At 68.2% G+C, this 55455-nt stretch carries 55 protein-coding genes (2 of these 55 cut by a window edge); 27 read left to right on the top strand and 28 right to left on the bottom strand.

Annotated elements, in window-relative coordinates:
• A protein-coding gene (gene clpX, locus ACTIEF_RS14480) for an ATP-dependent Clp protease ATP-binding subunit ClpX (protein WP_141626406.1) crosses the window boundary here: on the top strand, positions 1-358 show its 3' end. Its footprint begins 920 nt before the window's first position; only the last 358 of its 1278 coding nucleotides appear in the window; its start codon lies off the left edge, out of view; it ends in the stop codon at positions 356-358.
• Between the two features lie 69 nt (positions 359-427).
• On the opposite strand, the gene ACTIEF_RS14485 is transcribed toward clpX, so the two are convergent.
• Positions 428-751, bottom strand: coding sequence for a hypothetical protein (locus ACTIEF_RS14485; protein ID WP_439472845.1), 324 nt, complete (start codon positions 749-751; stop codon positions 428-430).
• 357 nt (positions 752-1108) lie between these two features.
• Between ACTIEF_RS14485 and lon the strand changes: the two genes are divergently transcribed.
• Entirely contained in the window at positions 1109-3505 is a 2397-nt protein-coding gene (gene lon, locus ACTIEF_RS14490; protein WP_439472846.1) for an endopeptidase La, read from the top strand.
• Positions 3506-4037: 532 nt separating this feature from the next.
• Here lon and ACTIEF_RS14495 read toward each other — a convergent pair.
• From ACTIEF_RS14495 to ACTIEF_RS14505, 3 genes are all read right to left on the bottom strand, one after another.
• Positions 4038-4406, bottom strand: coding sequence for a hypothetical protein (locus ACTIEF_RS14495; RefSeq protein ID WP_439472847.1), 369 nt, complete (start codon positions 4404-4406; stop codon positions 4038-4040).
• Positions 4403-5488, bottom strand: a complete 1086-nt coding sequence (aroC, locus tag ACTIEF_RS14500; protein WP_439472848.1) for a chorismate synthase — start codon at positions 5486-5488, stop codon at positions 4403-4405. The genes ACTIEF_RS14495 and aroC overlap by 4 nt, the downstream gene beginning before the upstream one ends.
• Before the next feature lie 122 nt (positions 5489-5610).
• Positions 5611-6336 (bottom strand): DnaJ C-terminal domain-containing protein, encoded by a 726-nt coding sequence (locus tag ACTIEF_RS14505; RefSeq protein ID WP_439472849.1) that lies wholly within the window; start codon positions 6334-6336, stop codon positions 5611-5613.
• An 86-nt stretch (positions 6337-6422) separates the two neighbouring features.
• Here ACTIEF_RS14505 and pdxH point away from each other — a divergent pair, with 86 nt between their 5' ends.
• Positions 6423-7097, top strand: coding sequence for a pyridoxamine 5'-phosphate oxidase (gene pdxH / locus ACTIEF_RS14510; RefSeq protein ID WP_439472850.1), 675 nt, complete (start codon positions 6423-6425; stop codon positions 7095-7097).
• Between the two features lie 6 nt (positions 7098-7103).
• Here pdxH and ACTIEF_RS14515 read toward each other — a convergent pair whose 3' ends face one another.
• On the bottom strand, positions 7104-7727 hold the full coding sequence (locus tag ACTIEF_RS14515; RefSeq protein ID WP_439472851.1) for a TetR/AcrR family transcriptional regulator C-terminal domain-containing protein: 624 nt from the start codon (positions 7725-7727) through the stop codon (positions 7104-7106).
• 72 nt (positions 7728-7799) lie between these two features.
• Complete coding sequence (udk, locus tag ACTIEF_RS14520) at positions 7800-8447, bottom strand: uridine kinase (RefSeq protein WP_439472852.1); 648 nt, start codon at positions 8445-8447, stop codon at positions 7800-7802.
• 183 nt (positions 8448-8630) lie between these two features.
• On the opposite strand from udk, the gene ACTIEF_RS14525 reads away from it, so the two are divergent.
• From ACTIEF_RS14525 to ACTIEF_RS14540, 4 genes are all read left to right on the top strand, one after another.
• Positions 8631-10265, top strand: a complete 1635-nt coding sequence (locus tag ACTIEF_RS14525) for a long-chain-fatty-acid--CoA ligase (protein ID WP_439472853.1) — start codon at positions 8631-8633, stop codon at positions 10263-10265.
• Positions 10266-10269: 4 nt separating this feature from the next.
• Complete coding sequence (locus tag ACTIEF_RS14530; RefSeq protein WP_439472854.1) at positions 10270-10956, top strand: hypothetical protein; 687 nt, start codon at positions 10270-10272, stop codon at positions 10954-10956.
• A gap of 121 nt (positions 10957-11077) precedes the next feature.
• Positions 11078-12196, top strand: a complete 1119-nt coding sequence (locus tag ACTIEF_RS14535) for a YjgN family protein (RefSeq protein WP_439472855.1) — start codon at positions 11078-11080, stop codon at positions 12194-12196.
• 2 nt (positions 12197-12198) lie between these two features.
• Positions 12199-13344, top strand: a complete 1146-nt coding sequence (locus ACTIEF_RS14540; RefSeq protein WP_439472856.1) for a M48 family metallopeptidase — start codon at positions 12199-12201, stop codon at positions 13342-13344.
• Here the strand turns inward: ACTIEF_RS14540 and ACTIEF_RS14545 are convergent.
• Together ACTIEF_RS14545 and ACTIEF_RS14550 are read right to left on the bottom strand one after the other, a co-directional pair.
• Positions 13252-14157, bottom strand: coding sequence for an MBL fold metallo-hydrolase (locus ACTIEF_RS14545; RefSeq protein WP_439472857.1), 906 nt, complete (start codon positions 14155-14157; stop codon positions 13252-13254). The two genes, ACTIEF_RS14540 and ACTIEF_RS14545, sit on opposite strands and share 93 nt — an antisense overlap.
• A 216-nt stretch (positions 14158-14373) precedes the next feature.
• On the bottom strand, positions 14374-14775 hold the full coding sequence (locus ACTIEF_RS14550) for a TIGR01244 family sulfur transferase (RefSeq protein WP_439472858.1): 402 nt from the start codon (positions 14773-14775) through the stop codon (positions 14374-14376).
• Between the two features lie 212 nt (positions 14776-14987).
• Here ACTIEF_RS14550 and ACTIEF_RS14555 point away from each other — a divergent pair, with 212 nt between their 5' ends.
• A complete protein-coding gene (locus ACTIEF_RS14555) occupies positions 14988-18023 on the top strand; it encodes a TonB-dependent receptor (protein ID WP_439472859.1) in 3036 nt (1011 codons plus the stop codon).
• A gap of 195 nt (positions 18024-18218) precedes the next feature.
• Complete coding sequence (locus ACTIEF_RS14560; protein ID WP_439472860.1) at positions 18219-18800, top strand: hypothetical protein; 582 nt, start codon at positions 18219-18221, stop codon at positions 18798-18800.
• A 23-nt stretch (positions 18801-18823) separates the two neighbouring features.
• Here the strand turns inward: ACTIEF_RS14560 and ACTIEF_RS14565 are convergent, their stop codons facing one another.
• The 3 genes from ACTIEF_RS14565 to ACTIEF_RS14575 are packed head-to-tail and all read right to left on the bottom strand — an operon-like array spanning position 18824 to position 21428.
• The gene (locus ACTIEF_RS14565; protein ID WP_439472861.1) at positions 18824-19519 is read right to left on the bottom strand and encodes a class I SAM-dependent methyltransferase; all 696 of its coding nucleotides are present in this window, start codon (positions 19517-19519) and stop codon (positions 18824-18826) included.
• Positions 19516-20469 (bottom strand): methylenetetrahydrofolate reductase [NAD(P)H], encoded by a 954-nt coding sequence (metF, locus tag ACTIEF_RS14570; RefSeq protein WP_439472862.1) that lies wholly within the window; start codon positions 20467-20469, stop codon positions 19516-19518. Before metF ends, ACTIEF_RS14565 begins: the two co-directional genes overlap by 4 nt.
• Positions 20466-21428 carry an ArsR/SmtB family transcription factor gene (locus ACTIEF_RS14575; RefSeq protein WP_439472863.1) on the bottom strand — a complete coding sequence of 321 codons (963 nt, stop codon included), beginning with the start codon at positions 21426-21428 and terminating at the stop codon, positions 20466-20468. Before ACTIEF_RS14575 ends, metF begins: the two co-directional genes overlap by 4 nt.
• 111 nt (positions 21429-21539) lie before the next feature.
• Between ACTIEF_RS14575 and ACTIEF_RS14580 the strand changes: the two genes are divergently transcribed.
• Positions 21540-22091: an EF-hand domain-containing protein gene (locus ACTIEF_RS14580; RefSeq protein ID WP_439472864.1), complete on the top strand. Its 552-nt coding sequence runs from the start codon at positions 21540-21542 to the stop codon at positions 22089-22091.
• Here the strand turns inward: ACTIEF_RS14580 and ACTIEF_RS14585 are convergent.
• On the bottom strand, positions 22088-22897 hold the full coding sequence (locus ACTIEF_RS14585; RefSeq protein WP_439472934.1) for a DUF6065 family protein: 810 nt from the start codon (positions 22895-22897) through the stop codon (positions 22088-22090). The two genes, ACTIEF_RS14580 and ACTIEF_RS14585, sit on opposite strands and share 4 nt — an antisense overlap.
• A gap of 209 nt (positions 22898-23106) precedes the next feature.
• Positions 23107-24774, bottom strand: a complete 1668-nt coding sequence (gene ettA / locus ACTIEF_RS14590) for an energy-dependent translational throttle protein EttA (RefSeq protein ID WP_439472865.1) — start codon at positions 24772-24774, stop codon at positions 23107-23109.
• Positions 24775-24883: 109 nt separating this feature from the next.
• Here ettA and ACTIEF_RS14595 point away from each other — a divergent pair, with 109 nt between their 5' ends.
• Complete coding sequence (locus ACTIEF_RS14595; RefSeq protein ID WP_439472866.1) at positions 24884-25156, top strand: hypothetical protein; 273 nt, start codon at positions 24884-24886, stop codon at positions 25154-25156.
• A gap of 117 nt (positions 25157-25273) precedes the next feature.
• On the opposite strand, the gene ACTIEF_RS14600 is transcribed toward ACTIEF_RS14595, so the two are convergent.
• Both ACTIEF_RS14600 and ACTIEF_RS14605 read right to left on the bottom strand, forming a co-directional pair.
• A complete protein-coding gene (locus ACTIEF_RS14600; protein WP_439472867.1) occupies positions 25274-25399 on the bottom strand; it encodes a hypothetical protein in 126 nt (41 codons plus the stop codon).
• A gap of 88 nt (positions 25400-25487) precedes the next feature.
• A complete protein-coding gene (locus ACTIEF_RS14605; RefSeq protein WP_439472868.1) occupies positions 25488-26240 on the bottom strand; it encodes a 3-oxoacyl-ACP reductase family protein in 753 nt (250 codons plus the stop codon).
• A gap of 122 nt (positions 26241-26362) precedes the next feature.
• Here ACTIEF_RS14605 and ACTIEF_RS14610 point away from each other — a divergent pair, with 122 nt between their 5' ends.
• The 3 genes from ACTIEF_RS14610 to ACTIEF_RS14620 all read left to right on the top strand — a co-directional run bounded on the left by ACTIEF_RS14610 (position 26363) and on the right by ACTIEF_RS14620 (position 28842).
• The gene (locus tag ACTIEF_RS14610; protein ID WP_439472869.1) at positions 26363-26962 is read left to right on the top strand and encodes a TetR/AcrR family transcriptional regulator; all 600 of its coding nucleotides are present in this window, start codon (positions 26363-26365) and stop codon (positions 26960-26962) included.
• Positions 26963-27061: 99 nt separating this feature from the next.
• Positions 27062-28351 (top strand): serine hydrolase domain-containing protein, encoded by a 1290-nt coding sequence (locus ACTIEF_RS14615; protein ID WP_439472870.1) that lies wholly within the window; start codon positions 27062-27064, stop codon positions 28349-28351.
• Positions 28348-28842 (top strand): MarR family winged helix-turn-helix transcriptional regulator, encoded by a 495-nt coding sequence (locus ACTIEF_RS14620; protein ID WP_439472871.1) that lies wholly within the window; start codon positions 28348-28350, stop codon positions 28840-28842. Before ACTIEF_RS14615 ends, ACTIEF_RS14620 begins: the two co-directional genes overlap by 4 nt.
• Here the strand turns inward: ACTIEF_RS14620 and ACTIEF_RS14625 are convergent.
• The gene (locus tag ACTIEF_RS14625) at positions 28833-29444 is read right to left on the bottom strand and encodes a TIGR02466 family protein (protein ID WP_439472872.1); all 612 of its coding nucleotides are present in this window, start codon (positions 29442-29444) and stop codon (positions 28833-28835) included. The two genes, ACTIEF_RS14620 and ACTIEF_RS14625, sit on opposite strands and share 10 nt — an antisense overlap.
• Positions 29445-29593: 149 nt before the next feature.
• On the opposite strand from ACTIEF_RS14625, the gene ACTIEF_RS14630 reads away from it, so the two are divergent.
• On the top strand, positions 29594-30058 hold the full coding sequence (locus ACTIEF_RS14630) for a GFA family protein (protein ID WP_439472873.1): 465 nt from the start codon (positions 29594-29596) through the stop codon (positions 30056-30058).
• Here the strand turns inward: ACTIEF_RS14630 and ACTIEF_RS14635 are convergent.
• Complete coding sequence (locus ACTIEF_RS14635) at positions 30048-30410, bottom strand: hypothetical protein (RefSeq protein ID WP_439472874.1); 363 nt, start codon at positions 30408-30410, stop codon at positions 30048-30050. The genes ACTIEF_RS14630 and ACTIEF_RS14635 overlap by 11 nt on opposite strands.
• Positions 30411-30439: 29 nt before the next feature.
• Entirely contained in the window at positions 30440-31093 is a 654-nt protein-coding gene (locus ACTIEF_RS14640) for a tRNA1(Val) (adenine(37)-N6)-methyltransferase (protein ID WP_439472875.1), read from the bottom strand.
• Positions 31094-31314: 221 nt separating this feature from the next.
• Here ACTIEF_RS14640 and ACTIEF_RS14645 point away from each other — a divergent pair, with 221 nt between their 5' ends.
• From ACTIEF_RS14645 to ACTIEF_RS14655, 3 genes are all read left to right on the top strand, one after another.
• Positions 31315-32331, top strand: a complete 1017-nt coding sequence (locus tag ACTIEF_RS14645) for a polyprenyl synthetase family protein (RefSeq protein ID WP_439472876.1) — start codon at positions 31315-31317, stop codon at positions 32329-32331.
• Positions 32332-32498: 167 nt separating this feature from the next.
• Positions 32499-32738, top strand: a complete 240-nt coding sequence (locus tag ACTIEF_RS14650; RefSeq protein ID WP_092312098.1) for an acyl carrier protein — start codon at positions 32499-32501, stop codon at positions 32736-32738.
• 226 nt (positions 32739-32964) lie between these two features.
• On the top strand, positions 32965-33228 hold the full coding sequence (locus ACTIEF_RS14655; protein ID WP_439472877.1) for a hypothetical protein: 264 nt from the start codon (positions 32965-32967) through the stop codon (positions 33226-33228).
• A 60-nt stretch (positions 33229-33288) separates the two neighbouring features.
• Here ACTIEF_RS14655 and ACTIEF_RS14660 read toward each other — a convergent pair whose 3' ends face one another.
• Positions 33289-33636 (bottom strand): hypothetical protein, encoded by a 348-nt coding sequence (locus ACTIEF_RS14660; protein ID WP_439472878.1) that lies wholly within the window; start codon positions 33634-33636, stop codon positions 33289-33291.
• 252 nt (positions 33637-33888) lie between these two features.
• On the opposite strand from ACTIEF_RS14660, the gene ACTIEF_RS14665 reads away from it, so the two are divergent.
• Positions 33889-35034, top strand: a complete 1146-nt coding sequence (locus tag ACTIEF_RS14665; protein WP_439472879.1) for an MFS transporter — start codon at positions 33889-33891, stop codon at positions 35032-35034.
• 9 nt (positions 35035-35043) lie between these two features.
• Positions 35044-36069 carry a LacI family DNA-binding transcriptional regulator gene (locus tag ACTIEF_RS14670; protein ID WP_439472880.1) on the top strand — a complete coding sequence of 342 codons (1026 nt, stop codon included), beginning with the start codon at positions 35044-35046 and terminating at the stop codon, positions 36067-36069.
• Between the two features lie 6 nt (positions 36070-36075).
• Here ACTIEF_RS14670 and ACTIEF_RS14675 read toward each other — a convergent pair whose 3' ends face one another.
• Positions 36076-36423, bottom strand: a complete 348-nt coding sequence (locus ACTIEF_RS14675; protein WP_439472935.1) for a TonB-dependent receptor — start codon at positions 36421-36423, stop codon at positions 36076-36078.
• 141 nt (positions 36424-36564) lie between these two features.
• Here ACTIEF_RS14675 and fabF point away from each other — a divergent pair, with 141 nt between their 5' ends.
• The 5 genes from fabF (at position 36565) to ACTIEF_RS14700 (ending at position 42257) form a co-directional block, all read left to right on the top strand.
• Positions 36565-37845, top strand: coding sequence for a beta-ketoacyl-ACP synthase II (fabF, locus tag ACTIEF_RS14680; protein ID WP_439472881.1), 1281 nt, complete (start codon positions 36565-36567; stop codon positions 37843-37845).
• Complete coding sequence (gene mltG / locus ACTIEF_RS14685; RefSeq protein WP_439472882.1) at positions 37846-38973, top strand: endolytic transglycosylase MltG; 1128 nt, start codon at positions 37846-37848, stop codon at positions 38971-38973.
• Complete coding sequence (locus ACTIEF_RS14690) at positions 38970-39854, top strand: YicC/YloC family endoribonuclease (protein WP_439472883.1); 885 nt, start codon at positions 38970-38972, stop codon at positions 39852-39854. Before mltG ends, ACTIEF_RS14690 begins: the two co-directional genes overlap by 4 nt.
• A complete protein-coding gene (gmk, locus tag ACTIEF_RS14695; RefSeq protein ID WP_439472884.1) occupies positions 39844-40485 on the top strand; it encodes a guanylate kinase in 642 nt (213 codons plus the stop codon). The genes ACTIEF_RS14690 and gmk overlap by 11 nt, the downstream gene beginning before the upstream one ends.
• A 182-nt stretch (positions 40486-40667) precedes the next feature.
• Entirely contained in the window at positions 40668-42257 is a 1590-nt protein-coding gene (locus ACTIEF_RS14700) for a hypothetical protein (protein WP_439472885.1), read from the top strand.
• Between the two features lie 3 nt (positions 42258-42260).
• On the opposite strand, the gene ACTIEF_RS14705 is transcribed toward ACTIEF_RS14700, so the two are convergent.
• Entirely contained in the window at positions 42261-43691 is a 1431-nt protein-coding gene (locus tag ACTIEF_RS14705) for a LytTR family DNA-binding domain-containing protein (protein ID WP_439472886.1), read from the bottom strand.
• Between the two features lie 130 nt (positions 43692-43821).
• On the opposite strand from ACTIEF_RS14705, the gene ACTIEF_RS14710 reads away from it, so the two are divergent.
• Complete coding sequence (locus ACTIEF_RS14710) at positions 43822-44910, top strand: serine hydrolase domain-containing protein (protein ID WP_439472887.1); 1089 nt, start codon at positions 43822-43824, stop codon at positions 44908-44910.
• Between the two features lie 199 nt (positions 44911-45109).
• Here the strand turns inward: ACTIEF_RS14710 and ACTIEF_RS14715 are convergent, their stop codons facing one another.
• Positions 45110-45907, bottom strand: coding sequence for a crotonase/enoyl-CoA hydratase family protein (locus ACTIEF_RS14715; protein WP_439472888.1), 798 nt, complete (start codon positions 45905-45907; stop codon positions 45110-45112).
• 589 nt (positions 45908-46496) lie between these two features.
• Between ACTIEF_RS14715 and ACTIEF_RS14720 the strand changes: the two genes are divergently transcribed.
• Positions 46497-47477 carry a TraB/GumN family protein gene (locus ACTIEF_RS14720; protein WP_439472889.1) on the top strand — a complete coding sequence of 327 codons (981 nt, stop codon included), beginning with the start codon at positions 46497-46499 and terminating at the stop codon, positions 47475-47477.
• A 66-nt stretch (positions 47478-47543) separates the two neighbouring features.
• Here ACTIEF_RS14720 and ACTIEF_RS14725 read toward each other — a convergent pair whose 3' ends face one another.
• The 6 genes from ACTIEF_RS14725 to ACTIEF_RS14750 all read right to left on the bottom strand — a co-directional run.
• Complete coding sequence (locus ACTIEF_RS14725; protein WP_439472890.1) at positions 47544-48449, bottom strand: hypothetical protein; 906 nt, start codon at positions 48447-48449, stop codon at positions 47544-47546.
• 138 nt (positions 48450-48587) lie between these two features.
• Positions 48588-49727: a pyridoxal phosphate-dependent aminotransferase gene (locus ACTIEF_RS14730; protein ID WP_439472891.1), complete on the bottom strand. Its 1140-nt coding sequence runs from the start codon at positions 49725-49727 to the stop codon at positions 48588-48590.
• Position 49728: 1 nt separating this feature from the next.
• The gene (gene rsmA, locus ACTIEF_RS14735) at positions 49729-50601 is read right to left on the bottom strand and encodes a 16S rRNA (adenine(1518)-N(6)/adenine(1519)-N(6))-dimethyltransferase RsmA (protein WP_439472892.1); all 873 of its coding nucleotides are present in this window, start codon (positions 50599-50601) and stop codon (positions 49729-49731) included.
• Positions 50602-50610: 9 nt separating this feature from the next.
• Entirely contained in the window at positions 50611-51615 is a 1005-nt protein-coding gene (pdxA, locus tag ACTIEF_RS14740) for a 4-hydroxythreonine-4-phosphate dehydrogenase PdxA (RefSeq protein WP_439472893.1), read from the bottom strand.
• A complete protein-coding gene (locus ACTIEF_RS14745; RefSeq protein WP_439472894.1) occupies positions 51615-52958 on the bottom strand; it encodes a peptidylprolyl isomerase in 1344 nt (447 codons plus the stop codon). Before ACTIEF_RS14745 ends, pdxA begins: the two co-directional genes overlap by 1 nt.
• 81 nt (positions 52959-53039) lie before the next feature.
• On the bottom strand, positions 53040-55455 hold the 3' portion of the coding sequence (locus ACTIEF_RS14750) for an LPS-assembly protein LptD (protein ID WP_439472895.1). It continues 35 nt past the right edge of the window; only the last 2416 of its 2451 coding nucleotides appear in the window; its start codon lies beyond the right edge, outside the window; it ends in the stop codon at positions 53040-53042.

Below are 55455 nucleotides of genomic sequence, written 5' to 3' on the forward strand. Positions count from 1 at the left end.
CCTGGCGACGCTGGAAGATCTGGACGAACCGGCGCTGGTCACCATCCTGACCGAGCCGAAGAACGCCCTGGTCAAGCAGTACAAGCGCCTGTTCGAGATGGAGAACGTCGACCTGACGTTCACCGACGACGCCCTGATGGCCGTCGCCAAGAAGGCCATTACCCGCAAGACCGGCGCGCGCGGCCTGCGCTCGATCCTGGAAGGCATCCTGCTCGAAACCATGTTCGAGCTGCCGACCTTCGAGGGCGTCGAGGAAGTCGTCGTCAACGCCGAGGTCATCGAGGGCAAGGCTCAGCCGCTGCTGATCTACGCCGAGACCAAGGGCAAGAAGAGCGCCCAGCCCGACAGCGCCGCCTGATCGGACTGCTCTGACGAAATGAAAAGGCCGCCCGCGAGGGCGGCCTTTTTTGCTGTCCGGCGTCCGGCCTCAGGGCGTGCGCGGATGCAGGTTGGTCTCTTCGGCCCTCTCCTTGGCCGTGTCGCGGGCGGTCTGGCTGGTCGGGCCGCCGATGCCGTCGTTGGCCGGGGCGGCGCCCGCGGTGTCGGCGGAGGCGTCTCCGGCGGCCATCGCCCCGCCCCTGGAGCCGCTGGCGCTCGAGACCGGAGCCGCGCCAGATCCGCCGCCGGAGGTGGCCGAGGCGTCCATCGCGGCGTCGGCGGCTTCGGGCGAGGCGGTGTCAGCGGGCGCGGCGGGTTGCTGGCAGGCGGCCAAGGTCAGGGCGCCGGCGGCGCAAAGCAGGATTGATCTCATGGACAGGTTTCCTCCCTTTGGTCCGCCCCCAGAACGGCCCCGCTCCGCAAAACGTTGCGATCCGGCGGCAAGGGTGGCGGACGGGCAACAGGCCGCTCCGGTGGATTTTGGCGCGTCGGCGGGGCAGGGACGCGTGGGCTGACGCCGGTCAGGCGATAGACGCATGATCCGTGCAGCTTCGCCGTGAACGAACGGTCCCCAGCCGCCTGCAGTGGTGACGCTTGAATGGCGCGACCGCAAAACCACATACTCGTATGAAGGCCGCTCAAATGGCGGGCCGAGTCGATACGGTCGAACATCGCGTTCGAACGCCGGCGCGGCGGGTCCGAGATCAACAAGGGCCCCGGAGTAGCATCGATGACCGAGACCAAGACACTTCCCGTCCTGCCGCTGCGAGACATCGTGGTGTTCCCGCACATGGTCGTGCCCCTGTTCGTGGGCCGCGAGAAATCCGTGCGGGCGCTGGACGAGATCATGAAGGGCGAGAAGCAGATCCTGCTCGCCACCCAGAAGAACAGCGTGGATGACGATCCCTCGGCGGACGCCATCTACCCCATCGGCGTGCTGGCCAATGTCCTGCAGCTTCTGAAGCTGCCCGACGGCACCGTGAAGGTGCTGGTCGAGGGCAAGGGCCGCGCCCGCCTGCTGAAATTCACCGACCGCGCCGAGTATTTCGAGGCCGAGGCCGAGGAGATCGCTGACGAAGAGGGCGAGCCCTCGCAGTCGGAGGCCCTGCTGCGCGCGGTGATCGAGCAGTTCGAAAACTATGTGAAGCTGAACAAGAAGGTGCCGCCCGAGGCCCTCAGCTCCATCCCCCAGATCACCGACCCGTCCAAGCTGGCGGACTCGGTGGCCGCGCACCTGTCGGTCAAGATCGGCGACAAGCAGGCCCTGCTTGAGACCGTGGCCGTGCCGTCGCGCCTGGAAAAGGTCTACGGCCTGATGGAGGGCGAAATCTCCGTCCTGCAGGTCGAGAAGAAGATCCGCTCGCGCGTGAAGCGCCAGATGGAGAAGACCCAGCGCGAATATTATCTGAACGAGCAGATGAAGGCGATCCAGCGCGAGCTGGGCGAGACCGACGACCAGCGCGACGAAATCCTCGAGCTGGAGAAGCGGATCCGCAAGACCCGTCTTTCCAAGGAAGCGCGGACCAAGGCCGAGGCTGAGGTCAAGAAGCTGCGCAACATGAGTCCGATGTCGGCCGAGTCCACGGTGGTGCGGAACTACCTCGACTGGCTGCTGTCGATCCCGTGGGGCAAGGCCAAGCAGAAGCCGATCGACCTGCAGAAGGCCGAGGACATCCTCGAGGAGGATCACTACGGCCTGGAGAAGGTCAAGGAACGGATCATCGAGTATCTGGCCGTCCAGGCGCGCACCGGCTCGCTGAAGGGCCCGATCCTGTGCCTCGTCGGCCCTCCCGGCGTCGGCAAGACGTCGCTGGCCAAGTCCATCGCCAAGGCGACCGGACGTGAATACGTCCGCATGTCGCTGGGCGGCGTGCGCGACGAGGCCGAGATCCGCGGTCACCGCCGGACCTACATCGGCTCCATGCCGGGCAAGATCATCCAGTCGATGAAGAAGGCGAAGACGACCAACGCCTTCATCCTGCTGGACGAGATTGACAAGCTGGGCGCCGACTGGCGCGGGGATCCCTCGTCGGCGCTGCTGGAGGTGCTGGACCCGGCCCAGAACTCGACCTTTGGGGACCACTACCTCGAGGTCGACTATGACCTGTCCAACATCATGTTCGTCACCACGGCCAACAGCCTGAACATGCCTCAGCCCCTGATGGACCGGATGGAGATCATCCGGGTCAGCGGCTACACCGAGGACGAGAAGGTCGAGATCGCCAAGCGCCACGTCCTGCCCAAGGTCACGACCGAGAATGGCCTCAAGCCGGCTGAATTCGTCGTGCCGGACGAGACCATCCGCGACCTGATCCGCTACTACACCCGCGAAGCCGGGGTCCGCTCGCTCGAGCGCGCCTTCGGCGGCCTGGCCCGCAAGGCCGTGCGCGAAATGGCCAAGACCAAGGCGCTGTCGATCACCGTCGACGCCGCCAAGCTGGCCGAATACGCCGGGGTGAAGAAGTTCCGCTACGGCGAGACGGACGAGGAGGATCAGGTCGGCATCGTCACCGGTCTGGCCTGGACCGAGTTCGGCGGCGACATCCTGACCATCGAGGCGATCAAGATGCCGGGGCGCGGGCGCATGACCGTGACCGGCAATCTGAAGGACGTGATGAAGGAGTCGATCTCGGCCGCCGCATCCTACGTCCGCTCGCGGGCGCTCAGCTTCGGCGTCAAGCCGCCGGTGTTCGAGAAGACCGACATCCACGTGCACGTGCCGGACGGCGCCACACCCAAGGACGGTCCCTCGGCCGGTGTGGCCATGACCGTGGCCATGGTCTCGGTCCTGACCGGCATCCCGATCCGCAAGGACATCGCCATGACCGGCGAGATCACCCTGCGCGGCCGGGTCACCGCCATCGGCGGCCTGAAGGAGAAGCTGCTGGCGGCCCTCCGCTCGGGCATCAAGACGGTGCTGATCCCGGAAGAGAACGAGAAGGACCTCGCCGACGTGCCTGACAATGTGAAGGGCGCGCTGGAGATCGTCCCGATCAAGACCGCCGACGAAGCCCTGAAATGGGCCCTGACCGGCGCGCTGACGCCGGTGGAGTGGGACGAGGAAGCCGAACCGCTTCCCGCCGCCGCTCCGCCGGCCGACGGCGCCTCGGTGAGCGCGGCCCACTAAGGGCGGCGACAGGCTGAAACCAAGACCTCGCCCGGAGCGATCCGGGCGGGGTTTTTGCTGGGCAGGAAGATGGAGTGACCGCTAGGCTCGCGGCATGCGCGCTGTCCCGCCTTGCTCATGGTCTGTGCTCTTCTCGCCGGATGCAACGACAGCCAGGCGGCCGTGCCCTCGCCCGGGGACAGGGACCTGCTGGTCTATCTGTCGCGAACCGAAGAAGGTCTGGATGGGCAAGCCTTCGTCCCTCGGGAGGCGGTGGGCTTTGCTCGCTTCTGTGATTTCGTCCCGGAACGCCGTAGGTTCTTCGAAGGCTTGGCCCAGGTTCGCGTGACGCAGGAAACCTATGCGCGCCTGGTGGAACAGTTTCAGCGTGAGTGCGGGGTTAGGCTCCGCCGTGAAGGGGAGGGGGCGTGGACGGTGATCCGCCGGCCCCGAGCCGGCGAGCGGCTGCCCCGACCCTTTGCAGGTGAGGGCGTGCGGGTGACTGTGACGGCCTCGGAGGCCCCCCGGGACTGATGTGATTGCCTGGGCGGGCTTATCGTTGGCAGGGCCAACGGGTGTTCTTGACCCGATACATGTAGCCCCAACGGACGCCGAGTTGCCGCAACTCAATGCTGTCGCCGATGCGGGTGGGCAGTTCCACGCGGGTAAAGCCGCCGGCGACCCTGATACTGGCCGTGCTGACCGAGCCCTGACCTTCCAGTTCGGCGAACCCGAGACCGGTGATCCGGCCCGTGACGTCACGGGCGGGGTAGCGGGGCGCGAGAATGAGCCACATGAGGGCCAGAAGGGTCGCCAAGGCCAGGATGGTCAAGGGGATGCCCAAGGCGCCGCCATGCTCGCTCAGCCAGAAGCGGGAGTTCTCTCTCCAGCCCACTTTGCGGCGAGCGGGGGCGGCCATCATCCCACCTGCGCCCGGTGCCGCAGCATCGCGTCGGCCAGCACGCAGGCGGCCATGGCCTCGACCACCGGCACGCCGCGCAGGGCGACGCAGGGGTCGTGCCGGCCCTTGGTGCGCAGGTCGGTTTCGGCGCCGTCGCGGGTGACGGTCTGGCGCAGGGTCAGGATGGAGGAGGTGGGCTTGAAGGCGATGCGGGCGGTCAGCGGCTGGCCGGTCGAGATGCCGCCCAGGACGCCGCCCGCGTGGTTGGACAGGAAGACCGGCTGGCCGTCCTCGCCCAGACGCATCTGGTCGGCGTTGTCCTCGCCCGACAGTTCGGCGGCGCCAAAGCCCGCGCCGATCTCGACGCCCTTCACGGCGTTGATCGACATCATGGCGGCGGCCAGTTCGGCGTCCAGCTTGCCGTAGAGGGGGGCGCCCCAGCCCGCCGGAACGCCCGTGACCTCCAGCGCCACCACGGCGCCGATGGACGAGCCCGCCTTGCGCACGGTGTCGAGGTAGGCCTCCCACTCGGGGACGACGGCGGCGGAGGCGGCGAACAGGGCGTTGTCATAGACGGCGTCGAAATCGACGGCATCGGGCGCGATGCGGTGAGGGCCCAACTGGACCACGCCCGCGCGGATGCGGATGCCGTCTCCCAGCACCTTGCGGGCCACGGCCCCGGCGGCGACCCGCATGGCGGTCTCGCGGGCCGACGAGCGACCGCCGCCGCGGTGGTCGCGAACGCCGTACTTGGCTCGATAGGTGTAGTCGGCGTGGCCGGGGCGATAGGCGCGGGCGATCTCGCCATAGTCCTTGGACCGCTGGTCCTCGTTCTCGATCAGGATTGAGATGGGCGTGCCGGTGGTCACGGGGCCTTCACCGTCATCGAAGACGCCGGACAGGATGCGGGCGGTGTCGCTCTCCTGCCGCTGGGTGACGAAGCGGCTGCCGCCGGGTTTGCGTCGGTCCAGCCAGGGCTGGAGGTCCGCCTCGGTCAGGGGGATGTTGGGCGGGCAGCCGTCCACGACACAGCCGATCGCCGGCCCATGGCTCTCGCCCCAGGTGGTCACGCGAAACAGATGGCCGAAGGTGTTGTGCGACATACCGTAGGGCTTAGACCATTTTTGCTTCAGGTCGATCCGACCTGAATCCAAAAAATGGTCCAACATAACCTGGCGCGAAACCTGAGCCGAGTTGGACGCAGTCCAACTCGACCGATTTCGCGTTAGGCCGCCAGACGGTCCGGTGTCCAGACGCGGGTGAACCGAACCAGCAGGTCCTCCGCCGCCGAGGGGGCGTCTTCGGACGGGATCAGGGTGACGAACAGATGGCCCTGCGGCCGCAGCCCGCGCGCAGGCAGGCCCAAGTCGCGCAGGCGCAGGCGCAGCGGCTCCTGGCCCGCGACGATCCAGGCGGAGCGGGGACCGGCGTGGGTGTCGATCTCGATCCGCCCGCCGTCCTCGACCAGCCGACGCGCGACGGGCCAGTTCATGTAGAGGTCGTCGCCGATGACGTTCAGTCCATCCGCCGCGCGGATCAGGACCGGCAGATGCAGGTCCGCCCCGTCCGCCGCCCCGTCCTTGAGGCGCAGATGCTCGCCTGAGCGCAGTCCGGCGGGCGCCTGAACCTTCAGCGTCCGACCCTCCACGGTCACGGACACGGCGCCGCCCTCCAGCGCCTCGCGCGGGGTGATGGCGATGACGGTCTGCGGGGCGGGCGAGGCCGCCGGGGCGTCCAGCGCGGGCTGTCCGGCCCGCGCCTGCACCAGCCGCCACGCCGCGATGACTTTTCGGAAGCGCGCCTCATCGCCGCCGTCCTGATCCGGGCGGGCCGATTTCACGGCGGCGCGGAAGGCCGCGGTCAGGGCGGCGCCCTCCGCCGGGCCGCTCAGGCCGAGCAGGGTCCAGGCTTCGCTGAGCGAGGTAACCTCGGAGGAGGGGCGTGCGCGCATTCCGGCACTGAGCACCCGACGTGGTGAAGACCGGCTTAACCGTGATGCCTCTCCCGTTCCGAACCGCGAAGGTCTATCTGAGGGGCATGACCGCGCCCGTGATCCCGCCCAGCCCGACCCGAGAAGAATATGCGGAACAGTACGCCGCCGCCCTGGCCGCCAACGGGGATGAGACCATCTTCGACCGGATCGAACCGTACGGCCTCTTTGTCGAATGGCTCGAGGACGCCAAGCGGTACGAGCCGAATGACGCCAACGCCATGTCTCTGGCGACCGTGACGGGGCAGGGGGTTCCGGACTGCCGCATCGTCCTGCTGAAGGACGTCGATGGGCGGGGTTTCACCTTCTATTCCAATCGCGAGAGCGCCAAAGGTGAGGAACTGGGCGAGGCCCCGGTGGCCGCCTTGGCCTTCCACTGGAAGTCGCTGCGTCGTCAGGTGCGGGTGCGGGGGCGGGTCGAACCGGTCAGCGCGGCGGAGGCCGACGCCTATTTCGCCAGCCGGGCGCGCGAGAGCCAGATCGGCGCGTGGGCCTCGAACCAGTCGCGACCGATGGCGGCCCGCTCGGTGCTGGAAGACGCCATCGTGCGGGAGACGGAGCGCTTCGAAGGGCAGGACGTGCCCCGGCCCGAGCGCTGGAGCGGCTGGCGCGTGATCCCGGATCAGGTGGAGTTCTGGCGCGACCGACCGTTCCGCCTGCATGACCGCCTGCTGTTCACGCGCGACGGTGACGGCTGGACCACGAGCCGCCTGCAGCCCTGAGGCGGATCAGGCCCCGTAGCGGGCCATGAAGGTGTCGATGACGTGGGCGACCACCTCGGCATGGGTGCGGCCCGCCCGCACCTCGTCGCCGGTGACCAGCGGCACGAAGAAGACCGGGTGCTCGATCATCCCCATCAGCTCGCCCGCCGCCCAAGAGGGCTTCTGGATATTGGTCAGGCCGCCGCGCGCCTGATGATCCTTCAGGATGCCGATCAGGGTGGCGCCGAACTCGGTGCGGCCCTTTTCGAAGAAGCGGATCGCCGTGGCCTGAAAGCGCGGGCGCTCGGCCATGACCAGCCGGAAGATGGAGCGCACGAAGCCGTCGCCCATGAAACCCGCATAGGCCTCGGCGAAGCTGGTCAGCTGGGTGCGGGCGTCGCCCTCGTTGGCGCGGACCCCGGCCATCTGGCGCGAGAACTGGGAGGCGGCGTCATCGATGACGGCCGAGAACAGCTCCGACTTGCCGGCGAACAGGGCGTAGAGGGTGGCGGTGGAAACCCCGGCCTCGCGGGCGATGGGCTCGATACGGGCCCCGGCGTACCCCTCGGATACAAAGGCGATCCGGGCATACCTGAGAATGGCCTGCCGTTTGGGATCGTGGAGGGAGGGCTCGCCGCTGAGGCCTGGCATGGGAATTCATCGCTCGTAGAAGCGGAAAGGTGACGCAGCTTCGCGCGAACGGCAAGCGGGAGTCAGTGATCGTCAGGCGCGGATCAGTTGCGCGAGCAGCGGATGGGCCAGGACGGGCGCCGCCAGACGCACCACGGCCTGAGGATCCTCCAGCCGCACCGCCGCGGTGGCGTCGGCCACCACGAAGTCGGCGTTGACCCGCGATGGCTCGGTCCAGCGCTCATGTCCCGGACGGACTGTGCCCAGATACTGGCCGATCACCGACTCCGCCGTGCGGCCCCGCTCGGCCTGGTCGCGCAGCAGGCGGCGGATGAAGCGGATGTCGGCCGGGGTGTCGACGAAGACCCGGATGTCGAACAGGTCGACCAGGGCGGGAGTGCAGAGAACATGAGTGCCCTCCACGATCACCACCTGAGCGGCAGGCACGGCCTCACCGCCCGGCTCGCGCCCGTGGTGGATGAAGGAATAGATCGGGGCTGTGATCGCCTGCCCGGCCTTCAGCGCGGACAGGTCGCGGATCATCAGCTCATGGTCGCGGGCGGCCACATCGTCGAAGTCGAAGGTGTTCGGATCAAAGTCCGGCAGGCTGGCGGCGTCTCGGTAGTAGGAGTCCTCGCGCAGCAGCACCGCCGCACCTTCGGGCAGGGCGGTGACCAGCGCCTCCGCGAGCGTGCTCTTGCCCGAGCCCGAGCCGCCAGTGATCGCGATGAGGATGGTCATGGGCTTCGTCGGCGGATTCGAGGGGCTAAGGTCGAGGGAATAGGAAATCCGCGCTCCCACGTCCACGCCACGGCCCTGCGGTCCCTCGAACGTGACCCTGCGTCACGTTTGCTTATCGCTGTTCACGTGGATAGCGTGACGGCAAGCGTCCCGTTCAGCGGATGCAAATGCAAGGGATCGCAAATGCTTGGGTTGATGCAGGACTGGCCGCTGACGGTCGACAAGATCATCACGCACGCCAACAACTGGCATGGTCACCGCGAGGTCGTGACCCGGTCGGTCGAGGGACCGATCGTCCGCACCACCTATACCGAAATCCATTCGCGCGCCCGCCGGGTCAGCGATGTGTTGAAGGGCTGGGGCATCCAGACCGGCGACCGCGTCGCGACGCTGGCGTGGAATACGGGCCGCCACATGGAGGTCTGGTACGGCATCATGGGCATGGGGGCGGTCTGCCACACCCTGAACCCGCGCCTGTTCCCGGAACAGCTCGCCTACATCATCAATCACGCCGAAGATAAGATCATCTTCGTCGACCTGACCTTCATTCCGCTGCTGGAAGCCATCCTGCCGCACTGCCCCAGCGTCGAGCGGGTGGTGGTGCTGACCGACGAGATGACCATGCCGGCGACCAAGCTGCCGGGCGCGGAATGCTATGAGGCTCTGCTGGCCGGGGCGTCCGAGAATGTCGTATGGGGCGACTTCGAGGAAAACACCGCCTGCGGCCTCTGCTACACCTCGGGCACGACCGGGAACCCCAAGGGCGTCCTGTATTCGCACCGCTCGAACTTCATCCATACGCTGCTGGGCATGCAATCGACCGTGCTGGGCGCGTCGCCCAGTGAGGTGATCCTGCCGGTGGTGCCGATGTTCCACGCCAACGCCTGGGGCATCGCCTTCGCCGGTCCGGCCGGCGGCACCAAGCTGGTCATGCCGGGCGCGCGCATGGACGGCGCGGCCATCTATGAGCTGATCGAGAGCGAGGGCGTGACCTTCTCGGCCGCCGTGCCGACGGTCTGGCAGGGCCTGCTGACCCACCTGCGCGAGAACAATCTGAAGATCCCGACGGTCAAGAAGGTGCTGATCGGCGGCTCGGCCGTGCCGGAAAGCCTGATCCGCGCCTTCCACGACGAGTTCAACATCGAGGTCCTGCAGGGCTGGGGCATGACCGAGACCTCGCCCATCGGCACCCTGTCCAACATGACGCCCGAACTGGCCGCCCTGCCGTACGACGAGCAGATGAGGTGGCGCGTGAAGCAGGGCCAGCCGCCGCTGGGCGTCGAACTCAAGCTCAAGAACTACGCCGGTCAGGAAATGCCCCACGACGGGCACACCTACGGTCGCCTGATGATCAAGGGGCCGACCATCGCGGGCGGCTACTTCAAGGGCGAGGGCGGCGAGATCCTCGACAACGAGGGCTATTTCGACACCGGCGACGTCTCGACCATCGACGAGCAGGGCTTCATGCAGATCACCGACCGCGCCAAGGACGTGATCAAGTCCGGCGGCGAGTGGATCAGCTCCATCGAGATCGAGAACATCGCCGTCGGCCACCCGAAGGTCGAACTGGCCGCCGTCATCGGCGCGGCCCATCCGAAGTGGGACGAGCGCCCCGTGCTGGTCATCAAGCTCAAACCCGGCGAGGCCGAGGACAAGCAGGAGCACCTCGATTTCCTGCAGGGCAAGATCGCCAAATGGTGGATGCCGGACGACGTCGTCTTCGTCAGCGACATCCCGCTGGGCGCGACCGGAAAGATCGACAAGAAGGTCGTGCGCGAGCAACTGAAGGACTATCGTCTCCCGACTGCAGGAGGCTGAGTCCATGGCGAAGACCGCGATCAAGGGTAGGGGCGCGGTGCAGGCGTTGACGGGGCTGGCGGCGGCGACGCCGCTGCTGGTGATGGTCGCCATCATGGGCGTGCGCGGCGGTCTGCTGTCAATTGAGACCGGCTATGACTTCATGACCCTGACCGTGGCGTGGGGATTGTCGTTCGTCAGCGCCGCCGCCGGCGTGCTGGCGGTGATCCTGTCGCTGCGGAGTTTCAAGGCGCTGGGCCTCATCGCCCTGATCGGTCTGGTGCTCGGCGTCGGCTCCCTGGGCCTGTTTGTTTGGCAGAAGGGGCGGCTGGCGGCCGGTCCGGTCGAGAACGTCAGCACCGATCTGGCCGAGGTCCCGGGCTTCGGCAATGTGCGCCCCGACGACATGGGGCAGGGCGCCGTCGTCGGCGTCGAGGCTTGTCCGGGCGCCCTGCCCATCATGAGCCAGATCGCGCCCGAGAGCGCGGCCTGGGCGATCCAGGAGGCGGGCTTCACCCTGCGCCGCACCGGCGTGGCGCGGGCCGACGGCTCGCGCACCAGCACCTGGTACGGCTTCGGCTATGACGTGGTCATGCGCATCCGTCCGGGGCGCACCGATATCCGCGTCGCCGCCCGCGATGCGCGTCCGCACGGGGGCGAGGCCTGCCGTCTGGTGACGGTCATCAGCGAGAAGCTGCGCTCCAGCCTCTGACCGGTTCCGCCGCGGCGCCGTGGCGGGGGCGCCACGATCTGGCCGCAGTTGATCGCGCCCCCGTTGCTTCAGGGCCTTCCGCTCGTTAGGCGGGATGGTACGCGAGTTTGGGGGATACGACTTGAGTGACATCATCGCCGGCGAAGCGACCGAAGAGATCGCGCCCGAGGCCCTGACGTTTTCGACGACTCTGCGTCCGAGCGGCTTCCTGGGGCTCAGCCTCAAGAACGGCCTGCTGAACCTGATCACCCTGACCCTCTACCGCTTCTGGGGGAAGACCGAGGTCCGCCAGCGGATATGGAAGGGCGTACGCCTGAACGGCGATGCCTTCGAATACACCGGTCGCGGGATCGAGCTTTTCATCGGCTTCCTGCTGGCGCTGGTGGTGCTGGGCGCGCCCTTCCTGATCATCGTCTTCGCCGTTCAGTTCATCGGCGAGTGGGTGTTCCTGATCGCCTACTTCCCGATGTATCTTTTCTTCGGCTGGCTCTGGGGTTTCGGCACCTTTACGGCCTTCCGCTACATGGCGAGCCGGACGACCTGGCGGGGGATCCGCTTCCAGTTGAAGGGCTCCGCCGTCAACTATGGATGGCAGTTCCTGTTCGCCATGTTCCTGAGCGGCCTGACCCTGGGCTGGTACTGGCCCACGGCGGAAAGAACCCTGGCGGAAAAGATCTGGGATGAAGTCCGCTTCGGCGACCGTCGCCTGCGCTTCCGGATGGGCCGCGCCCAGCAGGAAGGCGTCTACGGCGCCTATGCTCTCGGCTGGGTCGGGACCGGGGTTGGATACGTCTTCTTCATGCTGCTGCTTGTCGCGGTCTCCATGTCGGTTGGGGGCTTCCAGGACCCGGGCGCACAGCCGTCCATGACAGACGCGCTGATGATGAACTTCGTCATCTACGCCGCTTTCCTGCTGATCTCGCCGCTGTTCCTGCTGCTCTGGTCGCCCTACCACGCCGCGATGATGCGATCGGTGGCCAAGGGGGTGTCGGTCGACGGCGCGACCTTCACCCTGCACGTGAAGGCCTTCCCGCTTTGGTGGCTGATGGTGACGAACCTGTTCTTCCTGCTCATCACCTTCGGCTTCCTGATGCCCTGGGTTCAGGCGCGGACGGCGCGGTTCCTGATCGATAGGCTCAGTTCCGAGGGGATGGCGCGCCTGTCGCTGGCCCATCAGGCCGGTCGTGGGCCGGGCAGCGGCGAAGGTCTGGCTGACGCCTTCGGCTTCTCGGCGATCTGACCTTGTTCGCGCGCTTCTACGACGGTCATTCGGCGCGGGCGCTTGACGCCGAGGCCGCGCTGGACGGCGACGTCCTGCGCATCCTCGTCGGGCGCGAGGAGCGGGTCTGGCGTGTCCGGGACCTGACGGTGGAGGTGGAGGCCGATCAGGCGCGCGTCTCAAGCCGCAAGGAGCGCGATGCCCGCTTGGTGCTGCCCGTCGGTGACTGGAGCCCGATGATCGGCGACCGGTTGGTGGAGGCGGCGAAGACCCGTCGCCAGCGCGAATGGTGGCTGATCGGCGGCCTGACGGCCGCCGCCGCCGGCGTCGTCCTGTTTGTGACGGTCGGCGTTCCGGCCCTCTCTGGCCCGGTGGCCCGCGCTACGCCGGTGTCCATGGAACAGCAGATGGGCGACAACTTTAACGCCCAGATCTCCACCCTTTTCCGAACCTGCCAGGGGGCGGCCGGACAGCGCGCTCTGGCCGGACTGGGCGACCGGATCGGGGCGAGGGCGGATACGCCTTTCGACATCCGCGTCCGGGCCGTGAACGCGCCGATGGTCAACGCCTTCGCCCTGCCGGGCGGCTATATCCTGATCACCGACGACCTGATCCGCGAGGCGAAATCGCCGGAGGAACTGTCCGCGGTCATCGCCCACGAGGTCGCCCACGTCGAGAAGCGCCACGTCATGCAGGCGGTCTGGCGCAATTTTGGAATCGGCATGCTGCTGGACCTGATCGTGGGCGGCGGCACCGGGGCGGGGCAACAGGCTGTCATCCTGGCGGGGCAGGCGTCAGAATTGAGCTACAGCCGCGCGGCCGAGCTGGAGGCTGACGGTCGCGGGCAGGCCCTGCTGCACGCTGACGGCCTGTCCTCGATGGGGATGGCTCCCTTCTTCGAACGGATGGCCGCGGGCGAAAGTCACGACGGCGTCAGCGACGCCGCCGAGTTTCTGGCCACCCACCCGGATTCCCGTCGCCGCGCCGAGGCGGCTCGCTCGGCCCAGCGCGCTGGGCGTAGCGCCCTGACGGCTGAGGAGTGGCGGTCTGTTCGCGATGTGTGCGGCGTCGAGGGGTCAGACAATCCGGTAGATCGCCTGAAGCGTCGGTTCGGGCTCGGCGATGACGCGTCCACTGCGGACAAGGGCGATCAGGTGAGCCCAGACTGACAGGGAAGCCGCCGGCCACAGGCGGCCGTCCACGGCGGCGTAAAGAGTGGGGACCATCTCGGCGATGGTCCCGTCTCCGGCCTGCAGACGCGCAAGCACCTGCGCCTCCCGTCCCAGGCGGTGGGCGCGATAGGCGGCCAGGAAGGGGGCGGGCTGGGTGACGGGCGCGCCGTGTGTCGGCCACAGGGTGGCGAAGTCGCGCGCGATCACCGCATCCAGACTGGCCATATAGTCGGTCATGTCCCCGTCCGGCGGGGCCACGACGGTGGTGGACCAGCCCATGACGTGGTCGCCGCAGAACAGGGCGTTCTCATCCAGCAGGGCGAAGGCCATGTGATTGGAGGCGTGACCAGGGGTGGCGAGGGCTTCGATGGTCCAGCCGTCGCCGTTGATCCGCTCGCCGCCCTTCAGGATCACGTCCGGAACGAAGCTGTCATCGTCATCCTCGTCCAGCGAACCTGAGGCGTGGACGGTGTGCAGGGGCGGGCGGGCGGCCAGCACAGGCGCGCCGCCGACCGCCTCGGCGAACGGGCGGGCGAGGGGAGCGTGGTCGCGGTGAGTGTGGGTGACCAGCACGTGACTGACGGTCTGGCCCTCGACCGCCGCCAGCACAGCCCGCAGATGGGCGTCATCCAGTGGACCCGGATCGATCACGGCGACGCCCGCGCCCCGCGCATACCGCCCGACGATGTAGGTCCCCGTGCCGGTAAAGGTGAAGGGGCCGGGGTTGTTCGCGACCACCCGCCGGATCAGGGGTGAGGCCCGATCCACGCGTCCGTACTCAAACGCGAACTCTCGAACGAAAGGGATCAATTGGGTCTCCCGGCGCGGCCCAGGGCTTGCGTTAGGATTGTGTAAACCTTCCGCGGAGTGCCTGATATGGCCGTTTCCATCGCCCTGGCTGTTTCAAATCGGCTCCTGCCTGTCGCGGGAGCCCTGCTGTGTCTCATGGCGGCGCAGTTGGCGGTCGCCTCGTGCACACCCGAGCCCGCGCCCTACGCCACCCGCGTCGCCGTCGTTCGCTGATTTCTAGAGCGGAAGCCGGCTCAGATCATAGCCGGCCGCCGCCGCCGCGGCTCTCAATTCATCCGCATCGACGCCCCGAGCGCGCTCGGCCATGGCCCAGGCGGCCGTCGAGCGCATGCCTGAACGGCAGAACATGAACACAGGCGCCGACTCACTGGCGCCCTCAAGCGCCGCGGCGGTCGCCTCGACCGCCGCGCGATCCGGCATGCCGCTGACCGGGATCCAGACATAGGTCAGTCCTGAAACAAGGGCGGCCTCGGACAGTTCCTGCGAGGTCGGCTGTCCGGGCTCTTCGTGATCCGGCCTGTGGTTCACAACCGCGGCATAGCCAAGCTGCTTCAGGTGGGAGAACTCGGTCGGAGACAGCTGTCCCGCTATGGTTACGCTTGCACTCAGCTTTTTCACGATGCGGCCTCGATAAACTCTTTTAAAAACAGATGCATACACAAACTGTGTCTATAACGCGACACATTCCCGCTTGAACGGTTACAGTCGTGTAATTCTGATGCGGAACGCCAATCCCGAGCATAAGGTCGAGGAATCCCGCATGCAAAGGGGCGTGGGGGCCATTGGTTGTCGCATGGCTTTAACAGCCACGACCTCAGGAGGACCAAGATTTGAAGACCCAAACCATCCGTCAGCGCTTGCTGCAATCTACGATGATCGGCGGCACAGCTCTCATGGCGCTGGTCGCGGTTCCCGCCGTCACGCTCGTGACCGCGACGCCCGCCCACGCCCAGAGCCAGACCGGCGGTCTGCGCATCGCCGTCACCGGCTCCGACGGCCAGCCGCTGTCGGGCGCGAGCGTCACCGTCCGTTCGCCGAGCAGCCTGGTGTCGCGCACCGGCGTCACCGATGCGGCGGGCTTCGTCCGTCTGTCGGGCCTTGACCCGGCGACCAACTACTCGGTCGAAATTTCGGCCCCGAACTACAGCGCCTTCACCGCCAGCAACGTCGCCGTCGTCAGCGGCCGTGACCTGTCGGTCGGTTACGCCCTGTCGGGCGGCGCCGGCGAAGCCGCGACCCTGGACGACATCATCGTCACCGGCGCCTCGCTGGCCGCGGTGGACGTCACCTCGGCGACGGTCGGCACCACGCTGACCCTGCAAACCGTGGAAGCGCTGCCGACCGGTCGTAACTATCAGAGCTATCTGCAGCTGGTTCCGGGCGTGAAGCCCTCCAGCGGCGGCAACCCCTCGTCGCGCTCGGGCGTGAACTATTCGGACGTCAACGGCGCCATCGGCACCTCGACCGACAACCTGTTCTACCTCGACGGCGTGGACGTGACCGACCCGGTCACCGGCACCTTCGGCGCCAACTTCAACTCGGAAATCATCCAGGAACAACAGGTCATCGTCGGCGGCGTGCCGGCGGAATACGCCGGTGGTTCGGGGCTGATCTCGCGCGTGGTCACCAAGTCGGGCTCGAACGAGTGGCATGGCTCGATCAACTACTACCTCCAGAACGATGATCTGGTGGCCGAGGACGAGCACAGCACCTCGGGTGGCTTCTCGACCTACGACACCGCCGTCACCCTGGGCGGCCCGATCATCCAGGATCGCCTGTGGTTCTTCGGTTCGTACCAGAAGAAGAACCGCGAAGACGAAGTTCTGGACGTCGGCACCGGCACCGTTCTGCGGACCGTGGAAAGCGATCAGGACTACGCCTTCGGCAAGGTGACCTGGCAGGCTACGGACAACGACCGTCTGACCCTGACCTACTTCAGCGATCCGACCGAAATCAGCGGCCAGAACTCGTCGAGCATCATCAATCGTCGCGACTACACTCGCGAACAGGGCGGTGACAACTTCAAGATCGACTACTCGCGCACCTGGGGCGACCTGCTGGTCAACCTCTACTACTTCAAGCACGAGTCCGAGCTGACCGACACGGCCGTCGACAACACCATCCGTGACAACGTCACCTATCGCACCGCCGCCGGCGCTTCGCTCGACCAGCGTCAGCTGGGCGGTCGCGGCATCAACTTCGAGGAGCACCGCGATCGCGAGGAGTACGGCATGAGCGCTGAATACTTCCTCGACACCAGCTTCGGCAGCCACACCATCAAGGCTGGCATCCTGCGGACCGAGAACACCTACTTCCAGACGGACTCGGTTCCGGGCGGCGTGACCTACACCTCGCTGGATGACCAGTACTCGGGCACCACCCTGGGCACCTACCGCAGCGCCGCTGCGGGCTGGACGGCGCGTTCGATCACCTCGACCGATTACGCCAACTTCCTGCTGCCGGCCCTGAGCGCCAACGCCGCCGCCCTGGCGGCCTACGACACCAACGCTGACGGCCAGATCTCGACCGGTGAAGCCGACGCCATCGTCTTCAACAGCACCGCCGGCAACCCGTACGGCAACGTCAACGTCTACCGGACCGTCCGCGCCGCTGACGCCCCGTACACGGTGTCGAGCGAAGGGGTCAGCCTGTACCTGCAGGACACCTGGACCCTGAACCAACTGACGGTGAACGCCGGTGTTCGCGCCGAGAAGTGGGAACACTTCGCTTCGGACGGCAGCCAGATCGCCGACTTCGACTGGACCTTCGCCCCGCGCCTGAGCGTCGTCTATGACGTCTTCGGCGACGGTCGCAGCAAGGTCTTCGGCTTCGTCGGTCGCTACTATGACCCGATCCGCAACGACATGACCGACTTCGCCGGCGCCAAGACCGGCCCGGTCAACAACGAGCAGATCTACGCCGCCGGTCAGTGGATCACCTTCCGGACCCGCGGTCCGGGCGACGCCGCCATCGCGCCGAGCATCAAGACGCCGTACACCGACGAGTTCATGATCGGTGGTTCGACGACCTTCGGTTCGGACATCGGCCTGTCGGCCACGCTGACGCACCGCGTGTCCAAGGACATCATGGAGGACTACGATCTCAGCCTCTATGCCGATCCGACCTGCACCCAAGCGACCTGCGGCGTCGCCGGCGCTGCCTATCCGGGCTCGCCCTTCTACCTGGGCCTGGAATACTTCGGCTACACCACCAACCCGGGCACCAACTACGTCCTCGCCACCCTGGCGGGCGGCAAGCGTGAGTACACCGGCTTCGAACTGGTCCTGACCAAGTTCAAGACGGACAACTGGTTCGGTCAGCTGTCGTACACCTACAACCGGGCGTACGGTAACTCGAACTCGGACGGCAACGCCGACTTCCAGGGTGACTGGGTTGCGCTGGATCCCCGCGCTCCGAACATCTGGGGTCGTCAGGCCGGCAACATCCCGCACCAGTTCAAGGCCTATGGTGCGTATGAGTTCGACTTCGGTCTGGAAGTCTCGGGCGTGTTCAACTGGAACAGCGGCTCGTACTACACCCCGGCCGACGTGGTTCAGAGCCGCTACCTGCCGCCGATGTCGGGTGGCTATGAAGTCGGCGGCGTGACCGATACGTGGGTCCTGCCGGGCTTCGTCGGCGCCGAGCAGAACCCGGCCTATTACACGTTCGACATGCGTCTGAAGTACGTGCTCGATCTGCCGATCGGCGAGACCGAGTTCTTCCTCGACGCGTTCAACGTGCTGAACGAGCAATCGGCGACCAGCGAAGTCGCCAACCGCGCGGGCAGCGGCCAGTACGCCTATCAGGAAGCGAACAACTGGGTGGCGCCGCGGCGCTTCTACCTGGGCGTCCGCTACTCCTTCTAAGCCGAGTACTGAGCGACCAAGAGAATGCCGGCGCGAAAGCGCCGGCATTTTTCTTTGCCTGCCGCCTACGGCGAGCGGAGCGGGTGCGCTTTCGCGGCCACGCTCTTCCGTTTCGTGTCGCCATGGAAAAACCATTGGCCGACTTCAAGCGTTGCTGCGTCCAGTCGGGCCACGCGCCCCCGTTCCGGAGCCTTCATGTTCGCCAGCCTCGCCGCCGCCCTCCTGCTGTCCACCGCCGCTGTTCCGCAGGACGGCCCCATCGTCACCGCGCCCCGCACCCAGGACGCCCGCGCCCAGGATGAGGGTCCGATCGCCACGGCCGCCCCGGCCGCCGAGACGGTCGAGACCCTGCGTTTCCGCGAAGCTGTCGCCTACGCCAACCCCCTGCCGCGCGGCGCCCCTGAGGCCGACTATCCGCTGGTGGCCTGGTGCGAAGCCCTGGTGAACGGCCACATCGCCCTGGGCGAGACGCTGGAAGGCCGCGACGATCTCGACAACGACATCATCCGTCTGGGCCGTCTGGAGGCCACGGACTTCCGCGCCGCCCTGCAGGCTGCGGCCCCGCGCCAGAACGCGGCCAGCCGCGCCGCCGCGTCTGCCGCCGCCGCCGAGGCCACGGCCAAGTGGACGCCGCTGATGGGGCAGGATCAGGCCACCCGCAGCCAGGCCTTCGGCCTGTTCTTCGGCCTGCCGGGTCGCTGCGAGCATGCCGCCCGCCGCATTCGTGAGAACATCACCACCCCGCCGGCCACTCCGGCGGACGTCGGTCTAGAGTAAGAGAGCATCCCACGCGGGTCGCCTCAGGCGTAGGCGACCCAGCCGTGCCAGTTCATGGCGAAATAGAAGGCTTCGATGCCGTTGAACCCGGCTTCGGCCAGCAGGGCCTCGTCCCGGGCGGCGGTCGCCAGTCCGGGGTTGCCGCGATGGCTGGCCCGGGCGTTCTTCAGCGTGTCCGGATCGATCCCGCTGGCCGCCGCATAGGCGACGTAGCGGTCCATGTTGCGGTCGAACAGCGGGTTGTCGGGGCTGTCGCAGCGATCCACCAGGATGAAGGGCGCGCCCGGCTTCAGCCGACGGCGGATCTCGCTGAGGGTCGTCAGCTTGGAGCCGTTGTCCGGGATCAGACCCAGCACCAGAATCAGGGTGGCGCCGTCGAACGGGCCGGCCGGCGCCGCCTCGACCCCGCCCTCGATCAGCTCGACGCGCCGCATCGTCTCTTCGCCCAGGATGCGCCGGGCCAGCTCCAGCATCTGCCCCGCCGGATCGACCCCGGTGAAGCGCCAGCCCGGGCCGGCCTTGGCGAGGGCCTGTGTATCCAGCCCGCCGCCGGCGCCGACCACCAGCACATGGCCGTCCTCCGGCACGCGCTCGGCCAGAAGCACGCCCGCCATCTGCAACACGCCGGGCTGGCCGGGCATGAAGGCCTTCGGTCCTTTCTCGACATAGCGCGAGACGAAGTCCGGATCGGCGAAGTTGAAGGCTGGCGGGCGGCTCACGCCTCGACCGCCCGCGTCTCGCGCACGCCCAGCACGCGGCAGATGGCGTAGACCAGATCAGCCCGGTTCAGGGTGTAGAAGTGGAAGTCCAGGAAGCCTTCCTCCTGCAGCCGGGCGCAGGTCTCGGCGGCGACCGAGGCGGCGATCAGCCTGCGGGTCTCCGGATCGCCGTCCAGCCCGTCGAAATGGGCCGCCAGCCAGTCGGGGATCGAGGCCCCGCAGGCCCCGCACATCCGCTTCAGTCCGGCGAAATTGGACACCGGCATGATGCCGGGGATCAGGGGGATGGTGACGCCCGCCGCGCGCACCCGGTCGCGGAAACGCAGGAAGGCGTCCATATCGAAGAAGAACTGACTGATCGCCCGGGTCGCCCCGGCGTCCAGCTTGGCCTTCAGCACGCCGATGTCATGCTCGATCGAGGGGCTTTCGGGGTGCCGCTCCGGATAGGCGCCGACGGTGATGTCGAAGCCGCCGACCCGGCTGATGGCGGCGGTCAGTTCGGTGGCGTTGGCGTAGCCGTCGGGGCGGGGCTGATAGGCGCCGCCGATGCCGTTGCCGCCGGGCGGATCGCCGCGCAGGGCCACGATGTGCTTCACGCCCGAGGCCTTGTAGGTCTGGATCACCGCATCGACCTCGTCCCGGCTGGCGTCGACGCAGGTCAGATGGGCGGCGGGCTGCAGGTCGGTTTCGGTCAGGATGCGCTCGACCGTGCGGTGGGTCCGCTCGCGGGTCGAGCCCCCGGCGCCGTAGGTCACCGAGACAAAGGCCGGGTTCAGCGGGGCCAGCCGCTGGATCGCCTTCCACAGATTGGTCTCGGCCTCGTCGCTCTTGGGCGGGAAGAACTCGAACGAAACCCGTGGGCGTGAGGCGTCCTGACCCGCGCGGGCCACGGGGCCCAGCGGAGACAGCAACAGGGCGCGGGCCTCGGCCAGGCTGATGGGCGTGCTCATGCGGCCTTCGCCTTCGCCTCGGCCGGACGGTCCGCCGTCCAGATCGAGACCGTCAGGCCGTCGGTGTCCGGGGGCAGGGTGGTCGCGGCGTCGGCGCGCAGCCCCGCCTCACCCAGCCAGCGGCGGATCTCCTCATCCGAGAAGCCCAGCCGGCGATGCTGATGCTCGTCGCGCAGATGCTCCAGCTGGTGCGGGGCGAAGTCGACGATGATCAGCCGCCCGCCCGGCGCCGTCAGCCGCGCGGCCTCGGCCACGGCGGCGGCCGGATCGGCGAGGTAGTGCAGGACCTGATGCACCAGCACCAGATCGGCGCTGTGCTCCGGCAGGCGGGTGGCGAAGATGTCGCCGTGGCGCAGCTCGACCTTGTCCAGCCCGGCCTTGGCGACGTTGGCCCGGGCGATGTTGAGCATGTTGTGGCTGAGGTCCAGGCCGACCGACATCTTGGCCTTGCGGCCCAGCAGGGTCAGCATGCGGCCCGAGCCGGTGCCCAGATCGACCACGCGCTCGAACGGGCCGTCGCCTGCCGCCTGCAGAATGGCCTCCTCGACGTCGCTCTCGCAGACATAGAGCGAGCGGATGCGGTCCCATTGCGGCGCCACGCGCTCGAAATAGGCGCTGGCGGCGGCCTCGCGGTCGCGGCGCACGTCCTCCAGGCGCCGGTCGTCCGCCGCCCCGGCGCTTTCGTCCAGCAGGTCCAGCACCGTGTCGATCAGCCGACGCGCCAGCGGATCGGACGACAGGCGATAGAAGACCCGCGCTCCGTCCGGGAAGCGTTCGATCAGGCCCGCATCGGCCATCAGCTTCAGGTGGCGGGAGACGCGCGGCTGGCTCTGTTCCAGAATGCGCGATAGCTCCATCACCGACAGCTCTTCACCCGCCAGCAGGGACAGGACCCGCAACCGGGTCGGCTCGCCCGCGGCGCGCAAGGCTTCGACAGTCTGATCAGCGCTTAGTGACATGGGTTTATATAAGGATATCCTTATATGATTTGGCAAGCAAAAAGACGCTGGTCAGACGGGCGGTACAGGCACACTCTGGCGCGGTCGATCCCCGATCCCGGAAGTCTTTCGATGCGTCTTCGTTCGATCCTGCTGGCGGCCCCCGCCATCCTCGCCCTGTCGGCCTCCGCGGCCTTCGCCCAGACTACGGGGCAGACCCCGCCGCCCGGCCCCGCGCCGCAGGGACCGCCGCAGGGCGCGCCGCCCGGAGCGCCCCAGGTCGTCCGTCAGGGCGGGATGATGATGGGCATGATGCCGCGCACAACCGCCGAAGTCCCAGCCTGGGCTGATCGACTGTTCGACCGTCTGGACGCCAATGCCGACGGCGCCATCACCGGCGATGAACTGACTGTCCTGACCCGGGAGCCGGTGGCCTCCATGGGCGGCGGTCGCTTGCGCGCCATGATCTCCCAGTCCGACGCCAATCGCGACGCCCGCGTCAGCCGCGAGGAGTTGCAGGCCGGAGCCCTGCGCGCCTTCCAGCGGATGGACGTCAACGGCGACGGTCAGTTGTCCGACGACGAACTGCCTCGTCCGCCCGCTGCGGCGCGCCCGACGCCGATCCCGATGCCGTCGCAGCCGGACCCGATGCCCATGCCGATGCCGGACGGCTCGGGCGGCTAACTGATCCCCGGCCAGTTGCGATAGTCGATGGACGGGGTCTGCGCCGCCTCGGGCTCCGGCGCGGCTTCCGCCTCGGGCAGGGCGCCCAGGCGGCGCTTGTTGACGTGCCCCTCGGGTCGGCTCTCGGCGGCGTCAGGGAACTCGCCGCGGAAATAGTAGCGCTGCCATGCCTGCTTCATCGCCGCCGGGTCGCCGTCGGCCATGCGGGCGTTGAAGTCGGCGCGGACCTCCTTCCACATCTCGTACTGGCGCGACAGTTCGCCGTCGCTCGACAGGGGCGCGCCCACGGGCTCGAACGCCTCGACCTTATGATGCTGGATCGGCTGGATGAAGCAGAAGGGCTCATCCTTCTCGAACCGCACGCGGCCCGGCGCGGTGAAACGCCAGTTCATGGTGAAGGGGTAGGGCAGCCAGTCGGTCTCGACCAGGCCCTCCAGCGGGGACAGGCCGTGCTTGAACCGATTCGGACTGCCCGAGGCGCGCAGGGCCCAGCCGGGCGGGGTGCGGAACAGCCAACCCACGTGGAAGGTCATCACGCCGTGGGTGAAGTGGGACACCACCAGATGGTCCAGCGACTCTCCGGCGACCAGAGGTCGGAAGCGGATCGACTCCGCGTCCAGCCCGCCGTTCCACTCGGCCTCGAACCCGACCGGGCACAGCAGCTCCCAGCCCGTCGTATTGGCCATAGTCAGGGGCAGGCAGCGATAGGGATGGCGCGCCGCGAAGGCGTCCATCCAGTCGCGCTCAGGCCGTCCCGGAACCAGCTGTGGCGGGTTCGGCCGGGTGGGGAAACACTCCAGACGCAGGGGCGCGGCTTCGGCGTCCGGCATGGCATCCGTCGGGGCGGTCTCGATCAGGGTCTGGCTCAAGCGGGGTCTCGTTCAGGCGTGAGATCGCCCCATCTGACCGCAGAACCCGTCCGCCCGCCAGCCCTTCGAAGCTGACGGGCGAGACGAAAGAGGCGCCGACTGCCTTCGCAATCGGCGCCTCCTGAAATCCTGCGGAACAGGTAGCCTTACCGCCCGAACTTCTGGAACTTGATCCGGTGCGGGATCAGGGCGTCGGTGCCGAGGCGACGCTTCTTGTCTTCCTCATAGGCTTCGAAATTGCCCTCGAACCATTCGACGTGGCTGTCGCCTTCGAAGGCCAGGATGTGGGTGGCCAGACGGTCCAGGAACCAGCGGTCGTGGGAGATGACCACGGCGCAGCCGGCGAACTCTTCCAGAGCCTCCTCGAGGTTCTGCAGGGTCTCGATGTCCAGGTCGTTGGTCGGTTCGTCGAGCAGGATCAGGTTGCCGCCGGCGGCCAGGGTCTTGGCCAGGTGGACGCGGTTGCGCTCACCGCCCGACAGCTGGCCGACCTTCTTCTGCTGGTCTCCGCCCTTGAAGTTGAACGAGCCGACGTAGGCGCGGCTGTTAATCTCGCGCTTGCCGACCATCATGATGTCGGTGCCGCCCGAGATTTCTTCCCAGATGGTCTTGTTCGGATCCAGCGCGTCGCGCGACTGGTCGACATAGGCCAGCTTGACGGTCTCGCCGACCTTGATCGAACCGGCTTCGGGTTCTTCCTGGCCGGTGATCAGCTTGAACATGGTCGACTTGCCGGCGCCGTTCGGGCCGATGACGCCGACGATGCCGTTGGGCGGCAGCTTGAAGGTCAGGTTGTCGAACAGCAGCTTGTCGCCGTACGACTTCTTCAGGCCCTCGACCTCCAGCACGACGTTGCCGAGGCGCGGTCCGGGCGGGATCTGGATGACGGCGAAGGACTGGGCCTGACGGCTGTTTTCCTGCTCGGCGACCATCTTCTCATAGGCGGCCAGACGAGCCTTGGACTTGGCCTGACGGGCCTTCGCGCCCGAGCGGACCCATTCCAGTTCGCGGGTGAGGGCGCGCTGGCGGGCTTCCGATTCCGACTGCTCCTGAACGACGCGCTTCTGTTTGGCTTCCAGCCATGAGGAGTAGTTGCCCTCGTGCGGGTGGCCGCGACCGCGGTCCAACTCCAGCGTCCACTTGGTGACCTGATCCAGGAAGTAGCGATCGTGGGTGACCAGGATCACGCAGCCCGGGAAGTTCTCCAGGTGGTGCTGCAGCCAGGCGACCGATTCGGCGTCCAGGTGGTTGGTCGGTTCGTCCATCAGCAGCATGTCGGGCTTGCTGAGCAGCAGGCGGGCCAGGGCCACGCGGCGCTTTTCACCGCCCGACAGGTTCTCGACCGACCAGTCGTCCGGCGGGCAGCGCAGGGCGTCCATGGCCATTTCGATGCGGCTGTCGATGTCCCAGACGTCGCCGGCGTCGATCTTCTCCTGGAGGGTGGTCATCTCCTCCATCAGCTCGTCGGTGTAGTTCTCGCCCAGTTCGGCGGCGACGGCGTTGAAGCGGTTGACCCACTGCTTCTCCTCGCACCAGGCCTCGACGTTCTCGCGAACGTTCAGGGCCGGATCGAGCTGGGGCTCCTGCTCCAGATAGCCGCGCTTGATGCCGTCGGCGGCCTTGGCCTCGCCGGAGAATTCCTTGTCCAGCCCGGCCATGATCTTCAGCAGGGTGGACTTACCCGAGCCGTTGACCCCGACCACGCCGATCTTGGCGTCGTTGTAGAAGCTCAGCCAGATGTTCTCGAAGATCTTCTTGCCGCCGGGAAAGGCCTTGGTGAGGCCCTGCATCTGGAAAATGTATTGCTGCGCCATGAGGTGCGTCGCGCCCTGTCGTTCGATCGAATGGGGAGGTTGGCGCGGGATGTAGCCGCCGCCGTCGATTTGGGCAAACTTACAGGCGGAAAGCGGCGAGAGGACGACGATGGGGCCGGAATTCTGGGCGCGATGGGATCGGTGGGTCGACGCGCACCGTCGCCGGGGTTTCCTGTTCTATCTGCAGGTCTTCCCGCCGGCTTGCGCCGCGGTGGGGGCCTGTCTCGCTGTCTCCGTGATGATGAACCCTTTTACCCCGGATCGCGCCAACATGATCGCGATCGGCGTTCTGGCGTTCGTGGCCGGTGGGCTTGGGACCGCGCTTGTTCTTTATGTGCGGATGCTGGTCCGGCGCCTGCGCGCGCGTAATCGGCGTCGGTGACATACAACACCGGATGGCGCCGCTGCGGGCTGGTCTCGTAGCTGGCCGGCAGGCTGACGAAAACCTCATGGTCCCGGCCCGACACCGGGTCCGGCACGGTCCAGACCTGTGTGCTCTTCAGCACATAGGGCGCGCCTCGGCAGCGGGATCGCTGTTTGCTGGAGGCTGGGCGTCGGCCTGTTCGGTGCACGCGCCGATGGTCGTCGCCGCCAGCAGCATCATCGCCAGACCCAAAGCCTTCACGCTCGACTCCCCCACAGCTTCACCGTGGGAGCTTTGGGAACGATGTGGCGACGAGGGGGCGTTTCACCGCCCCCTCGCACACCCGTGATCAGGCCCCGATGCCGCCGTCGACCAGGATGCTGGTGCCGGTGATGTAGCTCGCGCCCGGTCCGGCCAGGAAGGCGACCGCCGAGGCGATGTCCTGCGGCTGACCGAAGCGGCCCAGGGCCGTGCCCGCCAGCAGGCCGGCGGCGTTCGGGCCGTCCGCCGGGTTCATGTCGGTGTCGGTGGCGCCCGGCTTGACCAGATTGACGGTGATCCCCTTCGGACCCAGTTCACGCGACAGGCCCAGGGTGAAGGCTTCCAGCGCCGACTTGGTGGCCGAATAGACGGTCACGCCAGCGAACGGCACGCGATGGGCCAGGACGCTGCTGATCGAGATCACGCGACCGCCTTCGCCCAGATGGGGCAGGGCGGTCTGGGTCGTCAGCAGGACGCCGCGGATGTTGACGTTCAGCAGGGCATCGATCTCTTCCACGGTCTGGTCGGCGAACAGGGTCCCGCCGGCGATCCCGGCGTTGTTCACGACGATGTCCAGCCCGCCCAGACCGGCGACGGCGCCTTCGACGGCCCGCTTCGGACCTTCGACCGAGCCCGAGTCGGCTTGCACGGCCACGGCCTTGCGGCCCAGGGCGCGGATTTCGGCGGCGACCGCCTCGGCCTTCTCGGCGGATTTCTCATAGCTGATGGCGACGTCGGCGCCGTCGGCGGCCAGCTGTTTCGCGATGGCGGCGCCGATGCCGCGGCTGCCGCCGGTGACGAGGGCGCGCTTGCCGGAAAGGGGGAGTGAGGAGGCGGTCATGTCGATGATCCTTGAAGCGTTCATCCAATCTGTATCGATTGGTACAGAATAGCTGGGTCGCTTGCCTGATCCGCGCAAGGGATTATGTAGCGATTGTTCTAAAATAAGGTCCGGAAGCCGCTATGGCGGGACGTCCCCGCAGTTTTGATCGCGATGAAGCCCTGTCCAGCGCCCTCGATGTGTTCTGGGCGAAGGGCTATGCCGACGCGTCCCTGAGCGACCTGACCTCGGCCATGGGGATCAATGCGCCCAGCCTCTACGCCGCCTTCGGCAGCAAGGAGGACCTCTTCCGTGAGGCGGTGCATCTGTACAGCGAGCGGGAAGGCGCGGTCCTCTGGCGGTCGATGCGCGAGGCGCCGACGGCGCGCGAAGCCATCGAGGGGCTGCTGACGGCCACGGCGAACGCCAGCGGTCAGTGCGGGCGTCCGCAAGGCTGTCTGATCGCCCTGTCCGGGGTGAACCCCGACGCCCTGCCGGACAAGGCGTGCAGCGAGGTGAAACAGGTCCGCGTCGATTCCCTCGCCTCGATGCGCGAGCGGCTGGAGACGGCCCGGGCGGCGGGCGAACTGGCCCCGACCGCCGATCCGGCGGCCATCGCGGCCTTCTATCTGACGGTCCAGCAGGGGATGACCTTCCGCGCCCGAGACGGCGCGGGACCGGAGGAACTGGCCGCCACCGCCCGCGCCGCCATGCTGGCCTGGGAGGGGCTGACCGGCCGCTAGGTTTTCGTGCTGGTCATTCTTCGAATATCGATATATGTAGGTACCTACATAAATGGCGGGATGGCTTCAGTGCGCATTCGAATGACACGGCGAAGGATGATGGGCGCCACCGCGGGGCTGGGGGCCTTGAGTCTGGGCGGCCTCGGTAGGGCAGGGGACAGCGGAGGCTCCATCGCGGCCCGTCTCGACGCCGCCGTCGAGCAATTGATCATCGATGCGGACTTCTCGGGCGCCTTGATGCTGAAGCGCGGCGACCAGATTCTCTATCAGCGCGCGGTGGGCCAGGCGGACCGGGTGTTCGGCGTGGCGAACCGTATCGACACCCGCTTCAACGTCGCCTCTCTCGGCAAGATGTTCACCGCCACGGCGATACTGCGTCTGGTGGAGCAGGGGCGGATCGACTTGGACGCCCCGATCCTGCGCTACCTGCCGGACTATCCCGTCCGCCCCATCGCCGAGCGGGTCACCGCCCGCCAACTGCTGTCCCATAGCTCCGGCGTCGGCAACTACTGGGAGGCGATCGCGGAGAAGCCCTCCCAGGCCTTCGTCGAGGCGCGCGACTTTCTGCCCCTGTTCGCCCATCAGCCGCTGGAGTTCACGCCCGGCGAGCGGTTTGGCTATTCCAACGGCGGCTATGTGATCCTGGGCCTGATCGTCGAGGCCCTGACCGGCGATGCCTACGCCGACCACATCAGGCGAACCCTCTTCGAGCCCTTGGGCATGAGCGGCAGCGGCGACTGGCCGCTCGATCTGGTCGTCCCGAACCGTGCTGACGGCTACACCCGCGACGAGGCTGTCCCGGGCGCCTGGCGCAACAACCTCTTCGTCAACCAGTTCCGGGGCAATCCGAGCGGCGGCGGCTATTCGACCGTCGAGGACCTGTCGACCTTCATCTCCGCCCTGGGGGATGGCCGGCTCATGTCTCCCCAGATGCGCGCCATGGCCACCACGGGTCTGTTTGATCGGGGGCGCGGGCGTTATGGCCTGGGGTTCGTGGAAGAGACCATCAACGGCCATCGGATGGTGGGGAACACCGGCGGCCATTTCGGCATCGCCGGCGAGGTCTGGCGCTATGAGGATCTGGACGTCACCTTCGCCATGCTGACCAATGGCGAGGTCGATGGGTATTGGGGCATGAATGTCGCGGTGAAGGACATCCTATGCGGACCGGGCCCGGCGACCGCCGGTTATCATCTGGGCATGGCGATGACAGCGGCGGCTCGCGACGACACCGTCGCCGCCGCCCGCGCCCTGTTCGACGCAAGGCCGCATGGCCTGCAGCCGCGCTTGGTCTTCGAGGTCGAGGGGGCCAAGGCGCGCCATCGCGGCAACCCTGAGCGCGCTGACCGGATCATGGCGATCGCCGCCATCGTGGAGCCGCCGGAATGACGGATCTGAAAGGCGGCCACGGCGCGGCCATCGGCGCCCAGTTGCGCCGCCTGTCGGAGCGGATCGACCGCGACGTCGGCCGCGTCTACGCCCGGCTGGGCATCCGGTTCGAACAGCGATGGTTCGGCGTCCTGAACCAGATCGTCCAGAACGGGCCGATGACGGTCGGCGATCTCGCCGCCGCGCTGCGCATCACCCACGTCTCGGTCAGCCAGTCGCTGCGCTCGCTGGAGGCGGCGGGCTATGTGCGGGCGCTGCCCGATCCCAAGGATGCGCGTCGGCGCAGGCAATCCCTGACCACCGAAGGCGAGGCGCTGGTCGCCCGCCTGACCCCTCTGTGGCTCGCCATGAACCGTGAGGCCGAGGTCATCAATCGCGAGGCGGATGACGTCGCCGCCCGCCTGGACCGGCTGGATCAGGCTCTGGACCGCAGCTCTCTCTACGACCGGCTGATCGCTGTGGCCGAGGTGACGGACGAGCCTCAGGCGTAGTTGAAGCTGATCGAGATACGCTCGGTCTTGGCTGCGTTGACCGGCACCTCATGGCGCAGCCAGCTTTCCCACATCAGGATCGTGCCCGGCTTCGGGGCCAGATAGACGAAGGGCTGTTCGGCCTCCGGCGCGTCCGGGCTGACGCCGGGGCGGGCCATCATCATCGCCAGCCGGGGATCCTCCAGCTTCAGCGCCGAGGCGCCGTCCGGCACCTCCACATAGATCGTCCCCGACAGGAAGGCGTGGGGGTGGATATGGCTGGTGTGGCCGCCGCCGGGCTTCAGGATGTTGACCCAGATATTGTCCAGCCGCGGCTTGCGCGCCAGATCGAAATTCAGAGCCTTGGCATAGGCTTGCGCGTGCTTGTCGAGATGACGCTTCAGCTCGGCGAACTCCGGCAGCCGCACCGGCAGATCGGTCAGGGAGCCGTAGGAGGTATAGCCGCGATAGCCGTGTTCCTTGCACCACTGACGCCCGGCCGTGTCCTCGGCCGCCAGCATCCGGCAGGCGTCGACCAACTCCGCATTGAACGCCTCGAACCCCGCCGAACCGGCGAGCGACGCTTCATAGACGTGGGTGACGAAGAGCGGGCGCAGGGACATGGGGGGTGGCATAGCTTGTCGGCGGGCGCGGGAGAAGTCGGAGCGTGGCGTTAGCACAGTCGCGCCAGCACCTGATCGGCCCGGCCGTTCCGATATCTGGCGGAAACCGGGAAGGGCACAGGCGTTTTAAGCCCTGAAAGGAGCCGCGCATGGATCGGTTCAAGGGCGGATGCCTGTGTGGCGCGGTCAGGTTCGAGGCGACCGGGCGGCCGTTTCGCGCGGGCCTGTGCCATTGCTTCGACTGCCGCAAGCACTCCGGCTCGCTGTTTCAGCCGACGGCCATCTTCCCGGAGGCGGCGGTGGTCGTTCGCGGCGAGACCCGTGACTGGGCCGGACGGCATTTCTGCCCGCGCTGCGGCTCGTCCGTCTTCGCGTGCACGGGCGACGAGATCGAGATCAGCCTCGGCGCCCTCGACGCGCCCGACCAACTGACGCCGACCTATGAGAACTGGATGGTGCGCCGCGAGGCGTGGCTGCCAGCTTTTCCGCTGGCCCATCACTACGCCCGCGACCGCGAAGGTGATGGGCGATCCGAGGACCAGGCGGCTGCCACTCCAGCCAGCTTCCCACCACAGGGCGCAGGGGAGGAGGCTACTGGTCCCTTTAGGCCGTAAGCGCGGCGGGGCGAGGACCGCGGGTGAACCAGCCAAGGGCGACCGGGATCAGGGCAATGAGGTCGGTGAGGTAGAATTCGGATTCCCACGGACCCTCCCAGTAGGGGCCGATATGGATCACCACGAGCATCAACACGATCCAGCCCTGGCTCAGCCTCACCGCCCGGAGACGCCGCCATGTGGTGACGATCAATGTGACGTAGACGGGCAGGCCGAAGATCAGGACCGCAGCCCAACGCGGTGCATCCATGGCCAGTGCGACCATCGGCGCCAGAACCAGGGCCGCGACCAGGATCGAACTGCGCCAGCGGTAGGAGACAGTCTCTTTGGATGAAGCGTCGGACGTTTCCATCCGATCAGAATAGCGTTGTTCCGCCGGGCTCACCACTCCAGCCCCGCTTCCCCGCGCAGGATCGCCTCGGCCTCCGCCGTGTGCTTGGCGCCGCTCCGATCATGCAGCACCAGCGGCGGCAGCAGCCTCAGCGGGGCCTTGCCGGTCTTGATCGCCTGCACCAGCACCCGCTTGGCCGGCTCGTCGGCGAAGGCGTGCACCGGGCGGATCGAGAAGGAGCCCGCCGTCTCGCCCAGCCCCGTCAGCAGATCGGCCAGCCGGTCGGCGCGGTGGATGACGACGATCCTGCCGCCCTCGCGCACCGACTTCAGCAGGAACCGCGTCCAGGCCTCCAGACCGTCATCGGCCATCCAGGCTCCGGTCTTGCCGGGGGCGGGCGCGCGCAGGGCGCCCGGGTCGTCGAAGAAGGGAGGATTCGACACCGCCCGGTCGAATACGGGCACGTCCAGCGCGCGGAATCCCTTGGCCACATCGCCTTCAACAATGGTGACAGCCGCTGCGTTCAGTTCGGCGTTGCGGCGGGCCAGCGCCGCCATGGCCGGATCGCGTTCCAGTCCTGTCAGGCTCAGCCCCGGCCGTCGCGCGGCGATCTGCATCAGCACCGCGCCGGCGCCACAGCCCGCCTCGATCACCCGCTCGCCGGGGGCGGCGTCGCAGGCGGCGGCCAGCAGGGCGGCGTCCATTCCGGCGCGGTAACCCCGGGCCGGTTGCAGCAGGCGGACACGTCCCCCGAGAAGCGCGTTCTCGACGATTTCTGATGCAGATTCAGTTGCGGATGCGACGGTCACGCGGCTTGACCCCTGTTGGCGCGATCACCATTGTGCGCCGCATCGTCGCCGGGCAAGGCGGCGGCTGGATTTTCAGGCGCGATCCTCCTCCCGCGCCGTGCCGAATGAGTATTCCGTTGGACGCTGTCACCGTCGCCGAAACCCGTCGCAAGGGAGACGTGGAGCCGTTGATCCGGCTGTCGCGCGACGACATGGCGGTGGTCGACGCCCTGATCGTCGAGCGCATGCAGTCCGACGTGCCGGTGATTCCGCTGCTGGCTGATCACATCGTGGCGGCGGGCGGCAAACGCCTGCGTCCGCTGCTGACCGTCGCCGCCGCGCGCGCTGTGGGCGCCCCGAACGGCATGGAGGCGCCGGTCCGTCTGGCCGCCTCGGTCGAGTTCATTCACACCGCCACCCTGCTGCACGACGACATCGTCGACGCCTCGGACCTGCGCCGGGGCAAGGTGGCGGCCCACCTGATCTGGGGCGCCCCGTCCAGCGTGCTGGTCGGCGACTTCCTGTTCGCCCGCGCCTTCGAACTGATGGTCGAGACCGGCCAGATGCGCGCTCTGGGCATCCTGGCCAAGGCCTCGGCGGTGATCTCCGAGGGTGAGGTGCTGCAACTGACCCGCGCCCACGATCTGGGGCTGGATCAGACGACCTATCTGCAGATCATCTCGGCCAAAACCGCCGAACTGTTCGCCGCCGCCGCCGAATCCGGCGCGGTCGGGGCAGGGGCTGACGAGACCGCAGTTCAGGCCGTCCGCGCCTATGGCCTGAACCTGGGCCTGGCCTTCCAACTCGCCGACGACGCCCTGGACTACGGTGGTCAGGCCGCCGATCTGGGCAAGAACACCGGCGACGACTTCCGCGAAGGCAAGGTCACGCTGCCGCTGCTGCTGGCCGCCGCCCGCACCCAGGGCCACGACGACGGCTTCTGGGAGCGCACCATCAACAAGGGCGACCGCCGCGAGGACGACTTCAAGCGGGCCCGCGAACTGGTTCTGGGCGCCGGCGCGGTCGGCGCGACCATCGACCTCGCCTGGGACTATGCCGATCTGGCCATCGCGGCCCTGTCGCCGCTGCCCGACGGCGAGTGGAAGACGGCGCTCGAACGGCTGGCCGATTTCGCCGTCAGCCGGGTCGCCTGACCCCATTCACAGACAGCAACGGGCTATTTTACCCCCGTATGGCTGTGCTAGAGCGCTGCAACCGGTCGGCGTGAGTCTTCGTTACAGACTTGCGCAGCCGCCGCCGTCGCCGTACGGCAAGGATTGAGACAACAGCCGCCATGGCGGCATCAGAAGGCAGAGACACCATGTCTGACACCCTGGAACGCGTCCGCAAGATCGTTATCGACCACCTGGACGCCGATCCGGACAAGGTCACCGAAAAGGCCAGCTTCATCGACGACCTGGGCGCTGACTCGCTCGACAACGTCGAACTGGTCATGGCCTTCGAAGAAGAGTTCGACATCGAGATCCCGGATGACGCCGCCGAGCACATCCAGACCGTTGGCGACGCCGTGAAGTTCATCGACGAGAAGCTGGCGGGCTAAGCCCCACCGGTTCTTTCGAACGGTTCAGAAGCCGCCGCGCGCCGAAAGGTCCGCGGCGGCTTCTTCGTTTCGGTCTCTTGCCTGCCTCAACTTGAGGTAACTTTTGCGAGATTAATTATATTCAGAGTTGTTTGAAAGCGAGGCGGGCGCTCCACTGACAGACGGGGTGTGCGCGATCCTGTGTGTCGCCCCGGTCCGGGAGGTTGGCTCCCGATTGGAGGAACTGATGAACGCTCTTCGCGATATGCGCCTGCGACTGTCGTCCGCCCTGCTGCTGGCCGCCGCGACGGTGGTTCTGCCGACCGCCGCCGCCGCCGATCCGTCCGATCCGGTCTGCATCATGCCGCCCGAAGACTACTGCAGCTTCATCGAGGGACATGTCGTCAACTCGCCCGGATACCGGGAGTGTTTCCGTCGAGCCACGGCGCTGCAGAACAGCGAGTACTGCAATCCGATCGACTGGAGCCTCAGCGCCGTCAAGGCGGACTGAGGTCGACAAAAGGCCCGCCGGTCCGGAGATCGGCGGGCCTCGCATTTTCGGTTCGCGGCCTTACGCCGGGCCGTCGTCGGGGATCATGTAAGGACCGCCCGGCGCGCAGAGGTACAGCGGCGTCTTCACGTCATAGCCGGCGGGCAGCCACGGCTCGTTGCGGAACACCATGCTTCCGGACTGGACGCAGGTGTCGGTTCCGCCACCGATCCAGGTGGTCATGCTCTCGTCCGAATAGACGTCGTGCGAATAGATGATCGGCCAGCACGGCCCGTTGTTCGGGTAACAGTACACGCCCGGATAGTAGGGATGGTACTGCTGCGCCGCCGTAGGCGCGGGCGCGGCCCCGCCCAGCGACCCCATCATCACGAGCCCCGCGAACGCGGCCCCCATCAGCTTGATCGACATGAATCCCTCCTGATTGCCGGAATGGCGAAGCCAGTAGAGGATAGTGTGCGCCGCAACCGCAAGGGGAAATCTTGATTTCTATCTAATCAGGGGTAGCGTGTAGAAAGCGGCAGGCACGGTGATTTCCTCTCTTGTGGTTTATCGATAAACCAAAAACAAGGAACGCAAGGCGTCGGTCTCCCCTGACGCCGACCTGAGGTCGGTCGCGCGTCCCTTCACGGCGGCCGACCTCTTCTCTTCCGGCGACTGATGATGGCGACCGATCCTGCACGCGCGCGGCTGGCGACCCGACTGGCTTTCCTGGCGGGAGGCTATGGTTTGGCCGGCTGGGCGCCTCTGGTGCCCTTCGCCAAGGCCCGCCTTGGGATTGACGAGGGTGTCCTCGGTCTTCTGTTGCTCTGCCTGGGCGTCGGCTCGGTTCTGGCCATGGGGCTGACCGGGGTGCTGAGCGCCAGGCACGGGCCCCGACCCATCATCGTGCTCAGCGGCCTGCTGATGGCCGCCGCCACGCCCTTCCTCGCCGTCGCCGCCACGCCGCTGACGCTGGCCCTCGCCCTGTTCGCCTTCGGGGCGGGGTTGGGGTCGCTGGACGTGGCCATGAACATCCACGCCGTCGAGGTGGAGAAGGGCGACGACAAGCCCCTGATGTCCGGTTTCCACGCCCTGTTCAGCATCGGTGGGTTCGCGGGCGCGGGCATGGTGACGCTCCTGCTGTCGCTCGGCCTGTCGCCCCTGATCTGCGCCCTGACCAGCGCGGCGGTCGTCGCGGGAGCCGTCTTCCTCGCCTGGCCGCGTCTGATGGTCTCCGCGCCTGCGGAGGAGGGGACGCCCCTGTTCGCCGTCCCGCGCGGGATCGTGCTGCTGCTGGCCCTGCTGGCGGCTGTCACCTTCCTGACCGAGGGGGCGATCCTCGACTGGAGCGCCCTGTTGCTGACCGGCGCGGGGCTGGTCCCGCTGTCGCAGGGCGGCGTCGGCTATATCGTCTTCGCCCTGGCCATGACGACCGGACGGCTCGTCGGCGACGCGGTGACGGCGCGGATCGGCGACTTCCGGACCCTGTTCTGGGGCGGGATCGTGGCCCTTGCCGGGTTCGGGGTCCTGCTGCTGGTCCCGGTTCCGGTTCTGGCCATCAGCGGCTTTGTCCTGATCGGGCTGGGCGCGTCGAACATTGTGCCGGTGCTATTCCGTCTGGCGGGCTCGCAGACCGCCATGCCATCGGCTCTGGCCGTCGCGGCCATCACCACCACGGGCTATGCGGGCATTCTGGTCGGCCCGGCGGGCGTCGGCGCCGTGGCCCATGTGGTCGGTCTTCCGGCGGCCTTCTGGGGGCTTGCCGCCCTGCTGGCCCTGGTCCCACTGTTCGCCCGCGTCGTGACCGCCTCCGGATGCGAGGGATAGGCCACAGGCATGAGCAGGGTGCAGCGTGATCGGGTCAGGCTGGAGGACGTGGCGCGCGCCGCCCGCGTCTCGTCCATGACCGTCTCCAACGTCCTGAACGACCGGGGCCGGGTCAGCGAGGACACCCGCGCGCGGGTGCGCGAGGCCGTCGCCGCCCTCGGCTATGCGCCCAATCTGTCGGCCAGCCGTCTGGTCGGGGCCAGCCTGTCCCGGGTCGGGGGCATCTATCCGGCCAGCGACTCCATCTTCCTGACCGGCCTGGTCGCCGCCATCGCCGCCGAGGCCGCGGGCCGGGGGCTGCAGCTCATCCTGCGGCCCGCCCCGCCGGAGGAGGCGGATCTGGCGTCTCTGGCGCAGGAAGTGGTCGGCGCGGGCGCCGAGGCCCTGATCCTGATACCGCCGTTCGCGGAGCGGCTGGACGCCGAGGCGTCCGTGGCCCTGGCGGTCCCGGTCGCGGGGCTGGTCACCGCCGCGCCCATGGCGGGCATGGCGACCGCCCGCATCGACAATGAAGCCGCCTCATCCGCCCTGACCGCCCTGCTGATCCGGGCCGGACACCGCCGCATCGGGGTGATCACCGGTCCGATGGATCACTCCGACAGCCTGGCCCGGCTGAACGGCTACCGGCAGGCCCTGCGCGATCATGACCTGCCGGTCGAGCCTCAGTTGGAGGCCCCCGGCGACTTCGGCTTCACCTCGGGCATCGCGGGCGCCGAGCGGTTGCTGGCCCTGACGGAGCCGCCCACCGCCCTCGTCGCCGCCAATGACGAGATGGCGGCGGGCGCCCTGTGGGTGCTGAACAGCCGGGGTCTCCGCGTGCCCGACGACCTGGCCGTCTGCGGCTTCGACGACACCCTGCTGGCGACCCGCGTCTGGCCGACCCTGACCACGGTGCGCCAGCCGCTGGCCGCGTTGGCCGGTCAGGCGCTGGAGGACCTGATGAAGGCATTCCGCAACCGGGGACGGCCATTCACCGGCGCCGATACGGTCCTGCCGTTTGAACTGATCGAGCGGGGGTCGACGCGGGGCGCCTGACCCGCCTCAGAAGGCCAGCCGCACCCCCGCCGTCACCGCGCGACCGCCCAGCGGGGCGCGATAGCGGAGGAAGGAAGTGTGTGGGCGGGCGTCCTCGTCGAGCAGATTGCTCGCCTCGACGAAGGCTTCCCATTGCCCGCCGGGCGCCGTGAAGGGGTAGGCCAGATGGGCGTCGACCAGGGTGTAGGCCTTCGATCGCGCCTCGTTCTTGGCGGTCTTGTCCTGCGCCTCGTGATGCACGGCGCCCAGGGCGGCGTTCCACGGTCCCAGCGCCCAGACGACTTCCGCGCCGTAGCGCGACACCGGCGTCCGGGGCAGGAAGGCGCCAGCGCCGCCCGCCTGTGTGTATGTTATAGCATAACGATTCTCAAGTAAGCTCTACCGTTGGGTGCGGACATCGCTCAGCGCAGGAGAACGCCGTTGTCACGCCCGCCTAGCGGTTACGCCCCCGGCTCTCTATTCTCTGCATCGAGATTCACTGTGAAGGATGCAGGAATGCGTCGCGTCGTCGTTACCGGCCTTGGACTTCTGACCCCGCTCGGCTGGGGTGTTGAGCATACCTGGAAGGGTATTGTGGAAGGCCGGTCCGGCATCGGGCCCATCACCGCCTTTGACACCGAGGGCTACGGCTGCACCATCGCGGGCGAGATCCCGTCGGTGGACGGGCGTGGCGGCGGCGTGGCGGGCGAGCCCGGCGTCTTCGACCACGAGAAGGTCATGTCGGCCAAGGACCGCAAGCGCGTCGACGATTTCATCGTCTACGCCATCGCCGCCGCCGATGAAGCGCTGGCCGACGCCGACTGGAAGCCCGAGACGGACGAGCAGAAAGAGCGGACCGGCGTCATGGTCGGCTCCGGCATCGGCGGCCTCGGCCCTATCGCCGATACGGCCATCATCCTCAAGGAGCAGGGCCCGCGCCGGGTCAGCCCCTTCTTCATCCCCATGTCGCTGATCAACCTGACCTCGGGTCAAATCTCGATCCGCCACGGGCTCAAGGGGCCGAACCACTCGGTCGTTACCGCCTGCGCCACCGGCGCCCACGCCATCGGCGACGCGGCCCGCATGATCGCGCTGGACGACGCCGACGTCATGGTCGCGGGCGGGGCCGAAAGCTCCATCGTCCCCATCGGCATCGCCGGCTTCCTGGCCTGCAAGGCCCTGTGCACCGCCTTCAACGACACTCCCGAGAAGGCCAGCCGTCCCTACGACAAGGACCACGCCGGCTTCATCATGGGCGAGGGCGCCGGGATCATGGTGCTGGAGGAGTATGAGCACGCCAAGGCGCGCGGCGCGAAGATCTACGCCGAGGTCGTCGGCTACGGCATGTCGGGCGACGCCTATCACATCACCGCGCCGTCCGAGGACGGCGAAGGCGGTCTGCGGGCGATGAAGGCGGCTCTGAAGCGCGCCGGGATGCAGCCGTCGGACCTCGACTACGTCAACGCCCACGGCACCTCGACCATGGCTGACTGGATCGAGCTGAAGGCCATCGAGGGTCTGGTCGGCGACCACGCCAAGGATCTGGCCGTCTCCTCGACCAAGTCGATGACCGGGCACCTGCTCGGCGCCGCGGGCGCCATCGAGAGCATCTTCTCGGTGCTGGCCATTCGCGACCAGATCGCCCCGCCGACCATCAATCTGGACAATCCGGAGATGGAGACCCCCATCGACCTGGTCCCGCACAAGGGCAAGCCGATGAAGATCGACGTCGCCATGTCCAACAGCTTCGGCTTCGGCGGCACCAACGCCTCGGTCATCTTCAAGAAGGTGGACTGAGTGTTCCGTCGGTCGGTGGAGAAGGGTTCGCCCGGGCGCAAGACGGCGTTTCTGGCCGCCTCGGCGACCTTCAGCCTGTTCCTGATCGCGGCCCTGGTGGCGGCGTGGAGCGTCTTCTACGCGCCCGGCCCGGCGGCGAGGCAGGGCGAGGCGACCATCGTCTCCCTGCCCAGCGGGGCCGGGGTCAGCGCCATCGCGGCCCAGCTGAAGGCCGCGGGCGTGATCCGCTCGACCGACATGTTCAAGGCCGCGGCGACCCTCACCGGGGCCGACCGCAAGCTGCGCGCGGGCGAGTATGAGGTGCCGTCCGGCGCCTCACTGCGCTCGGTCCTGACGCTGCTGGTCTCGGGCAAGGTGGTGCGCCACTACGTGACCCTGCCTGAGGGCTGGAGCTCGGCCCAGGCGGTCGACATCCTGATGCGCCAGTCGATCCTCACCGGCGCGGTCGAGACCGTGCCCGAGGAGGGCAGCCTGTGGCCCGACACCTATGAGATCTCGCGTGGCGACACCCGCGCTTCGGTCATCGCCCGCATGCAGCGCGCGCGCGACGACAACCTGACCCGCCTGTGGGCCACGCGTGGCCCCAACAGCGTGGTCCGCACCATGGACGAAGCCATGATCCTGGCCTCCATCGTCGAGAAGGAGACCGGCGTGCCCGCCGAGCGTCCGCGCGTCGCGGCGGTGTTCTCGAACCGCCTGCGCGCCGGGATGCGGCTGGAGAGCGATCCGACCATCGTCTACGGCATCACCAAGGGCCGTCCGCTGGGCCGGGGCCTGCGCCGCTCCGAGATCGACCAGCACACCGACTGGAACACCTACCAGATCGACGGCCTGCCTCCGACGCCCATCGCCAACCCGGGCCGGGACGCGGTCGCCGCCGTGCTGAACCCGCCGGTCACGGACGACATCTTCTTCGTCGCGGACGGTACCGGCGGTCACGCCTTCGCCCGGACCTATGACGAGCATCTGGCCAACGTCACCCGCTGGCGCGCCATCGAGCGTCGTCGCGCGGGGCTGCCCGCCGAACCGCCCGCGCCGGTCCTGCCCGAGGCCGTTCCCCCCGGCGTCGAGGTCCCGCCCGGCGCCCAGGTCATTCGCGTTCCCCAGCAACCGGCCGCCGCCCAATGACCCGCATCTCCGGCATGACAGGCTTTGGCCGCGCCGACGGGGCGGACGGCGACTGGAGCTGGTCCATCGAGGCCCGCTCGGTCAACGGTCGCAATCTGGAGGTCCGCTTCCGTGGTCCGCCCGGATTCGATAACCTCGAACGTCTCGCCAAGGCCTCCGGCCAGGCCAAGCTGAACCGGGGACAGGTCACGCTCGGTGTTCAGGCCAAGCGCGCCGACGCGGGCGTCGTGGCCCTCAAGGTCAATGAGGACATCCTCGCCCGCTATCTCCAGCTGGCCAACCAGCTGGCGGAGGAGGGGGCGGTGCCGCCGTCCGCCGACGGCCTGCTGGCCCTGCGCGGCGTGCTGGAGGCCCCCGAAGAGGTCGATGACGCCGAGGCCCGCGCCCTGATCGAGACGAAGATCGCCGCCTCCATCGACGCCGCACTGGACGCTCTCAAGGCGTCGCGTGGGCGGGAAGGGGAGCAACTCCTGCCCGTCATCACCGGCTTCATCGACCGGATCGAGACTCTGGTCGCGGACGCGGAGCGGGAAGCCGCCGCCCAGGTCGAGGCCATCCGCGAACGCTTCACCCGTCGCATCACCGAACTGGCCCCCGATGCGCCGGGGCTCGAGGATCGCATCTTCCTCGAGGCCGCCGCTCTGGCCACCAAGGCGGACGTCCGCGAGGAGTTGGATCGCCTGACCGCCCACATCGCCTCGGCCCGCACTTTGTTGCAGCAACCCCCCGCCGGGCGGAAACTCGACTTTCTGATGCAGGAATTTATGCGGGAGGCGAACACCCTCTGCTCGAAATCGGCTACGACCGCGCTCACCGGAATCGGTCTTGAGCTCAAGGCCGTCATCGAACAGCTCCGCGAACAGGTCCAGAATGTCGAATGAACGCACGCCCCGCCGGGGCGTCCTCCTGATCGTCGCCAGCCCCTCGGGCGCCGGCAAGACGTCGCTCTGCCGCCGCCTGATGGCGGACCACGGCGGTCTGGAGCTGTCGGTGTCGATGACCACCCGCGACATCCGTCCGGGCGAGGTCGCGGGCCGCGACTACAATTTCGTCACCCACCAGGAATTCCAGCGACTGATCGACGAGGACGCCTTCCTCGAATGGGCTGATGTGCACGGCAACCGCTACGGCAGCCCGCGCGCCCCGATCGACCGCGCCCTGGCCGAGGGCCGCGATGTCCTGTTCGACATCGATTGGCAGGGCGCCCGCGACATCGCCCACAAATGCCCGGAGGACGCGGTCCGCGTCTTCATCCTGCCGCCCAGCCTCGAAGAGCTGCGCCGCCGTCTGGTGACCCGCTCCCAGGACGCCGACGAAGTCATCGAGCGCCGGATCCAGAACGCCAAGGGCGAGATCGAGCACTGCGACATGTTCGACTACGTCTTCGTCAACGACGACTTCGACCGCAGCTACGCCGAACTGGCCCACATCTACCACGCCGAACGCAGCCGCCGCCGCCGGAACCTCTGGGTCGAGGGCTACCGCAACGCCCTGCTCAACGAGGCGGTCTGACCGCACCACTATCGCTCAAACGACGCCTCCACGGACGGCGCCGGCCTGTGTGGCTATCCACAACCAGAAAGAGTTTTGAGTTGACCGATCTCCCTTAGCGGGATCATCCATAACGAAGTTATCGCGCTGTCCGGGTTTGGAGGCCCGGCGGCTGCGAGGGGCGCTTCGTTCGGAGATCGATCATGTTCACCCGCTCACGTCTCGCGCGCGTCAGCGCGGCGGTGCTTGCTGCAACGGCGGTTCTGATGCCGACGGCCGCGGCGGCTTGGAAGCCGACATCCCACGTCTATTTCGCAGAGATCGCCGCGCGGGACGCCCTGGACGACGGCTACGTCGACATCCCCATTCTCGCGACCGGGGAGGTCCGGCGCTATCGGGTCGACCAGCGGACGATGAACGCGCTGCAGTATGGCCGGGCGCAGTACCGCGCCGGGGTTCTGGGGCCGGACGCCTATCCGGACATCCTGACCGGCCAGCAGGTCATCCACCCCGATCCCCACGACAGCGGCATCCCCCAAGGCTCGGACGCCTGGCTGGAGCATGTGTGGCGCAGCTTCGAGGAAAACAACTGGCGTCATGCCTTCCGGCTGGGCTTCCTCACCCATGCCGCCGGCGACATGTACGGCCATACCTTCATCAACCACTTCTCCGGCGCGCCCTTCACCCTGACGCCGCCTGACAACGCGGTCCGGCACATTGTGCTGGAAGGCTATATCGACAAGCGGCTTCCCGCCGGGGAGCTGACGGGGGACTTCTTCAGCGCGAACATCATTCCCATCCACGACCAGATCTACGCGACCATGGTCGATGCCCGTCCGGGGACGCCGCTGAATGACCTGCTGCCCCGCGCCAGCTCGAGCACCAATATGTCGGTGCCCCGGCTGTTCTCGACCCTGAGAGCCAACCTCGACGCGGATATCAACGCCTACTACGCCCACAAGGCGGACCTGCAGCGGCGGATCGCCAACTGCGGCTGGACGGACTGGAGCTGTTCCAACGTCGCCCTCGGCGCCGAGCTGGCGGCCTATGTGACCGCGAACGGCCTGCAGATCACCTACAAGGAGCGCTGGCGCGACGACATCGACGAGGGCCTGCGTCTGTGGCCGCAGGTCAGTCACGAGGTGGCTCTGGCCCTGTTCTTCAACCCCGATCGCAAGGCGGACACCGAGAAGGCGGACCGGATTCTCACTGACTATTCGACCCGGCATATCCTTTCCATGGCGGGGCTGCCGACTTTCATCGGGTTGAGCATCGCGGTCGTGGGCGACATCATCGAGGCGATCACGCCCGACTGGCTGCTGGAGCCGATCCGGCAGATGAAGGCCGAGCTGCTGGACATGCTGCTGAAGGGCGCGACCGGCATGACCAAGGCGGAGCTGAAGGACTATCTGACCCGGCCGGACCGCTATTTCGATCAGGTCATGCAGACCGGCAATGGCGAGCACATCACCCTGCAGCGGTTCAATCGGGAGTATCTGCGGATTTCGGACCCAGGCTTCCAGAACCCGTCGGAGTCGTTCGATTACCGGGTCCTGCCGGCGAGCTACAACACGGTGATCGCCAGCAAGCTGGTGCTGCTGCCGCAGGACGAGATCAATCGCCTGATCCGCGATCTGGGCGGATCGCGGCGGCTGGAGCGGCCGAATGTGATGCTCGGCTTCGCCCATACGCTGGACGGGTCGGCCCAGTGGCGCAGCGGCATGGTTCTGGCGGCGGACTGTGGCGTCTACCGCAAGGTTTTCAAGCCCATGCCGGGTGACGACTGCGCCTGACCCTCAACCGAGCAGGGCCTCGACCGCCGCGCGACGGGTTCTGCCGACCGGCAGGCGGAGCCCGTCGGTCAGCTCGACGGTATGGCCCTCGCGTCCTGACCGATGCACGGCCACGATGTGCGCCGGATTGACCGCGTGGCTGCGGTGGATGCGCAGCAGGCGGCCCTCGGCGAGGGCGATCAGCGCGGCCAGATTGGCTGTGGACAGCAGTTCGCGGCCGTCGGTCAGGGTGACCAGGCTGTAGTCGTCATCCGCCCGGACGTGCAGCAGCCTCTCGGCGCGGATCAGATGGCGTGAGGCGCCGTTCGGCAGCGACAGGGTCTGATCGGGCGAAGGCGTGGCGGGCGCCGTCGCGGGGCGCCGCAGGACCCTCACCGCCAGCACGCCGAACAGGATCAGGAACAGCAGATAGTAGAGGCCGTCGAGGAAGTAGGCGCTCCACGACAGGGCCAGCACCGCCACGCAGGCGATCTGCACCCATCGCGCGCGCCGCTCGCCACCGACGGCGCCGAGACCCGCGCTGAGCAGGGCGGTGAAGACGCCGGCCCGGAAGGCCCACGCGGCCTTGGCGTCCCACCACGGCGGCCCAAACAAGGCGACCGCAAGGGCGGCCGCCAGTCCGAGGCCGACCCACAGTCTCTGGCGGCGATCCGGAATGAGGGGTGTCGCGCCGAGGCCCAGCACCAGCGCCGCCAGCGCCGCCAGCCCCGCCACCGTCGCCAACCGGGCCAACTGCCAGGGATAGGCATAGGTCAGCACCAGCTTGGACGCCTCGACCGCCGCCTGCGCCAGCACCGCGCCGCTCAGCAGCGTCAGGGCGGCGGCGCCGCAAGGACCTCGCCTCAGTCCCCACAGGACCGCCGCCCCGACAAAGGCCAGCGCCAGCAGGCCGATCAGCAGCAGGGTCGGCAGGTAGTGGCTGAGCGTCCCGCGCAGGGGATCACTGTGCGGACCCACCGCCAGTTCATGGATCGGTCGCCGGATCGGAGCCCACAGGTGGTGCGATGACAGCCAAACCTCGACGATGTTCTCGCCCGGACGAATGCGATCCTGCGGCACGGGGATGACGGCGCTGAAGCGGCCGGGGACTTCCCGCGTCCGGTCCGGCCCGACCTGCCCATTGGTCCCGATCCGCTCGCCATTCCACCAGACCTCGGCGCTGGCAGTGGCGGCGATGTGCACGGCCTGCGGCGAGGTCAGGGCGGCCCGGTCGGCGACGAAGACCGTCCTCAGCGTCGTCACCGGCGCGTCCAGAGACAGATCGGACACATCGACGGACTGGCACCGATCCGGTCGCTCGCACAGGCTCCAGACCGGCGTCGGCCTGTCGGGTGCTGGCGACAGCATGACCGCCAGTTGCGGTGTCAGCAGGACGATCAGCCCCGCGACGGTCAGGGCCAGGGCGACCAGCCGGTTGCGTTCACCGAGGCCCATGGTCGTTCACCGAAACGCCGTTGGCGCGGCCGGGACTCGGGCCGACATCGAGGCGGTGAGGGAGCGGGGTGGCGACCACATGACCGCTCCGTGCCGTCACGGGCGGGTCGAGGCAAGTGAGGAATAACTAATGATCGAGACGCCGCTTTCGCGCCCGGACCGCCGGACGCTGCTGGGGGTCGCCATGGGCGCCGGGGCCGCCAGCCTGCTGCCCGCCGTCGCCCGGGCCGATACGCCTGCGGTCGCCGCCGTGATCGAGGGCATGGTGCGCGACCACGGCTTCCAGGGCGTGGTCCTGCTGGGGCGTCGGGGCCGGGTGCAGAGCGTCCACGCCAGCGGCATGGCCCATATCGGCCAGGGCCTTCCGATGCGCGCAGACACCGCGCTGGGGATCGCCTCCATCTCCAAGCGGCTGACCGCCGTGGCGGTGATGCGGCTGGTGGAGCAGGGGCGACTGTCGCTGGACGGGCCGATCACGACCTGGCTGCCCGACTATCCCGCCGCGACCGGCGCCCACATCACCCTGCGCCGTCTGCTGTCCAACAGCAGCGGGGCGCCCAATCCCTTCCGCGCGGCGGTCGAGGCCGATCCGGCCCTGCTGCGCGAACCCTGGGTCGGAACGGCGGAGGCCGTGCGCCGCCTGGCCACCGGCGATCTGGTGTTCGAGCCCGGCGCCCGGTTCGACTATGCGCTGTCCAACTGGATCCTGCTGCTGGCGATCATCGAGGCGGTCACCGGTCAGCCCTACCCCGAGGCGATGCGCAGGCTGGTGCTGGACCCCTTGGGCATGCGCCACACCACGCCGGTCGCGCCGCCCGATGTGATGTCCTACCGCACGGTCTCTCCGCCGGTGGAATGGACCAACCCGCGCCCGCCCTTCCTGGCGGCGGCGGGCGGCTGGTACAGCACCGCCGCCGACCTGCTGGGGTTCGCTCACCGGGTGTACGACACCCGCTTCCTGTCGGCGGCCTCGCGCGCCGCCCTCACCACCATCGAGGTCGCGTCGGACAGCTATGCCCTGGGCGGTCGGGTGCGGACCGTGTCCATCGGCGGGACCGACGTCCGCGCGGCCTGGGAGACCGGCAACACCAACGGCTACCGCTCGGTTCTGGGCCACCGGCTGGACGGGCGCGGCGCCGTGGTCATCCTCAACAACAACGCCGTCCCGCAACGGACCATGGACGGGTTCGCCGAAGCCCTGCTGCGCGCGCAGGCCTGACCGGTCTTGAACCGGGGAGGGCGGCTCCCATCTTCAACCTGTTGTCTCAACACTCGAAAGGAGGTGGTCGAATGTCTCATTGTCTCACGCCGCGCGCGGCTCTGACGGACGTGACCTCCGCCCTCATGGGGGCTCACGCCTGATCGGCCGCATAGGCTGAACAATGGAAAGGGCCGCTCCGGAAGGGGCGGCTCTTTTGCTATTCGGACGCCGGATCCGCGAACACGGGCGGGCGCTTCTGCAGATTGGCCATCACCGCCTCGACCTGGTTGGGCGAGGCGACCAGCGCGGCCTGTTCCACACTTTCGGCCAGCAGGATCGGCCCGGCGCCTTCCTCCCGCGCCAGATTGGCCAGCCGCTTGACGCCGCGCACGGCGTCCGGGTTGCGCGCGGCGATCTCCCGCGCCAGTTTCAGGGCCTCGGCGTGGGGATCGTCGGCCAGCCGGGTGACGAAGCCCAGGTCCACGGCCTGCTCGCCGGTGAATTCGCGTGCTGTGTAGATCAGTTCGCGCAGCACATCGTCACGCACCAGGCCGCGCCACAGGGCGAAGCCGGCCATGTCGGGGACCAGACCCCATTTCATCTCCATGACCGACAGACGCGCATCGGCGCGGGCGATGCGGATATCCGCGCCGGAAAAGACCTGCAGCCCGCCGCCGAACACCACCCCATGCCCCGACGCGATCACTGGCACGGGCAGGGTGCGCCAGCCCCAGGCGGTCTGCTGGAACAGATTGGCCAGGCCGTGGGTGCGGCTGACGATATCCAGACCCGCCCCGGCCAGCCCGGTCATGGTCTCCATGTCCAGCCCCGCGCAGAACCCACGCCCTTCGCCCGACAGCACCACGGCCCGCAGCCCGGCCTGCGCCGCCAGCCGCGCCGGCGCCTCAGCCAAGGCCTTCAGCATCGGCATATCCAGCGCGTTCAGCTTGTCCGGACGGTTCAGCCGGACGTCGGCGACGCCGTCCTCGAAGTCGATGCTCAGGCGCTCGGTCATGGCTTTCCCCTCAGGCTCGATGTCGGTGGTAGCGGGCTGACCGTGGGGAAGGGAAGGTGGGAAGGGGGTGGAAACCTTCGAGGTCGCGTATGCGCCACTTCCGGACATCGCTCACCTGAGCACTCCAACTTCCGCCCCGGCTCGAAACCCGCCCCCCACCCCCGCGCCTGAACGCCCCCTACGACCGTTTTTGACGCACCGGCCCCTTATCCTCGGGGCCATGATCCTGAGCGACTTCCTCCGTGAACGTCGTACGCCGTCCGACGGGCGGCCCCGCATGCGGGAGATCCATCGGGTCTCCGTGGAGCGGATGAAGCTGGCTCGGCGGCAAGGCGACGGCCGATCCCGCCTTGCCCGCGTTGGAGCCGACGCGGCCACCCCTTCCGGCGGCGCGCGAGGCCGGACGGTGCGGGCAGGCGCTTGTTTGGAAAGTTTCTTTGTCTCAATGTAAAAGATGCTTGACATCACTGCGACGCTGTAGGTAAAGCCTCCTTGTCAAAACGACGCGAAGGCTTGTCATGACCCACCAGACAACCGGCTGACACGGTCTCCGCGACCTCACTGCAAACCTTTGAAAAGGAACACGCTTATGACTCTCCAGACCGTTCTGGGGCATGCCGCCTCGCGCCTTGAATCTGCCGCCGCCGGTCTCCTGATCGGTCTGGCCGCCGGCGCCGTCCTGCTCGGCGGTTCGGCCCACGCCGCCGAGGCCCCCGCCGCCAATACCCTCGCCCAGGCCGCTCCGGCCCCCATCGCCCGCGCCCCCGGCGACGGCCCGGCCCTGTGGGTGGTCCGCGACGCCGACTCCACCGTCTACCTCTACGGCGCGATCCACATGCTGAAGCCCGGCACGGCTTGGGGCTCGGACAAGGTGGACGCCGCCTTCGACAGCGCCTCGGAGCTGTGGCTGGAGATCGCCAACCCCGACGACCAGAGCGAGCTGGGCCCGATCTTCCAGCAGTACGGGGTCGCCCCGGGCCGCCCCCTGTCCAGCTGGCTGACTCCGGACGAGAAGGCCCGCCTGGACGCCGCTGTCACGGGCGTCGGTATGTCCCCGGCCCAGATCGACCCGGTCCGCCCGTGGCTCGCCGCCCTGATGATCGGCACGGGGCCGATGAAGGCCGCCGGCTACGACACCACCCTGGGCGTCGAGATGAACCTGCGCGCCCGGGCCCAGGCGGCGGGCAAGCCCGTGCGCGGTCTGGAGATGATCGGCCAGCAGGTCGGCGGTCTGGCCCGGATGAGCGAGGAAGGCCAGATGGTCTACCTGCGCCACGCCCTATCGACTTGGGACCGCGCCGCCGCCGATCTGGATGCCGCCGTCGCCGGCTGGCTGGTCGGGGACGAGGCCTCGATGACCCGCTTCGCCTATGAGAACGGTCGCGCCATTTCGGAGGAGACCCACCAGACCTTCCTGGCCCGCCGCAATGCCGACTGGGCCGACCAGATCCAGACGCTGATGCAGGGCTCGGGCGTCAGCTTCGTCGCTGTCGGCGCCGCCCATCTGGCGGGGGACGACAAGCTGCAGGACCTGCTGGCGACGCGCGGCCTGACCGTCACGCGGGAGTAGGGCGACGGGGCTCCCCTTAATCGAAGAAGGGCCGCTGCGGACGGGGCGGCCCTTTGGTTTGGGCGATCAGGCGTCGCCGCGCGCCATGGCGGCATGCAGCGCGCTCCAGTCGACCATGAACATGGCCGCCGACAGGCGGGCCATTGGGGCGGTGGCGGGCAACCGCCCGGCGAGCAACTCGTCCCCGGTCTGCCGGGCGCCCTTCACGGTTACGGCCATGGGGTGAATGCCCGGCCGGTTCGAGTACCAGGAGTGATCTTCCGCATAGGCCTCCAGCGCGCCCTGGATGCTCCACGCGGCGCTGGCCGGCTGGTCGGTCACGATGAAGGTCTTCTGGTTGCCAGCGTGCAGGAACTGGATGCGATCGACCATGGACATCGACTGCAGGCCGCGACTGTCGACGTACTCATAGGGGTTCAGCATGACCTCCAGCACGTCGCCCTCGCCCTCGTGGGTCTCGAAGCGGCCGTTTGTCTCCCGGGTGTGGCGACTGTTCAGCCGAATGGGCTTGGCGCGCAGGGTCAGGGAGGCGGTCAGCAGGCGCTCGTTGGGGGGCGTGGGGGTCACCCGGATGTTGATGTCGCCGATCAGGCTGGCGCCCCGGATGTCGGACAAGGACGGCTGGGCGATCAACGCCCGGTAGGCGGCGTCCAGCGGGCGTCGCAGGGCGTCGATCTCCGCTTGGGTGATCCGGGCGTAGATGTTGGGCTGATGAACGTGCAGGTTGGGCCGCTCGCTGATCACGCCGGGCGCATAGTCGTCGGGGCTGCCGCCCAGCACGGCGTCGGGGCCGTGGGATCGCCAGAAGGCCAGCGTGGTTCGGGGCGCAAAGCGGTCAGTCGGCAGCCGGTATCCGGAGCCCGTGGAGGCGCGGGGGCGGACCGTCTGCAGGGCGAACGACGGCGCGGCGACCGACTGCAGTCCGAGCCCGAACGCGCCGCCCAGCAGCGCACGTTTGTTCAGCGAAAGCATCAGGGACATCCAGCGATGGGGAAGGACGGTCCTTGTCGCTCACTCGCCCACGACGGGCAGGCGGCCTGCGACCGGCGCCGCCGGCCTGAGACCGGGCGACGAAGGCCCGCGATCGCGCGATCAAAGTCTGGTCGGGCGTCAGCGCCCTGCCGTACGGGCCGCGAACCACGGCGTCATCCGCCGCAGGGCATCCTCGACCTCCTCGGTCGAGACGGCGAAGCTGAAGCGCATGAAGCGGTGGCCATGGACCGGATCGAAGTCCACGCCCGGCGCGGTCGCCACCCCGGTGTCGCGCAGCAACTGTTCGCAGAACGACAGGCTGTCGTCGGTCAGATGGCCGATGTCGGCCCAGATGTAGAAGGCGCCGTCGGGCGGGGCGATGGAGCGCAGGCCCAAGGCGGGTAGAGCGGCCAGCATCCGCTCGCGGTTACGGGCGTAGGTGGCGACATAGCCCTCCAGCACCGCCGCCTCGTCCATCGCCGCCAGACCGGCGTGCTGGGCCAGCGACGGGGCGGTCAGGAACAGGTTGCCGATCCGCGCGCGACAGGCCGCGACATGGTCGTCCGGCGCCACCAGCCAGCCCAGCCGCCAGCCGGCCATGCTCCAGTATTTGGAGAAGCTGTTGATGATGAAGGCGTCTGGCGCGAAGGCCAGCATCGACGGCGTCGGACCGACATAGCTCAGCCCGTGGTAGATCTCGTCGGAGAGGATGCGGATGCCGCGCTCGGCGCAGACGGCGGCGATGGCGGCCAGTTGCTCGGCGGCGATGATCGTGCCGGTCGGATTGGCCGGGCTGGCCACGATCAGGCCCGCAGGCGCCGGATCCAGCGCCGTCACCGCCTCGGCGGTCAACTTGAAGCGCACTTCGGGGCCGCAGTCGATCTCGACCGGGACCATGTGCAGGGCTTTCAGCGTGTTGCGATAGGCGACATAGCCGGGCCGGGCGAGGGCGATCCGGTCGCCGGGCGCGAAGGCCGCGTTCAGGGCCAGCACCAGGGCGGGCGAGGCCCCGTTGGTGATCAGGATGTTGTCCGGATTGACCGCCGTCTCGTACCGCTCGTCATACAGCCTGGCGATCCGCTCGCGCAGGGGCGTGCTCTCCCAGTAGCCCATGGCGTCGACGTCCAGCACCCGATGGGCCTCGGCAAGGGCGGCGGGCGGGGCGCCGGTCGACGGCTGGCCAAACTCCATGTGGATGATCGACCGTCCCTGAGCCTTCAGGGCGTGGGCCAGACGGCTAATGCCGATGGCGCGGAACGGGTCGATGTCTGCGGTCACGTCAGGTCCGCTTGCGCCGCATCAGGGTGGCGCCGCCATCAGTCGGGGCGGTGGGCTGTTCAAGTCCGGCGAAGGCGCGGGCCAGTCGCAGGAAGCCGCCCAGATCGATTACCTCGGCCCGGTCCTCCGGCGAAATCCCGGCCCGTTCGCACAGCTCGGCCCCGCCCAACTGCTTCAGGCTGGACCGCAGCATCTTGCGGCGCTGGCCGAAGGCGGCGGCGGTCACCCGCTCCAGCGCCTTCAGCAGTTCACGCTCCGGACGATCCTCGCGCGGGACCAGATGCACCACGGCGCTGGCCACCTTCGGGGGCGGGGTGAAGGCGGCTGCGGGCAGGTGCATGACCAGCTTGGCCTCGGCTACCGCCTGCGAGATCACCGCCAGCCGGCCGTAGGCGTCGTCGCCCGGCTTGGCGACCACGCGCTCGGCGACCTCCTTCTGGAACATCAGGGTCAGGGACGCGGGCGTCCACGGCCCGGTCAGCCATTTGATCAGCAGCGGGGTGCCGACGTTGTAGGGCAGGTTGGACACGAGATGCGCCGGTCCCTCGACCAGCTGGTCCTCGCGCACGTTCAGCGCATCGGCCTCGACGACCGTCAGCCGTCCATCGCCGCTGTTCAGCTCGTTCAGCAGGGGGATGAACCGCGGGTCCTTCTCGACCAGCACCACCTTGCCCGCATCGCTCTCCAGCAGCGCCCGCGTCAGGCCCCCCGGACCCGGTCCGACCTCGATCACCGCGCGGCCCTCGAAAGGCCCGGCGAAGCGAACAATCTTCCGCGTGACGTTCAGGTCCAGCAGGAAGTGCTGGCCAAAGCTCTTCTTGGCGGCCAGCCCGTGGGCGTCGAGATGTTCGCGGAGGGTCAGATCGGTGGTCACGACTGCTGCCTAGCGCACCGCGCGCGCCGCCGCCATCACTCCGGCCAGCCGAATGGCGGCGATCAGGCTGTCGGCCCGAGCCACGCCCTTGCCCGCGATCTCGAAACCGGTGCCATGGTCCGGCGAAGTGCGCACGACCGGCAGGCCGAGCGTGGCGTTGACTCCGCCCCAGAAATCCAGCGTCTTGACCGGGATCAGGGCCTGGTCGTGATACAGGCAGATGGCGGCGTCATAGGTCGCGCGCGCCTCTTCGTGGAACATGGTGTCGGCGGGCAGGGGGCCGACGATGTTCAGGCCCTCGTCGCGCAGGGCGTCCAGCGCTGGGCCGATGACCTCGATCTCCTCCAGCCCCAGCGCCCCGCCTTCGCCCGCGTGGGGGTTCAGTCCGGCGACGGCCAGACGCGGTCGGGCGATGCCGAAGTCCCCCTTCATCGACTCGTGGACTACACGGGCCGTCCGCTGGATGCGCTCGGCGGTGACCAGTTCGGGAACCTGCGCCAGCGGCGAATGGATGGTCACCAGACAGGCACGCAGGTCCATGGCCGTCAGCATCATCACCGGGCCGCGGGTGCCGGCGAACGGGGCGTCCGCGGTCAGTTCGGCGATGAACTCGGTATGGCCGGGAAAGCGGAACCCGGCGGCGTAGAGCGGGGCCTTGGCGATGGGGGCGGTGACAACGCCCGACGCCTCGCCGGACATCGCCAGATTGACCGCCTGCTCGATCCAGTCGGCGACGGGACCGGCGTTGGCGGGGCTGGGTATGCCGGGCGTGACCGGGCCGGGCAGGGGCTGGTCCAGCACCGGAATGGCGCGGGAGAAGGCGCCGGGGGCCTCGCTGATGTGGGGGATGGACTGGACCGGCTGGCCCTGCGCGCGCAGCAGGGCGGCGTCGCCGATGACGGCGAAGACAGGACCCTCAGCTTTGAGGGCCGCCCAGGCGCGGGCGATGATCTCGGGCCCGACGCCCGCCGGTTCCCCCATCGAGAGAGCCAGCGGGGCGGGCGTGAGGCTCATCAGTTCTTGTACTCGATCAGAGCGTCAGCCCGCAGGTCGCGCATGTAGCGGCGGCCCAGGGTCGAGATGTTCTGACGGAACAGCTGGTTTTCGACCGCGCGGGCGGTGGGAGCTTCGCTGCCGCCGACACGGCGACCGCAGACGGCTAGCAGGTGCAGGCCCAGCGGGGTGCGCACCGGGGTGCTGATCGAGCCGATCTCCGCCGAGCGGGCGACCTGCTGGAACTGCGGGGCCAGGTTCTGCACGTCCGACTCGCCCAGGTCCGCGCCGAGCAGACCCTGTTCCGAGCGGGCGCGGGTCAGGATGTTGTCGCAGGTCAGCTGGCCGCGAATGCCGTCCAGTCGCTGCGTCGCCGCGGCGACTTCGGCCTCGGTCGCCGTTTCCGGCAGTTCGATCATCACCTGCTTCATGGCGACCAGGCTGGCCGAGGCGCCGTCACGCTTGTCGCGCATGTAGATGATGTAGACGCCGCCTTCGACCGGGATCGGGCGCGACAGCTGACCGGCTTCGAGCTGGTCCAGCGCCTGCTGAAGGGCGGGCTGGACCGTGCCTTCGGCGACCCAGCCGGCGTCGCCGCCGCGGGTGGCGGAGGGCGCAGCCGAGAACTGCTGGGCCACGGCCTGGAAGGGCGCGCCCTGGACCATCTGCTGGACCAGTTGGTTGGCGCCGTTCATGGCGGCCTGCTGACCGCCGACGCGGCTGGCCTCGATGTAGATTTCGCCGATCAGGTACTGCTTCTTGGACGCGGCCTCATTGGCCTGACGCAGGGCGGCGTCGACGGCGGAGCGGCTGACGCGGGCGCGGCTCTGGAAACGACCGCCGACCAGCTGTTGCCAGCCGATCTCGGTGCGGATCTGGTCACGGAAGGTCTGGGGACGAATGCCGCCCTGGGCCAGGTACTGGAGATAGTTTTCGGCGCTGGTGCCGACTTCCTGCGCCATCTGGGCGATTTCCTGATTCACCTCTTCGTCGGTGACCTTCAGGTCCTCGTATTTGGCCAGTTCCTGGTTCTGCAGACGCTCATCGATCAGCGCGTTCAGGGCCTGCTGCTGGATCGCCGGAATGTTCTCCTGCGTCGGCTGGACCTGGGTCATGGCGATCAGCAGCAGCATGCGCTGGCGCAGGTCGAAGCCGGTGATGACGCTGTCGTTGACCGTCACCAGAATGCCGTCGGCGAGCTGGAACTGCGGCGCGGCCGCCGGGGCGGCGGTCGGGGCCTGTTCAGCAGCCGGATTCAGCGTCCCGGCGGCGGCGGGCGCCTGTCCCGGAGCGGTCTGGGCCACGGCCGAGCCGGCCAGCAGGGCGGCCATGGCCACGCCCGTCAAGTAACGCTGCAAACGCATGTCAGTCCTGGTTCCTCAAGCGGCGCTCTCCAGTGCGAACAAGGGGATTGCGCGCGTCGCGCAGCCCGAGTCGCGCGTCGGTCAGCGCCCGTCGCCCTGTCCATACCCTGTACCGCCGAAAGTGGCGAGGTTTAGGCGTATATAGATGCCCTCGGACGGTCCGGTAGGACGCACCCGTGTGTTGTCGCGGCGCCACCCGATCTCGAAGCGCAGGCAATCGTCGTCGAACAGCAGGCCGACTTCCGAGCGGGTGATCAGGTCCCGCTCAAGATCGGCGATGCCCTGCGCGGCCACGCCCCAGTTGCCGTAGACGAACTGCTGGGCCTGGACCTGTACGAATTCGAAATTGCGGTTCAGCGGTCCCGCCAGCGGGTTCGAACGGTCCACGACATAGCTGAGCGTGCCCATGTTCCGCAGGCCCCAGCGACCATCCATGGCGACTTCTGCGCGGCGGATGTCACCCGACGAATCGATGGTGGCGTGGCCCCAGCCGCGGATGCGGTCGGAGGGCGAGAAGCTGGCCTGCACCACCCAGTCGGAGGTGTCGGCGGCCAGGCCGGTCGGATCGTAGAGCGAGCCCGTCGTCGAATCCGGCACCGGGATCAGGAAGGCGTTCTGCTCGCCATTGCGGAAGCTGCGGCCGACGAACAGGCTGGCCTGGCGGCTATCGCCCCAGCGCAGGGTGGCGCGGGCGCCGGTGGTCAGGCGCAGCCCGCCTTCCAGCAGGTCACTGCCGGGGAAGCGGTCTATGCGGAACAGGGAGCTTTCGTCCAGCTCCAGAGTCTCGCTGTCCTCATTGGGGATGCGCGAATCCAGATCGGGGTTGGTCGACACCGACAGCTGGGCCATCGGCTCCAGAATCAGGTCGGCGTCCGGGCCGAGGCGGCGGATCAGCGGATAGGAAACGTCCACTCCGGCGGTGGCGCGGCTGCGGGTGATGGTATCGCCCTCGATGCCCAGCATCGGCGGCAGGTCGCTGACGGAGTAGACGTCGGCGCGCACATCGATGAAGGGTTCCCAGCGGATGCCGACGGGCGCGATCATCACCCGGCGCCATTCGGCCTGGCCCGAGACGCGGCGGCTGTCGACGCCCGGATAGCCGACGGCCGAACCGGTCGGGATCACCTCGGGGCGCAGCACGGGGCTGCCGATATAGTCGTCGCGCGACAGCGAAACGGCCGACCCGCGCAGACGCAGGCGTCCGCCCAGCACCGGACCGTTCGGCTCCCAGCGAGCTTCGATCAGCGGCGCGACATAGGGCAGGTCGCCGTCGCTCTCGAAGACGTTCAGCGCCGGGGTGTCGTTGAACTCCTTCACCCGCAGGCTCTGGATCGAGAAGGCCGCGACCGACAGATAGGACCGCTCGGTCTGACGCTCGGCGTAGATCTGCGAGATCAGGCGGCGTTCGTCGCCGTAGTAGAGGCCGTTGTCCTGATAGGGCGAACGGACGTCGTAGCGGTCGAACAGGGTCTTGTCCGAGGTCCGCTCGGCCGTGAAGCCCCACCGCCACGGCCCGACCGGATCAAAGGCGCCGTGGCCGATGAAGTAGCTGCGGCTGGTTCGGTCGCCGAACAGGACATCGCTGTTGATGAACCCGTCGCCGTCGATGTCGAAGTCGCCGAAATTGCGCTCGTAGGTATAGCCGCCGCGCAGGACGATGGTCCCGTCAGCGAACCGCCGACGCCATTGCAGGTTCAGGAAGGGCGCGACTTCGGTGTTGATCTGGGGGCTGATCAGCCAGTCTTCCGACGGCGAGACCACGTGCAGGTATGGAACCTCGACGCTGAAGCCCCGGCCCTGGTCATAGGCGGGGATCGGGACCAGCAGGCCCGACGCGCGCTCGACCGTCGGGTCGGGGTGCGAGAATACCGGCAGGTAGAAGACCGGGACCCCGCCGATCCGGAACACCGCGTTGCGATACAGGATGGCGCGCAGCGCCTCGTCCTGGACCACGTTTTCGGCCTGAATCGAGATGCTGGGCTGTTTGGTGTTCCCTTCGGCGTCGCAGATCGGGCAGGGGGTGAAGATGGCGTAGTTGAGCTCGTTGACGTTCTGGCTGCGCCGGACCGCCGTCGCCGCCATCAGGCTGGCGCCGTTGCGGAAGCGGGTGGCGAAATCGACGGCCACGCCCGCGCGCATGTCCGAGTCGATCTGCATCTGGCTGGCGAAGACCTGATTGCCGCCGGGATCGGTGAACTCAACGCGGTCGCGGGCGCTCGCGACGCCCAGGTTCAGGTCATAGCTGATCTCCCCCGCGCGCAGGGTAGTGTTGCGGAAACGGGCCAGAACCCGCTCCTCGCCGCCGCGGGCGGTGATCACATTGCCGGCGCGGGTGGTCGAATCAGCCTCGATGTAGACGGCGCCGGGCGTCAGGCCGTCGGGACCCGGCTGTTCGGCCGTTTGCGGGGCTGCGGTCGGGGCCTGCTGGGCGAAGGCGGCGCCGCCTGAGGCGACCAGCGCCACCGCGCCCGCCCCGGCCAGAAGCCGGCGGCGCAGG

Origin of the sequence: Brevundimonas sp. (genome assembly GCF_051858995.1) — a bacterium.
In the GTDB taxonomy this organism is placed as follows: Bacteria; Pseudomonadota; Alphaproteobacteria; order Caulobacterales; family Caulobacteraceae; genus Brevundimonas.

Bases quoted from the DNA above. Each gene is read 5' to 3' on its own strand.
- ACTIEF_RS14665 (WP_439472879.1), top strand. From the start codon at position 33,889: ATGGCGACCGATCCTGCACGCGCGCGGCTGGCGACCCGACTGGCTTTC.
- ACTIEF_RS14720 (WP_439472889.1), top strand. From the start codon at position 46,497: ATGACTCTCCAGACCGTTCTGGGGCATGCCGCCTCGCGCCTTGAATCT.
- ACTIEF_RS14605 (WP_439472868.1), bottom strand. From the start codon at position 26,240: ATGACCGCCTCCTCACTCCCCCTTTCCGGCAAGCGCGCCCTCGTCACC.
- ACTIEF_RS14670 (WP_439472880.1), top strand. From the start codon at position 35,044: ATGAGCAGGGTGCAGCGTGATCGGGTCAGGCTGGAGGACGTGGCGCGC.
- ACTIEF_RS14640 (WP_439472875.1), bottom strand. From the start codon at position 31,093: ATGGACGCCGCCCTGCTGGCCGCCGCCTGCGACGCCGCCCCCGGCGAG.
- ACTIEF_RS14625 (WP_439472872.1), bottom strand. From the start codon at position 29,444: ATGTCCCTGCGCCCGCTCTTCGTCACCCACGTCTATGAAGCGTCGCTC.
- ACTIEF_RS14595 (WP_439472866.1), top strand. From the start codon at position 24,884: ATGGGGCCGGAATTCTGGGCGCGATGGGATCGGTGGGTCGACGCGCAC.
- ACTIEF_RS14580 (WP_439472864.1), top strand. From the start codon at position 21,540: ATGCGTCTTCGTTCGATCCTGCTGGCGGCCCCCGCCATCCTCGCCCTG.
- ACTIEF_RS14715 (WP_439472888.1), bottom strand. From the start codon at position 45,907: ATGACCGAGCGCCTGAGCATCGACTTCGAGGACGGCGTCGCCGACGTC.
- udk (WP_439472852.1), bottom strand. From the start codon at position 8,447: ATGACCATCCTCATCGCGATCACTGGCGGCTCGGGCTCGGGCAAGAGC.
- ACTIEF_RS14650 (WP_092312098.1), top strand. From the start codon at position 32,499: ATGTCTGACACCCTGGAACGCGTCCGCAAGATCGTTATCGACCACCTG.
- ACTIEF_RS14705 (WP_439472886.1), bottom strand. From the start codon at position 43,691: ATGGGCCTCGGTGAACGCAACCGGCTGGTCGCCCTGGCCCTGACCGTC.
- ACTIEF_RS14660 (WP_439472878.1), bottom strand. From the start codon at position 33,636: ATGTCGATCAAGCTGATGGGGGCCGCGTTCGCGGGGCTCGTGATGATG.
- pdxA (WP_439472893.1), bottom strand. From the start codon at position 51,615: ATGAGCCTCACGCCCGCCCCGCTGGCTCTCTCGATGGGGGAACCGGCG.
- ACTIEF_RS14485 (WP_439472845.1), bottom strand. From the start codon at position 751: ATGAGATCAATCCTGCTTTGCGCCGCCGGCGCCCTGACCTTGGCCGCC.
- ACTIEF_RS14575 (WP_439472863.1), bottom strand. From the start codon at position 21,428: ATGTCACTAAGCGCTGATCAGACTGTCGAAGCCTTGCGCGCCGCGGGC.
- ACTIEF_RS14630 (WP_439472873.1), top strand. From the start codon at position 29,594: ATGGATCGGTTCAAGGGCGGATGCCTGTGTGGCGCGGTCAGGTTCGAG.
- ACTIEF_RS14515 (WP_439472851.1), bottom strand. From the start codon at position 7,727: ATGCCAGGCCTCAGCGGCGAGCCCTCCCTCCACGATCCCAAACGGCAG.
- ACTIEF_RS14745 (WP_439472894.1), bottom strand. From the start codon at position 52,958: ATGCGTTTGCAGCGTTACTTGACGGGCGTGGCCATGGCCGCCCTGCTG.
- lon (WP_439472846.1), top strand. From the start codon at position 1,109: ATGACCGAGACCAAGACACTTCCCGTCCTGCCGCTGCGAGACATCGTG.
- fabF (WP_439472881.1), top strand. From the start codon at position 36,565: ATGCGTCGCGTCGTCGTTACCGGCCTTGGACTTCTGACCCCGCTCGGC.
- ACTIEF_RS14610 (WP_439472869.1), top strand. From the start codon at position 26,363: ATGGCGGGACGTCCCCGCAGTTTTGATCGCGATGAAGCCCTGTCCAGC.
- aroC (WP_439472848.1), bottom strand. From the start codon at position 5,488: ATGTCGCACAACACCTTCGGCCATCTGTTTCGCGTGACCACCTGGGGC.
- ACTIEF_RS14725 (WP_439472890.1), bottom strand. From the start codon at position 48,449: ATGCTTTCGCTGAACAAACGTGCGCTGCTGGGCGGCGCGTTCGGGCTC.
- ACTIEF_RS14710 (WP_439472887.1), top strand. From the start codon at position 43,822: ATGATCGAGACGCCGCTTTCGCGCCCGGACCGCCGGACGCTGCTGGGG.
- metF (WP_439472862.1), bottom strand. From the start codon at position 20,469: ATGAGCACGCCCATCAGCCTGGCCGAGGCCCGCGCCCTGTTGCTGTCT.
- ACTIEF_RS14525 (WP_439472853.1), top strand. From the start codon at position 8,631: ATGCTTGGGTTGATGCAGGACTGGCCGCTGACGGTCGACAAGATCATC.
- ACTIEF_RS14615 (WP_439472870.1), top strand. From the start codon at position 27,062: ATGGGCGCCACCGCGGGGCTGGGGGCCTTGAGTCTGGGCGGCCTCGGT.
- ACTIEF_RS14495 (WP_439472847.1), bottom strand. From the start codon at position 4,406: ATGATGGCCGCCCCCGCTCGCCGCAAAGTGGGCTGGAGAGAGAACTCC.
- ettA (WP_439472865.1), bottom strand. From the start codon at position 24,774: ATGGCGCAGCAATACATTTTCCAGATGCAGGGCCTCACCAAGGCCTTT.
- ACTIEF_RS14700 (WP_439472885.1), top strand. From the start codon at position 40,668: ATGTTCACCCGCTCACGTCTCGCGCGCGTCAGCGCGGCGGTGCTTGCT.
- ACTIEF_RS14620 (WP_439472871.1), top strand. From the start codon at position 28,348: ATGACGGATCTGAAAGGCGGCCACGGCGCGGCCATCGGCGCCCAGTTG.
- ACTIEF_RS14690 (WP_439472883.1), top strand. From the start codon at position 38,970: ATGACCCGCATCTCCGGCATGACAGGCTTTGGCCGCGCCGACGGGGCG.
- ACTIEF_RS14530 (WP_439472854.1), top strand. From the start codon at position 10,270: ATGGCGAAGACCGCGATCAAGGGTAGGGGCGCGGTGCAGGCGTTGACG.
- ACTIEF_RS14635 (WP_439472874.1), bottom strand. From the start codon at position 30,410: ATGGAAACGTCCGACGCTTCATCCAAAGAGACTGTCTCCTACCGCTGG.
- pdxH (WP_439472850.1), top strand. From the start codon at position 6,423: ATGACCGCGCCCGTGATCCCGCCCAGCCCGACCCGAGAAGAATATGCG.
- ACTIEF_RS14560 (WP_439472860.1), top strand. From the start codon at position 18,219: ATGTTCGCCAGCCTCGCCGCCGCCCTCCTGCTGTCCACCGCCGCTGTT.
- ACTIEF_RS14655 (WP_439472877.1), top strand. From the start codon at position 32,965: ATGAACGCTCTTCGCGATATGCGCCTGCGACTGTCGTCCGCCCTGCTG.
- ACTIEF_RS14505 (WP_439472849.1), bottom strand. From the start codon at position 6,336: ATGCGCGCACGCCCCTCCTCCGAGGTTACCTCGCTCAGCGAAGCCTGG.
- gmk (WP_439472884.1), top strand. From the start codon at position 39,844: ATGTCGAATGAACGCACGCCCCGCCGGGGCGTCCTCCTGATCGTCGCC.